Origin of the sequence: Winslowiella iniecta (assembly GCF_001267535.1) — a bacterium.
In the GTDB taxonomy this organism is placed as follows: Bacteria; Pseudomonadota; Gammaproteobacteria; order Enterobacterales; family Enterobacteriaceae; genus Erwinia; species Erwinia iniecta.
In genome coordinates this window covers 1-57671 of the sequence record NZ_JRXE01000006.1, presented here as the reverse complement: position 1 = coordinate 57671, position 57671 = coordinate 1, and the positions used below count along the sequence as shown (strand labels likewise).

The 57671-nt window shown below is 52.4% G+C and carries 46 protein-coding genes, 1 tRNA gene and 2 rRNA genes (1 of these 49 running past the window's edge); 26 read left to right on the top strand and 23 right to left on the bottom strand.

All coding sequences use genetic code 11. The annotated features are described in order from the left end of the window. On the top strand, positions 1–2275 hold the end of the coding sequence (locus tag NG42_RS05415) for a hypothetical protein (RefSeq protein WP_052898252.1). Its footprint begins 6926 nt before the window's first position; the window shows 2275 of its 9201 coding nt (coding positions 6927–9201); the start codon falls outside the window, past its left edge; its stop codon occupies positions 2273–2275. Between the two features lie 365 nt (positions 2276–2640). Then, positions 2641–11631, top strand: coding sequence for a hypothetical protein (locus NG42_RS05410; RefSeq protein WP_162231017.1), 8991 nt, complete (start codon positions 2641–2643; stop codon positions 11629–11631). Between the two features lie 42 nt (positions 11632–11673). Here NG42_RS05410 and sspB read toward each other — a convergent pair whose 3' ends face one another. From sspB to zapE, 5 genes are all read right to left on the bottom strand, one after another. Then, entirely contained in the window at positions 11674–12165 is a 492-nt protein-coding gene (gene sspB, locus NG42_RS05405) for a ClpXP protease specificity-enhancing factor (protein WP_052898250.1), read from the bottom strand. A 4-nt stretch (positions 12166–12169) separates the two neighbouring features. After that, the gene (sspA, locus tag NG42_RS05400) at positions 12170–12811 is read right to left on the bottom strand and encodes a stringent starvation protein SspA (RefSeq protein ID WP_052898249.1); all 642 of its coding nucleotides are present in this window, start codon (positions 12809–12811) and stop codon (positions 12170–12172) included. 320 nt (positions 12812–13131) lie between these two features. Further along, positions 13132–13524 (bottom strand): 30S ribosomal protein S9, encoded by a 393-nt coding sequence (rpsI, locus tag NG42_RS05395; protein WP_052898248.1) that lies wholly within the window; start codon positions 13522–13524, stop codon positions 13132–13134. A 15-nt stretch (positions 13525–13539) separates the two neighbouring features. Continuing rightward, positions 13540–13968, bottom strand: coding sequence for a 50S ribosomal protein L13 (rplM, locus tag NG42_RS05390; protein WP_052898247.1), 429 nt, complete (start codon positions 13966–13968; stop codon positions 13540–13542). Between the two features lie 244 nt (positions 13969–14212). Then, on the bottom strand, positions 14213–15343 hold the full coding sequence (gene zapE / locus NG42_RS05385; RefSeq protein ID WP_052898246.1) for a cell division protein ZapE: 1131 nt from the start codon (positions 15341–15343) through the stop codon (positions 14213–14215). A gap of 174 nt (positions 15344–15517) precedes the next feature. Between zapE and zapG the strand changes: the two genes are divergently transcribed. The 3 genes from zapG to degS all read left to right on the top strand — a co-directional run bounded on the left by zapG (position 15518) and on the right by degS (position 18568). After that, positions 15518–15919, top strand: coding sequence for a Z-ring associated protein ZapG (gene zapG, locus NG42_RS05380; RefSeq protein WP_052898245.1), 402 nt, complete (start codon positions 15518–15520; stop codon positions 15917–15919). Between the two features lie 133 nt (positions 15920–16052). Continuing rightward, a complete protein-coding gene (gene degQ, locus NG42_RS05375) occupies positions 16053–17420 on the top strand; it encodes a serine endoprotease DegQ (RefSeq protein WP_052898244.1) in 1368 nt (455 codons plus the stop codon). Between the two features lie 86 nt (positions 17421–17506). Next, positions 17507–18568, top strand: a complete 1062-nt coding sequence (gene degS, locus NG42_RS05370; protein ID WP_052898243.1) for an outer membrane-stress sensor serine endopeptidase DegS — start codon at positions 17507–17509, stop codon at positions 18566–18568. 114 nt (positions 18569–18682) lie between these two features. Here the strand turns inward: degS and mdh are convergent, their stop codons facing one another. Further along, a complete protein-coding gene (gene mdh / locus NG42_RS05365) occupies positions 18683–19618 on the bottom strand; it encodes a malate dehydrogenase (protein ID WP_052898242.1) in 936 nt (311 codons plus the stop codon). 450 nt (positions 19619–20068) lie between these two features. Here mdh and argR point away from each other — a divergent pair, with 450 nt between their 5' ends. The 3 genes from argR to yhcN (NG42_RS05350) all read left to right on the top strand — a co-directional run bounded on the left by argR (position 20069) and on the right by yhcN (NG42_RS05350) (position 21614). Continuing rightward, positions 20069–20539 carry a transcriptional regulator ArgR gene (gene argR, locus NG42_RS05360; RefSeq protein WP_052898241.1) on the top strand — a complete coding sequence of 157 codons (471 nt, stop codon included), beginning with the start codon at positions 20069–20071 and terminating at the stop codon, positions 20537–20539. A 436-nt stretch (positions 20540–20975) separates the two neighbouring features. Beyond that, entirely contained in the window at positions 20976–21239 is a 264-nt protein-coding gene (yhcN, locus tag NG42_RS05355) for a peroxide/acid stress response protein YhcN (protein ID WP_052898240.1), read from the top strand. A gap of 105 nt (positions 21240–21344) precedes the next feature. Continuing rightward, the gene (gene yhcN / locus NG42_RS05350) at positions 21345–21614 is read left to right on the top strand and encodes a peroxide/acid stress response protein YhcN (protein ID WP_052898239.1); all 270 of its coding nucleotides are present in this window, start codon (positions 21345–21347) and stop codon (positions 21612–21614) included. A 235-nt stretch (positions 21615–21849) separates the two neighbouring features. Here the strand turns inward: yhcN (NG42_RS05350) and NG42_RS05345 are convergent, their stop codons facing one another. The 5 genes from NG42_RS05345 to aaeX all read right to left on the bottom strand — a co-directional run bounded on the left by NG42_RS05345 (position 21850) and on the right by aaeX (position 26889). Next, entirely contained in the window at positions 21850–22119 is a 270-nt protein-coding gene (locus tag NG42_RS05345; protein WP_052898238.1) for a barstar family protein, read from the bottom strand. A 49-nt stretch (positions 22120–22168) separates the two neighbouring features. Further along, the gene (locus tag NG42_RS05340; protein ID WP_052898237.1) at positions 22169–23623 is read right to left on the bottom strand and encodes an NAD-dependent succinate-semialdehyde dehydrogenase; all 1455 of its coding nucleotides are present in this window, start codon (positions 23621–23623) and stop codon (positions 22169–22171) included. A 137-nt stretch (positions 23624–23760) separates the two neighbouring features. Continuing rightward, positions 23761–25734, bottom strand: a complete 1974-nt coding sequence (aaeB, locus tag NG42_RS05335) for a p-hydroxybenzoic acid efflux pump subunit AaeB (RefSeq protein WP_052898236.1) — start codon at positions 25732–25734, stop codon at positions 23761–23763. Positions 25735–25745: 11 nt separating this feature from the next. Beyond that, positions 25746–26678 carry a p-hydroxybenzoic acid efflux pump subunit AaeA gene (aaeA, locus tag NG42_RS05330; protein ID WP_052898235.1) on the bottom strand — a complete coding sequence of 311 codons (933 nt, stop codon included), beginning with the start codon at positions 26676–26678 and terminating at the stop codon, positions 25746–25748. 7 nt (positions 26679–26685) lie between these two features. Then, positions 26686–26889 carry a p-hydroxybenzoic acid efflux pump operon protein AaeX gene (gene aaeX, locus NG42_RS05325; protein WP_052898234.1) on the bottom strand — a complete coding sequence of 68 codons (204 nt, stop codon included), beginning with the start codon at positions 26887–26889 and terminating at the stop codon, positions 26686–26688. Positions 26890–27166: 277 nt separating this feature from the next. Here aaeX and aaeR point away from each other — a divergent pair, with 277 nt between their 5' ends. Further along, positions 27167–28084: an HTH-type transcriptional activator AaeR gene (aaeR, locus tag NG42_RS05320; RefSeq protein WP_052898233.1), complete on the top strand. Its 918-nt coding sequence runs from the start codon at positions 27167–27169 to the stop codon at positions 28082–28084. A 198-nt stretch (positions 28085–28282) separates the two neighbouring features. On the opposite strand, the gene tldD is transcribed toward aaeR, so the two are convergent. From tldD to csrD, 8 genes are all read right to left on the bottom strand, one after another. Further along, positions 28283–29728: a metalloprotease TldD gene (tldD, locus tag NG42_RS05315; RefSeq protein WP_052898232.1), complete on the bottom strand. Its 1446-nt coding sequence runs from the start codon at positions 29726–29728 to the stop codon at positions 28283–28285. Between the two features lie 64 nt (positions 29729–29792). Beyond that, on the bottom strand, positions 29793–33590 hold the full coding sequence (yhdP, locus tag NG42_RS05310; protein ID WP_052898231.1) for an AsmA2 domain-containing protein YhdP: 3798 nt from the start codon (positions 33588–33590) through the stop codon (positions 29793–29795). A gap of 89 nt (positions 33591–33679) precedes the next feature. Then, positions 33680–35149 carry a ribonuclease G gene (gene rng / locus NG42_RS05305; protein ID WP_052898230.1) on the bottom strand — a complete coding sequence of 490 codons (1470 nt, stop codon included), beginning with the start codon at positions 35147–35149 and terminating at the stop codon, positions 33680–33682. Then, positions 35139–35732 (bottom strand): Maf family protein, encoded by a 594-nt coding sequence (locus NG42_RS05300; protein ID WP_052898229.1) that lies wholly within the window; start codon positions 35730–35732, stop codon positions 35139–35141. The genes rng and NG42_RS05300 overlap by 11 nt, the downstream gene beginning before the upstream one ends. An 8-nt stretch (positions 35733–35740) precedes the next feature. Further along, positions 35741–36229: a rod shape-determining protein MreD gene (gene mreD, locus NG42_RS05295; RefSeq protein WP_052898228.1), complete on the bottom strand. Its 489-nt coding sequence runs from the start codon at positions 36227–36229 to the stop codon at positions 35741–35743. Then, positions 36226–37281, bottom strand: coding sequence for a rod shape-determining protein MreC (gene mreC, locus NG42_RS05290; protein ID WP_052898227.1), 1056 nt, complete (start codon positions 37279–37281; stop codon positions 36226–36228). The genes mreD and mreC overlap by 4 nt, the downstream gene beginning before the upstream one ends. Positions 37282–37347: 66 nt before the next feature. Continuing rightward, positions 37348–38391: a rod shape-determining protein MreB gene (mreB, locus tag NG42_RS05285; RefSeq protein WP_052898226.1), complete on the bottom strand. Its 1044-nt coding sequence runs from the start codon at positions 38389–38391 to the stop codon at positions 37348–37350. A gap of 315 nt (positions 38392–38706) precedes the next feature. Further along, the gene (gene csrD / locus NG42_RS05280) at positions 38707–40656 is read right to left on the bottom strand and encodes an RNase E specificity factor CsrD (protein WP_052898225.1); all 1950 of its coding nucleotides are present in this window, start codon (positions 40654–40656) and stop codon (positions 38707–38709) included. Between the two features lie 236 nt (positions 40657–40892). On the opposite strand from csrD, the gene acuI reads away from it, so the two are divergent. The 11 genes from acuI (at position 40893) to fis (ending at position 50424) form a co-directional block, all read left to right on the top strand. Next, a complete protein-coding gene (gene acuI / locus NG42_RS05275) occupies positions 40893–41870 on the top strand; it encodes an acrylyl-CoA reductase (NADPH) (protein WP_052898224.1) in 978 nt (325 codons plus the stop codon). A 121-nt stretch (positions 41871–41991) separates the two neighbouring features. Further along, a complete protein-coding gene (gene msrP, locus NG42_RS05270; RefSeq protein ID WP_052898223.1) occupies positions 41992–42996 on the top strand; it encodes a protein-methionine-sulfoxide reductase catalytic subunit MsrP in 1005 nt (334 codons plus the stop codon). Beyond that, positions 42997–43599 carry a protein-methionine-sulfoxide reductase heme-binding subunit MsrQ gene (gene msrQ, locus NG42_RS05265; protein ID WP_052898222.1) on the top strand — a complete coding sequence of 201 codons (603 nt, stop codon included), beginning with the start codon at positions 42997–42999 and terminating at the stop codon, positions 43597–43599. It begins immediately after the preceding gene. A gap of 235 nt (positions 43600–43834) precedes the next feature. Next, complete coding sequence (aroQ, locus tag NG42_RS05260) at positions 43835–44287, top strand: type II 3-dehydroquinate dehydratase (protein ID WP_052898221.1); 453 nt, start codon at positions 43835–43837, stop codon at positions 44285–44287. A 21-nt stretch (positions 44288–44308) separates the two neighbouring features. Continuing rightward, positions 44309–44785 carry an acetyl-CoA carboxylase biotin carboxyl carrier protein gene (accB, locus tag NG42_RS05255; protein ID WP_052898220.1) on the top strand — a complete coding sequence of 159 codons (477 nt, stop codon included), beginning with the start codon at positions 44309–44311 and terminating at the stop codon, positions 44783–44785. Between the two features lie 11 nt (positions 44786–44796). Beyond that, positions 44797–46143, top strand: coding sequence for an acetyl-CoA carboxylase biotin carboxylase subunit (accC, locus tag NG42_RS05250; protein WP_052898219.1), 1347 nt, complete (start codon positions 44797–44799; stop codon positions 46141–46143). Positions 46144–46235: 92 nt separating this feature from the next. Then, the gene (locus tag NG42_RS05245) at positions 46236–46478 is read left to right on the top strand and encodes a YhdT family protein (protein WP_052898218.1); all 243 of its coding nucleotides are present in this window, start codon (positions 46236–46238) and stop codon (positions 46476–46478) included. Then, positions 46468–47922 (top strand): sodium/pantothenate symporter, encoded by a 1455-nt coding sequence (panF, locus tag NG42_RS05240; protein ID WP_052898217.1) that lies wholly within the window; start codon positions 46468–46470, stop codon positions 47920–47922. Before NG42_RS05245 ends, panF begins: the two co-directional genes overlap by 11 nt. Before the next feature lie 10 nt (positions 47923–47932). Continuing rightward, positions 47933–48814: a 50S ribosomal protein L11 methyltransferase gene (prmA, locus tag NG42_RS05235; protein WP_052898216.1), complete on the top strand. Its 882-nt coding sequence runs from the start codon at positions 47933–47935 to the stop codon at positions 48812–48814. A gap of 322 nt (positions 48815–49136) precedes the next feature. Next, entirely contained in the window at positions 49137–50102 is a 966-nt protein-coding gene (gene dusB, locus NG42_RS05230; protein WP_052898215.1) for a tRNA dihydrouridine synthase DusB, read from the top strand. Between the two features lie 25 nt (positions 50103–50127). Then, positions 50128–50424: a DNA-binding transcriptional regulator Fis gene (gene fis, locus NG42_RS05225; protein ID WP_000462905.1), complete on the top strand. Its 297-nt coding sequence runs from the start codon at positions 50128–50130 to the stop codon at positions 50422–50424. Positions 50425–50507: 83 nt separating this feature from the next. On the opposite strand, the gene NG42_RS05220 is transcribed toward fis, so the two are convergent. Beyond that, complete coding sequence (locus tag NG42_RS05220; protein ID WP_241488313.1) at positions 50508–50765, bottom strand: hypothetical protein; 258 nt, start codon at positions 50763–50765, stop codon at positions 50508–50510. A gap of 541 nt (positions 50766–51306) precedes the next feature. Here NG42_RS05220 and lpxP point away from each other — a divergent pair. The 6 genes from lpxP to NG42_RS05190 all read left to right on the top strand — a co-directional run bounded on the left by lpxP (position 51307) and on the right by NG42_RS05190 (position 57214). Continuing rightward, positions 51307–52236 carry a kdo(2)-lipid IV(A) palmitoleoyltransferase gene (gene lpxP / locus NG42_RS05215; protein WP_053115658.1) on the top strand — a complete coding sequence of 310 codons (930 nt, stop codon included), beginning with the start codon at positions 51307–51309 and terminating at the stop codon, positions 52234–52236. A 355-nt stretch (positions 52237–52591) separates the two neighbouring features. Further along, positions 52592–53617: an amino acid ABC transporter substrate-binding protein gene (locus NG42_RS05210; RefSeq protein WP_052898214.1), complete on the top strand. Its 1026-nt coding sequence runs from the start codon at positions 52592–52594 to the stop codon at positions 53615–53617. A gap of 68 nt (positions 53618–53685) precedes the next feature. Next, positions 53686–54864: an amino acid ABC transporter permease gene (locus NG42_RS05205; protein WP_052898213.1), complete on the top strand. Its 1179-nt coding sequence runs from the start codon at positions 53686–53688 to the stop codon at positions 54862–54864. Positions 54865–54879: 15 nt separating this feature from the next. Next, the gene (locus NG42_RS05200; RefSeq protein WP_052898212.1) at positions 54880–55980 is read left to right on the top strand and encodes an amino acid ABC transporter permease; all 1101 of its coding nucleotides are present in this window, start codon (positions 54880–54882) and stop codon (positions 55978–55980) included. Between the two features lie 8 nt (positions 55981–55988). Then, the gene (locus NG42_RS05195) at positions 55989–56744 is read left to right on the top strand and encodes an amino acid ABC transporter ATP-binding protein (RefSeq protein ID WP_052898211.1); all 756 of its coding nucleotides are present in this window, start codon (positions 55989–55991) and stop codon (positions 56742–56744) included. Between the two features lie 104 nt (positions 56745–56848). Beyond that, a complete protein-coding gene (locus tag NG42_RS05190) occupies positions 56849–57214 on the top strand; it encodes a VOC family protein (protein WP_052898210.1) in 366 nt (121 codons plus the stop codon). Positions 57215–57285: 71 nt separating this feature from the next. Here the strand turns inward: NG42_RS05190 and rrf (NG42_RS05185) are convergent. The 3 genes from rrf (NG42_RS05185) to rrf (NG42_RS05175) all read right to left on the bottom strand — a co-directional run bounded on the left by rrf (NG42_RS05185) (position 57286) and on the right by rrf (NG42_RS05175) (position 57671). After that, a 5S ribosomal RNA gene (rrf, locus tag NG42_RS05185) occupies positions 57286–57401 on the bottom strand. Positions 57402–57438: 37 nt separating this feature from the next. Then, a tRNA-Thr gene (locus NG42_RS05180) sits at positions 57439–57514 on the bottom strand. A gap of 41 nt (positions 57515–57555) precedes the next feature. Continuing rightward, positions 57556–57671, bottom strand: a 5S ribosomal RNA gene (rrf, locus tag NG42_RS05175).

The window sequence follows — 57671 nt, the reverse complement described above, 5'->3', positions numbered from 1 at the left end:
GGCATTAAACCCATCAGATTTGCTGGGCTACTCTCTGCAGGCGCTGCGCCACGGCGAGATATCGCCACAGAGATTTTTTGATGACTCCGTTCCGCTGGCCTGGCAGTTACAGAGCGCCCTCAGTCATGCGCTGCCTCTGCCGGCCAACGCTATCCCCACCCTGTTCTCCGGCGTCGCCAGGCTGTATACCACCGGCAGCGGTTCAGCGCTGCAATACTATTTTTCCCTCGCCGCCGGCAACACTGCTTTACCCGTCACCGCAACCGTTATATCCCATGGCGGCTGGCGGCTTACCTTCACCCCGTCCACGGATCGGGCGTCCCCCGACCTGGGGTTTAGCCTGGAAACACAGCCGTTTGACGCAGACTGGCAATATACGTGGTCACTTACCGCATCGTCACGCTGGCAGTTGCAGCCCGCAATGAACGCCAGCCGGTTAATCCGTGCCGGCAATTTTTCACCCGCCGCCTATCTGCAATGGGGTAATGGCACAGATAACTGCACCAGCATGACGCCCGCGTCCCCTGTTTTACAGGGCAGTGACGGCAGTATGGTGTTTATTTTTAGCGAAGATAATTACCGCCGCATCAGTTACCGCGTGCTTGATCCGCACGGGACGTTGTGCAAATCGCCGCAGATCCCGACCAACTGGCCACAGCACAGTACGGCAGCCAGTGCGCAGCAATTTCACGCGCAGCTGGAAACCTTTGTTTCACAACTGGATTCTGATTACTGGCCGTTGCTGCAAGCAGATGAAGGACAGCGTCTCAGAATCGAAATCGCCGCGAGGCAGCAAAACCAGCGGCTAGTTTTGACCACCGCAGCAAAAGCGATCGGTTCATTCCCGTTTCGCACCGCCAGTAAGCCGCTGGAAATGTCAGAATTGATGGATGTTTACCTCTATTTTCGCTCATCGGACAGAAATTTCGATCACGAGCTGAAACAGGGCACATCGCTACAGAATACGGATGTGACCTTACTCTCATTGCTATCGGACCCACTCAGCTGGCGCGAGTTTGATCTTTACCGGGAAGATGAACGCCGGACAGCGGAAAAATTATTCGCACTGAGAACCGCCATGCTACTTAAAGCGCTGGCGCTGCTGAAAAAAGATCCGATACTGGACAGCCTGTCAGAGGTGCTACAGAACGAGATCAACCAGGCCATCGAACTACAAAAGCAGGCCAAAAACGCCATTGAATTTATCAAGCAGCAGCCCGACCTGCCGGCTGACGACGATGCTGCATTTCGCCTGCAGCGGCAGTATTTTGCAGAGAATAATTTCTTCAGTCACTACCAGCAGCAACTCCATGTCACCCGTGAGCTTTTCGCGCAGCCCTGGCATTGCCTGCACAATGACAGCTGGTCAACCGCATCACGCCTTGCCTGGCAGCCCGCGCTGGAACAGCTTCATAGCCTGGCAACAACACTGCCGCAGGATGAAAAGGTCATCAACAGGCTGCTGACGCTGCCTGCGGTACAATGGCAAACCAGCGCCATACAGCAGTCCGCCGCATTATGGCGCCGCCGTTGTGACAGTGCATTGCGCTACTGGCAAACCCGCCGCCGCGCCGAAGAGTTGGTGATGCTGCGCCCGCAAATGGCGGCAGGAAAAGCTGAGCTGATCCCGGCACAGCACCACTGGCCGGTGCGCCTCATCCTTGGTGCCGGAACAGGCGATCCTGACAGCTACCAGGCCACCGGTATCGCACCTGCCCGCAGGATCACCGTCGAGCAACAGGAAGATCTGCTGCTCATGCCAGTGGGGCCGACAACGCATTCAGAGCCGGTGCCGCGTATGGCGGGCATCAACACTCAGCCACAAACCATCGGCGAGTTTGCCGTCTGGATTAAACTTCGCCTGTCCAGTCCTTGGGCGCTGGCGACCTATTCCGGCCCTTCTTTCTGGTTACGTCTGCAAAACCGCATCCGCCAGGTTAGCGATACAGAACAACAGGTCTTGAGCAAAGAGGTCTATGACTTTTGCCACGCTGCGGACACCCTGCGTTTTCTGCAGGAAGAAATGCCGGAAGAGCTGGACACGCGCCGCTACGGCGCGTTTTTCCGTCAGCTGTATCATACTGAGTCGCTGTTTATCAGTCTGGTGATGACCGATGAAGAGATGATCTTTGGCCTGCTGTGCGAAAATTTTGCCGCACAATACCCGCAGCGTGCAGCAGAAACCATTGCCTCAGCCTGGTTTCTGTTTCAGCAAACTTTTGCACAGCAGGCAGAGGGTGACGACAGGCAAGTACTTTACTTAATTGGTGTTTAACTTCCAGCCAGCTCTTACTGGCAAAAAACTAAACCATCACTACAATAATTTTTCTGCATATTACTCAAGGAATGAGTACTGATATGATTAATAATATCAACGATGCCGGGCGGGTCGCTCCGATAACGTACGCAGCCGCCTCTGGGCTGGCTGCGCCGTCCTCGCTTCCCTTTACCGCCGTCCGTAACGTGTCGCTCACGATATCCGCTCCTGAAGAAGAACTGTTCTTCGACGCGCTGGATACCCAGCCCTGGCTCACGCCGACATCGCCACAGTGGCCACGACTCAGCGCCCTCGCCTCGCAGGTAAAGGACGCTATCCATCATCAGCTTCATATACTCAGCCAGACCGCCATGGCGACCACCTTGCTGAATGTTATCCATCCCGATCTGAGTAAACTGCTGGCCGCCGTGCTGATATGCAGTGGCCGGGGAACCGATATTGTCTGCCAGGCGGCTTTAATGGCGGGACTGCAACTGATCAATCAGCTTATATATCTCGCCGCCGGCGTAACGACCAGCGCGGCAATACTTTCCAGCCTGCCGGGACTGTTATTGATCTGGCTGCAACACCACCACGTTTCCCTGACAGCCACTCTGCTGCAAAGTATTCTCACGCTGCTCTCCAGCTGGTCAACAGTCTGCGCATTAGAAAATATTGGCCAGCCCGGGTGGATGGTGGAACTGCATCAGCAGCTTATTTTTCCGGTGATGCAGTTATGCCGTGAGAGCGGTGCCACTGAAGTGGTGATGACCGGCATTACGCTGATCGTCGGATTATACAGTGTGCTGTCTGTCAGCGGCTGGTTAAAGGGCAAACTGCCATCGCCAAATATGCTCACTGATGGCCTGAGAATTATCAAGGATATTAGTCAGTTATCGGCGCGCAGCAGTGATTTCCAGCAACACTATGAAATACAGCGTGTCGGGCAGCAAACTAAAGCCTGGTATGAGGAAACCCATCACAAACCATGGGACGAGAGCAAAGCCGCTAAAGCATTAAACCGGGCAGTGATCCGTTGTATACCCAGAGATATCCTGCTGCAAAAGGATCGGCTGATAACCGATGCTGCCCCATCATCCGCACACCGTGCTTTTGAAGAAAATTATCATCGCGCTTATCAGCAAACCGAGCAGCAGATCTTATCCGCACAGTTATCAGTATGCCCGGACGGAACCCGAAGTATTGGGCCGAATATGCTCGCAGATATGCCAGCCTCTGCCTCCTGCCAGGCAACATCCTCATCAGCAGGCGTCTCAGTTCCGCTGCTGATCCCCGCAGCGATGATGGCAACCACAGCTGCCCCGAATCTCTGGTGGCAAAGCCGGACAAATTTACTGCTGGCGGCGACCGGTGTGACGCTGCTGGCGGGAGTGGGATATTTTCGCCAAAGCGCAGGACGATCGGAGAAATCCGCTAAACCTGACAGTAACGCCGTGACAAAAGAGATCAATATTTGCACAGAAGCGAAGAGTAATATCAAGCAACTCATGAATTCAACTAAAATAGGAGTATCACTGGCGGTAGAGTTATTTGACCGACTGTTTGATAGTCATGGCGATATTAATTTTAAATTTGCAGATAAATTACTGATGAAATGGGGTGTCTCAACATTCACTAGCAGAGACCGTAATGAGATGAATGGCCAGATATTATATATATTATCATTACTGCTAACGCCAACTGGCCGTAGCCAGCCGCCAGATATCAGTAATATTATCCTTACACTGGGTAATAAATTAAATAAATTATGGCATTCAAAAAGTAAACACCGCAAAGAAAAAACAGTAATGGTGATACTACAACAGCTCCGTTCTCACTGTGCTAAAAAATATTCTTTTCTGGAGATCTATGTTGCATCAGACATGAGTAAAATTTCTAACTTCCTGATTTCATATGTGGCGCCAGATTTATTATTCCTCGAGCAAAATGGTAAAGATAACGAAATTCTTATTTCCAAAAACAACTATTATATCTGGAATTATATTGGTAAGCGATTTTCTGAAAACCACTATGTTATGCATGATGAATTTTCGATTGCTATTCATGAAGGCAGTATCGATGGGTATGTACTCTCACGTTTACTCAGCTACCCTGGTTATAACCTGACCAGCAACAGAGAGTATCTTGAAGAGGCATACAAGGAGATTAACAAGGAGATGTATCTCTATCATAAGCAAGATATAATACTTGAAGCCATCCCAATTGTCTCATTTGATGACAGTGCGCAGATAAGCTTTCCTGGCGTAGACCTTCACACACCACAGGATTTCAACACGATTAAATTCAGAATACAGACCCAGGGACGCATTGAGAAAGCGGTGCGTGCCATCACCGAGTGTAAAAACTACGGAGAAATAATCCGCAATATGGAAGATGGATTTAATGAATTATTTCATTATCTTCCTGACAAAATACCCGAATCACTACGCATCTACGATCGGAATAATAAAAAACAGTTCACATTAAAAAAACACCCAACCTACTCTGAGTTATATAGTAACTTCAGCCTGGCTTATGAGGAAATGATTTTTCATCACTGTGACCTTTACCGGAAAATTGTCGATCAGGCTTTTAAAATATTACCTGATGATGATTATTCTTTTCTTAATAATATTGAAACGCAAATTTATGCAATTGATGTCAAAGTAAAAAGATTCAAAGTTTTACGCTATCTTTTCCAGCCGAGAGCTTTCCATTTTTTTCCTGAATTTAGTAAACGTATTTCCTATAATCATCGCCCTCATCATGAAACCGGTAAGATTTTTGTCGGTTATAATAGTGAAACAAAAGAAAAACGTTACTACATTATCAACATTGAATCCAGCCGGTTACATACCAGACAATTTCCGGTGCGGAGATTACCTATTACTGAAAAAGAACAAGTTTATAATTTAGACGACAGCACGCTGAATGAAAACTTTATTTTTATGGATGATCAACCTTTCAATAATGTCTGCGATGAGCTTAAAGAGCCGAACACTACCACGCTGAGTCACTGGAATAAGGGTGATAATTTTATCATCGAACATTACCACTATTATAAAACCAAACTCTGCCAAACCTTATCGAGCCCTGACGATATGAGTATTTCATATCAGGAAAGACCCCTGGGTGATAAAGACATTTCCCCTTTAGAAGCTTTAAAACAAGAGGTAACAGAGAACCGAAGAAAATTTCTTGTGTACCTCAAGGGAAAAGCACATAACCCCTCCCTTGCCGAACAGGAAACAGCTAAAGGAAATGTGCAACGGCTGGTAGAGTTGTTACCCTTTTATAACTGCTATGCGTTTTTTCGCGATATTATTATTTCCAGAGAAGATATCACACCGCCTTCAATACTGGTTCCTTTCTATCAGCTCGCAATCTGTGCCGCAGATTTTTATATGAGTTATGGTTTAAAGAAAACCATCAGTTCACTGCTAAACTCACTGAGACAGATGTATGCAAAACGCTGGGTAAAAGAAGCAGCAATTGCCAACTTAAATAAAAAAATCGATTATGCACGTTCTCAGCCCTCCTCGGTTAAGCAGGCCGACCAGCTTGCCGCAGAAATAAAGCTGGAAATCAGCAACCTGAAAAAGCTTGACGACGAAATCGCCGTCATTCGCAGTAACGCTTACACAACGATGAATGGCATCGTCTCCAGTCCGGTTTTTGCCGCTTTCCCTTACCTTTCCTTTCGTGGTGGTGATAATCTTCTGTCAGCGAATAAACCATGGGGTGTGAATATGGTAAAAATGCTGATCAAAAAAAGTTACACCAGTGAAACAAACAGCAGATTACAAGTGCCATGGAATAATCCCAAAGCTATTCAATTAGTTGATCGGAATAATTACGACCCACAACTCCCCGAACCGTATAATTTCTCTTGCCTCTCAGTCCTGATGCAAAAAGACAGTCTGGCTCTTAATATTTTTGAACTGTGCGATTCAAATCCGATACTTTTTCACCAGATGTTCTTTAGCGCATTACTTGATCCGATGCCGGAATCGATTATCGCCAGCGCTGAGAAAAAGGGGATAAGCATCCCGAAAGATTATAACCAGATGTCCATGTTCTTCTTTATCTCGTTAACTATTCCGATAAGATGCTACACCAGTATGTTTATGGCTCAGCAAGATTATTATAATGATAAAAACACGATTAATGAAGAGACGCTGTATCAGTATTATTCTGATTACATGGAAAAGCCTTACACCTCTCCTCCTCAAGGTCTTAATACAGAACAGAATATTTTAATTAATCAATCAATCATTAATATCAGGATGGTACTAAACAGTAAAATTCAGGGTGTAGAATTAAGCTACCTATTTATGGTTCATTATCTGCTCATGGATGAAAGTATTATCGGGAAACTGCAGCTAATGATGATAAAACCTGCTGAGAAGCAACAATATACCGATCAGATACTTCAGGCTTTAACTTATAATCTGGAAAGATTCACTCTGTTTGGTTACAATTATTCTTCAATGCAAAAAAAATTCCATCTCGCTGTTATCAATCATTTGGCCCATTACTGTAAAGAGCTTATCGACAAGAATCTGGCAAATACCATCCTGTTCAGTGCCAATATGGAAGTATTTATTCTGCGCTATGAAGAATATCGCCAGCTAAATCCTGATGCTCCCCCCCCGTCCCCCGCCGATTTCGCGGCCAACTGGCTACATTTAGCGCAGGATATTGCAGATATTTATCATTCATTTGCGCGTGTTGAATACAGTGCCAAAGCACTGGCAAATTTCCCCTTAGCTCAGTGGTCTGATAAACCGGCACAGGCCGCATGGCTGGCGGCCCTACAGGATTATCTTTTCCCGGAGATGCGCTATGAAAATCTTGTTCCTTTTTTACTCTTCGCGACAGAGAAATTAGCCTACTACTGGCGACAGCGACAAAAGACCGCAGGAAATATTGCGGTGCTCACCGGTAATAACGTTGTTAATCCATTATTTATCGATGATGTCAAAAAATCGCTGATTAGCAGTTGCTCTCTTTTCCCTAAACTGTATTTCTGCAATGTCTATCAGACGGATAGCGGTAGCTGGTTTACCTTCCTGGATAAAGAGTTTATCTCCGAGGCACATAATCGCAAACGGCGCGAGACACGCAGCACTTACCGCGACTGGCCTGTTGCTCCGCTGGAGATACCGCTGCTGGAAGAGAGTATAACGTTACCGGCGAAACAGATGCAGGCAGTATTAAAACCCGGCGTAATTTTCAATGATGAAATGTTGTATCAACAACAACTCAATATGGTGCTGAGCAGCTTTATGCGGTTTGCCTCACTCCCTTTTCACCAACGCCTGCAAAGCCATCTGCTGAATATCGATCCGCAGGTGTCGGGTGCAGTCCCGCGTGATGCCATCAAGCTGATAAATAGTGTTATTGATGCGCAAGGCAATATCGTCCAGTACCAGGTCAGTGTATTACAGCGTTATTTACCGCAACTCACCGGCACGGATAATGCGGTATTGCTGCAGTTGTTGAGTGATATATTTTGTCACGTCACCCCGGAAGCGCCGAAACTCTATCAGTTTGTCCTGCATCATTTACAAAATAGTTTCGCCGATCCAACATTCAGCTTAGCGAGTCTGTCGCAAAAAAATTTCGTTGCCGGGCAGATTACTGAGATTACCGAGAAATATGGAGCAAAGCTCAGTCGCCGCGATGCAGAAACGCAGCAGGCGCTTCAGCGATACCTCTCCGCCACGCTGAACAATCTGCTCTCTTTCGCAAAATATTTGCAGAATCTTGAACCGCTGCTGGCCACCTCCGCTTTTCACAGCCTTTCTTGCCAGTGGCTTTGTCTGGGTGCGATTATTTCCCACCAGCTACAGCCAGAAACCGTTTCTGTCGATAATTTACTGATGCTGGCATTCGCTGCTCAGCATGACGCTGGCCTGCTTTCTATGCATGAGACCGCCATCCAGCAGACCGCTTTGCTTAGTGGCCGTCGACCCGATAGCGAAAATCGCAGCGAGGCCACGGATGCACTTCAGGCAATCGGCGCAAATCTAAAAGAAGCGGCGGTGATGCAACAACACATCCTTGCTTGCCTGGAAGGTAGCCAGCGGTTGGCAGGGTTTATCAATCATGCCACTTTCTCCGCCCGTCTGGCTGACGCGGCTCTGCTTCAGGTCTTGCTGACAACCGCTTTGCAGAAACAGCGACAATTATTGCTTAACGCCCTGTATCAACTCTCTGATAATAATAATTTACGTCTGACCCAGGCCGTATTTAACGGCAATCTGCTGGTCAGTTGGTATCTGCGCAGCAATGACAAAAGCAGTGATATTCAGGTCGCCGGGCTGGCGTTTCACTGCCCTGGCCAGCCCGGCATATTGCTGCCGCTGAGCGATCCTCAGTATGTCCCAATGCTGTTTCGTCAGTTGTCTTCACAACCCGAACAGCAAGAACTGACCCGTCTCTGTTTTGGCTTTTCTGATTCTTCACATAATTTCACTGAATCCACCCGACTGCCTTTGAGCGTTAGCGCTCAGTCACGCGGTCTGCCGGTGACGAATCCGGCGATAGTATTATTTGAATGGATGCAGTCGCAGACAGAGAGACAATTAGCCATGCTGATAGCGGCCCGCGACGAAGAGGAGTTTGCACTGGCAAAAAATGCGCTGGCCGACTGGCTTAGTCAGCATCTGTTTTTCTATGACCGCAGCGGCAGCAATGATTACAGTTACATCAGGGAACAGTCCGAACATATCACTACCGTTGCCGCCCATGCAGATAGCGAAACCTGGCAACAGCACATTAATAACGGGTCCACTAAGATGAATCCTGTCAGCCACTTCAGTCAGGCTATTACCACACTGATGGGAGCCAGTACCGAGTGGCAAACACTAACCCGCGCCTTAAGAGAAACCAGATTAGGGTCAGAAGGTGGCACTGTCGGCTTCACCAGCCTCCCCGAAAACGGCTTCGCCGGCTTCTGGTGGGATCCGGTGAGTCACTTCTGTTATCTCGGCTGGCAGACCGGAAACAAGCGCGAACTTTATGCCAGCACCGCAGAAAATCGGGACAGATTGTATCCACTGCCGGATGACGCGGCCAGTGCCAGCATCTGGCCAGATTTAGCCTTTTTTGACTGGCTGAGAGAGGATGTGCAGGCGCTACGCCGCGCGGCTATTTCCGCAAGCAAGTTCTTCGATGATTCAATCCCGCTGGCATGGCGACTACAGTGTGCCATGACAAAAGGTATCACACCGCCCACCGGATCAATTTTACGCTATCGCGGACTCTCGGAGGTGTTTACCCATGGTCAGGGCGGTCAGCAGAAAGACTATTTTTACCCTGCCGGGGCGGAGCTGGCGACACCAGTGACGGTAACTGAACTTGCCGGGGGTGGCTACCGGCTACATTTTTCACCGCATAACAGTGAAGCCCTACAGGATAACTATTTCTCGCTGGAAACCAGTCAGCTGGATAGCGCCCGCCAGGGTCAATGGATACTGACTGAACATCCAGGCTGGCAGCTATTATCAGCGCAAGATGCTGATAAATTGATTGAAAAGCGAGTGTTTGCTCCCAACCGCTATCTGCACTGGGAGAGTGGTGATCTCTATACCACCACCATGGTGCCAACATCGCGCATATTGCAACGCAGCGATGGCAGGATGGTGTTTATCTTTAACGAAAAAAACCAGCGAATGAGTTACCGAATACTGGGTGACGATGGCCAACTTCATCCCTCACCGGTACTGCCAAAACAGTGGCCACAGGCTGATCCGCAGCAGCTTGATGCCGCGATTGTCAGTATCGTTGCGCAGCAGAACACATCGGATTACCGGGCCTTGCTGGCGCCGGATGAACAACAACGCCTTGCATCCGTATTATCCGCTAACCAGCGGAGCCGACAGGCCGCGATCGCGACGGTTTACAACGTACTCAATGTGGTCCCTTATCGCGCTGCCAACACTTTTAGCGATCACGAACAGGCATTAAGCGAACTGGAAGATGCCATGCTGATTTTCCGCTCGCGTGGTCAAATTTTATATCAGGTTATAAAAAAACTTGCGCGTCTGCATGACACCCCCATTACCCTCGGTGAACTGATGTGGAGCCCCTTCGAGTGGCGTGATTACCCTCTCTTTACTCAGTCAGAATGCGATAACTCATTGTTAAGACTGGAGCATAAAAAGAGACTGCTGCATGCCTTACTGAACCAGGTTGAGCTGGTGCATGAGCTGCGTTATAGCTCCGATAGCCTTAAAGAGTGGATTAATCAGAGCCGCAGCCTGATAACACAAGCCATCACGGTGGTTAAATTTATTCAGACACAGCCTTACTCAGGAACCCTGTCTGCCAGCGCGCTATTACCCTTGCAATTACAGCACTTTGCACAGAATTATTTTTTCAGTTATTACCAGCAACAGCTGCATGTCACCGCTGATCTCTTTCAACAGCCGTGGCAATGCATCCGCGATGATAGCGGATTAGTGCAGACAAGCTACGACTGGCAACGGGCGCTCGATCAACTGCACACGCTGGCAACAGAAATACCGCAAGAAACCCGGCTCTTAGACCGGTTGCTGACATTGCCCGACCTGTTGTGGCGTGCAGAGAAGATGCAGCAGCGTGCGGGCCTGTGGCTACAGACCTGTCAGCAGGCATTTCGCTACTGGCAAACACCACGGCGTGCAGAACAGATTGTTCTGCTGCGACCCAAAGCCTCGTCTCAGGATCTGGGCTTTATCTCACACCGGCAACACTGGCCGATTCGCCTGATCCTTGCTGCTGGCACCGGCGATCCTACCACCAATCAAACCGGGAACGTCGCGCCGCCGTTGCGGCTCAGCATCGAGCAAAATGAAGATTTGCTCCTGACCCAGCCAGCGCCGGAGAAGGATGACAATGCAGATATCCGCCTGGCGGGAATTAATGCCGATCCGCGTAACGCGCAGGAGTTTGCCGCCTGGAGTAAACTCCGGCTCTCTACTCCCTGGGCGCTGGAAACCTTTTCCGGCCCGGCCTTTTTACTGCGTTTGCAAAGCCGCATTCATCTCGTGATGGCACAGGAGCAGGGTGACTGGAGCCAGGAAGAACGTGACTTTTACTCCTCTCCAGCTACCACAGAATTTCTACAGGAAAATCAGCCTCAATCGGTTGATAACCACCGCTATGCGAATCTTTTCATCCCGATTTTCAACAGTAATCTTCTGGTCAGCCGCCTGATCATGACCGATGCGGAAATGCTGTTTGGCCTGATGTGCGAACATTTTGCAGAAAAGCATCCCGATCGCGCAACAGAGGATCTTTCGAAGGCCTGGTTCCTTTTTCTGCATACATTTGAAAACCAGAATGACGATAACTCACAACAGCCGCTGTATCTGGTGGGTGTGTGACGCCGCTGCGGGCATAAAAAAACGGGCCATCAGGCCCGTTTTTTATTTGACGACGCGAAGCGCCGGACGACCACCGCGTGGCGGCGTGTCATCAGGGTTATCATCATCATCGCTACTGTTATCAGGACGATCGCCATCAATGACCGACATCACGGTTTCTGATTCATTCTGCTCAGCCGTGAAATTATGCTCGCCACCCTCTTCATAGGCCGGCTCAGGCTCAAACATAGTGCCTGCACCGTTCTCACGGGCGTAGATTGCCAGTACCGCATTAAGCGGTACGGTAACCTGACGAGGAACGCCACCAAAGCGGGCGTTGAAGCGGACGTCATCATTGCCTAACTCAAGGTTACCGACGGCACGCGGCGCAATGTTCAGAACGATCTGTCCATCACGGGCATACTCCAGCGGCACCATAACGCCAGGCAGATTGATGTCTACGACTAAATGCGGCGTCAGCTGGTTATCCAGCAGCCACTCGTAAAACGCTCGCAGCAGATAAGGGCGACGTGCGGTTAGTTGAGACATTTCCATCCGATTAGCCCCGCGTTTGCAGGCGCATTTCGCGTTCCGCTTCCGTCAGGGAAGCCAGGAAGGAATCACGCTCGAACACACGCGTCATATAGCCTTTCAGCTCTTTCGAGCCACTGCCGATCAGTTCGATACCCATCTGCGGTAAACGCCACAGCAGCGGTGCCAGATAGCAGTCAACCAGGCTAAATTCTTCGCTCATAAAGAATGGCGTACGGGAGAACAGCGGTGCAATCGCCAGCAGCTCTTCACGCAGTTGTTTACGTGCCGCGTCAGCTTCCTGCGCGTTGCCGTTTTCAACTTTACGCATCAGGCTGTACCAGTCCTGCTCGACGCGGTGCATCATCAGACGGCTCTCACCGCGTGCAACCGGGTACACAGGCATTAATGGCGGATGCGGGAAACGCTCATCAAGGTATTCCATGATGATGCGGGATTCATACAGCGTCAGCTCGCGATCCACCAGCGTTGGCACGGTGCGATACGGGTTGAGGTCAATCAGATCCTGCGGCAGATTATCCGTTTCAACCTGCTCGATCTCTACACTGACACCTTTCTCAGCCAGCACGATACGTACCTGATGGCTAAAAATGTCAGTCGGACCAGAAAACAGCGTCATTACCGAACGTTTGTTGGCAGCGACAGCCATGAAAACCTCCAAGTTTATCGAGAAAATTACTGCGAATAGCCAACCACGCGGCGACTAACCTGCTTGATATAACCCCTCGCAGCCAAAAGTTGCGCAGATCCAGCATCCAGACAGGATAATCATGCGTAACTACCCGGCATACGGGCGCAAAGTGACAGACAGTTTACCAGATTTTAAGCGACTTGTGGGGGCAGTGTTGAAGATTTGGCGGGAAAATGCTAGTCAGCAGGGTAAAACGACAGATTACACTTGCTACAGGCAATAAAAAACCCGGTGCAAGCACCGGGTTTTTCGATAATTTGCTCTGTAAACAGGGCGAATTAACGCTTGGAGAACTGTGGACGACGACGTGCTTTACGCAGACCGACTTTCTTACGTTCAACCTGACGCGCATCACGAGTAACGAAGCCTGCTTTACGCAGTTCGCCACGCATGGACTCGTCGTACTCCATCAGAGCGCGTGTGATACCGTGACGGATCGCACCAGCCTGACCAGAGATACCACCACCTTTAACGGTGATGTACAGATCAAATTTACCAACCACATCCATCAGTTCCAGCGGCTGACGAACTACCATGCGGGCAGTTTCGCGACCGAAGTACTGTTCCAGTGAACGCTGGTTGATAACGATGTTACCACTGCCCGGCTTGATAAAGACGCGAGCGGTAGAGCTTTTGCGGCGACCAGTGCCGTAGTTTTGATTCTCAGCCATTGCCTATAATCCCGATTAAATGTCCAGAACTTGCGGTTGCTGTGCCGCATGGTTGTGCTCGTTGCCCGCGTAAACTTTCAGTTTACGGTACATAGCACGACCCAGCGGGCCCTTTGGCAGCATGCCTTTAACCGCGATTTCAATCACACGCTCAGGACGGCGAGCAATCATCTCTTCGAAGGTCGCTTGCTTGATACCACCGATGTGGCCGGTGTGATGGTAATAAATCTTATCGCTACGCTTGTTGCCGGTTACAGCAACTTTCTCAGCGTTCAGAACGATGATGTAATCACCAGTATCAACGTGCGGAGTGTATTCCGCTTTGTGCTTACCGCGCAGGCGCAGAGCCAGTTCAGTCGCCAGGCGACCTAAAGTTTTGCCCGTTGCGTCAACAACGTACCAGTCACGTTTTACGGTTTCTGGTTTAGCTGTAAAAGTTTTCATTAAAAGCTTACCCAAATTAAGTTACACGTTGGTGAAATCCCAAACGCTTGAATAAACGGTTGAGGCTCACACGACCATCTTGACCAGCAAGCCCACCCCTTCGGATAGAGTTACTGGAACGCAAAAGTTTTTGGGAAAAAAAACCAATGCCGTAACGTGGGGTCGCAAGATTATAGAGAAGTCGCACACAAAGCGCGACCCCTTTTTACGATTAAATCCACTTCCGCCCAGGGTTTTTTAGCGGTTACGGCAAATGATCGAGACGCAGATATTCTTCACTCTGCATCTCCTGCAAACGCGATAAACAGCGCTGGTACTCAAATTTCAGCCGCTCGCCCTGATAAATTTCAAACAGTGAGGCTTCTGCAGCGACCACCAGCTTAACGTGACGCTCGTAAAACTCATCCACCAGCGCCAGAAAACGGCGCGCCTGATCTTCAGTGCGATTGACCATCACCGGCACGTTATACAGCAGCACGCTATGAAAACGGCGCGATAATTCAATGTAATCGTGCTGACTGCGCGCTTCACCGCACAGCGTGTGGAAATCCATCGCCACCACCCCTTCCGCCATTCCCAGCGTCGGCAATGGCCGGTGATTAATTTCCAGCACCGGCTTCTCGTCATCGCGTGCCACGCCGGCCAGCGCGACAAACATTCTCTCCATCTCGCGCGTGGTTTCGTCATTCAGCGGCTGCATCCACAAATGGGCCGACGTCAGGGTGCGCAGACGGTAATCGATCCCGGCATCGACGTTCATAATATTGCAGTGACGTTTAATCAGCTCAATCGCTGGCAGGAAACGCGCGCGTTGCAGGCCATTACGATAAAGATCGTCCGGCGGAATATTCGAGGTCGCCACCAGCGCGATACCACGAGCAAACAGCGCTTCCATCAAGGTTCCCAGCAACATCGCATCGGTGATATCGGAAACGAAAAACTCATCAAAGCAGAGAATATCGGTCTGCGCCTTAAAGCGATCGGCGATAATTTCCAGCGGATCGGGCTGCCCCTGAAGTTCGGTCAGCTGCTGATGCACCCGCAGCATAAAGCGATGAAAGTGCAGACGCAGCTTACGGTCGCCAGGAATAGCCCGAAAAAACATATCCATTAACCAGGTTTTGCCGCGCCCCACACCGCCCCACATATACAGCCCGCGAACCGGCTGCTGCGGCACCATTTTCTCCTTGCCCATCAGCCGGTTTAGCTTGCCAAGCAGACCTCTGGACGGTGCAGCCGCCGCCGCAGGTGTGGCGATCAATGCCTGCTGGATAGCGTCTAAACGGGTTATCGCTTCACGCTGAACATCGTCGGGTTGATAGTCGCCGTTATTCAGCGCCTGCTGATAAAGCGCCAGAGGAGAAGTCGTTTGCATTGTTAAATCACATTCCCTAAAAGTGGTCTGTCACGCAGCCGGTTGACGAAAAAAAGGCCGTTCTACACTAAGCGAAGCTGCCGCGGGATTCCACTTCGATTCGATAAGCGGGTATAGTGGCTATTATTAAGTTGATAGGCCCTACGGAACAACGAAGACAACATGGGAGTCATTATGACCTGGGAATACGCGCTTATTGGTTTGGTGGTTGGAATTATTATCGGCGCAGTTGTCATGCGTTTTGGTAACAGAAAATTGCGTGAGCAACGCAGCATGCAGTACGAGCTGGAAAAAACCAAAGCCGAGCTGTCGGATTATCGTGAAGAACTGACCAGTCACTTTGCCCAGAGTGCAGAGCTGCTGGACAATATGGCGCGTGATTATCGCCAGCTGTATCAGCATATGGCGAAAGGTTCGAACGACCTGCTGCCGAATCTGCCGGGTGAGAAAAACCCATTTGCTTATCAGTTAACTGAAGCAGAAGCGGATAACGATCAGGCACCGGTGCAGATGCCGCGCGACTACTCTGAAGGCGCATCCGGCCTGCTGCGTGGCGAACCCGCCAAACGCGATTAATTTACTCTCAGGGGCGCAATGGCGCCCCTAATTACCTAAAAAGCGTCGAACCCTTTTCCGAATTATCTGTCACAGTTTTCAGTCTCCACAACTATTTCCCCCTCAATTTTTTAGCAGCGAGAGCGTCGTAGCGATGAAAAAAAAATCATTCCTGTTTAGCGCATTAGCATTAAGTATTGGCATGAACTTAACCCTCGCTCCACAGGCGCTGGCGGCACTTCCTGCTCAGATTCAGGGTCAACCGCTGCCAAGCCTGGCACCGATGCTGGAAAAAGTACTGCCGGCAGTGGTCAGCGTGCATGTTGAGGGAACTCAGACACAGTCACAGGACATTCCCGAGCCGCTGAAGCGCTTTTTCGGCCAGGGAGGCGCCCGCGAAGGACAACCGCAGCCATTTGAAGGGCTGGGATCCGGCGTGATTATCAACGCCGAAAAAGGCTATGTGCTGACAAATAATCATGTGGTTAATGGTGCTGATAAAATTAACGTCCAGCTCAGTGATGGCAACGAATATGACGCCAAACTGATTGGTCATGATGAGCAAACCGATATTGCCCTGATTCAGATTAACGGCGCAAAAAACCTGACGCAGGTGAAAGTCGCGGACTCCGATCAGCTGAAAGTGGGTGATTTTGCCGTGGCTATCGGCAACCCGTTTGGCCTCGGACAAACCGCCACTTCGGGGATTATTTCCGCTCTGGGCCGCAGCGGGCTGAATCTTGAAGGGCTGGAAAACTTTATTCAGACCGATGCCGCGATTAACCGCGGTAACTCTGGCGGTGCGCTGGTGAATCTGAATGGCGAACTGATCGGCATCAATACCGCGATTCTGGCCTCCAGCGGCGGCAATATCGGCATCGGCTTTGCTATTCCGGGCAATATGGCGATGAACCTGGCGCAGCAGCTGATTGAGTTTGGCGAAGTGAAGCGCGGCCAGCTGGGAATCAAAGGAACCGAAATGACTGCGGATATGGCTAAAGCGTTTAAGGTTGATGCCCAGCGCGGTGCCTTCGTCAGCGAGGTGCTGCCTAAATCCGCCGCCGCCACTGCCGGCATTAAATCCGGCGATATCATTACTGCCGTTGACGGTAAACCGATCACCAGTTTTGCCGAACTGCGCGTGAAAATTGGTACTACCGCGCCAGGTAAAGAGGTGAAGATCGGTCTGCTGCGCGAAGGCAAGCCGTTGACGCTGACCGTTAAGCTGGAAAGTGGTACCCAGAGTAGCGCCAGCGCCGCCCAGCTGTCACCGGCGTTGCAGGGCGCAACCCTGAGCGACAGTCAGCTGAAAGATGGCACCAAAGGGGTGAAAGTTGATGACGTCGCCAAGTCGACCCCGGCGGAACAGGTTGGTCTGCATAAAGATGATGTGATTATCGGCGTCAACCGCGCGCCGGTTCACAACCTGGCAGAACTGCGTAAGATTCTGGAAGCCAAACCACCGCTGGTAGCACTGAATGTGGTACGCGGCGGGGAAAGTATTTACCTGCTGCTGCGTTAACATCACGACGCGGACACAACACCATGTTGTGTCCGCGTAACTCATGTTATTCTGCCTTTCGTCTAATTCTGGCTCAACTTAACACCATGTTTCCTAAACTTTTGCGTTCGGTAATTCTAGGCCTGATCGTCGCAGGTATTTTATTAGCAGCGATGCCAGCGCTGAGGATTGGCAGTAATCTTATGTCGGCGCCGGATAACAGCGCCGACCAGACGCCGGTAAGCTACAATCCCGGCGTGCGACGCGCCGTGCCCGCTGTCGTTAACGTCTATAACCGCGGCGCGACAAATGGCACGCAAAATCACGGCGTCACCACGCTGGGTTCTGGCGTGATTATGAACGAAAAAGGTTACATCCTGACTAACCGGCATGTGATTAACGATGCCGATCAAATTATCGTCGCTTTGCAGGATGGGCGTTTCTTTGAAGCAATGCTGGTCGGCTCCGACAGCCTGACCGACCTGGCGGTATTAAAAATTACCGCATCCAGCCTGCCGGTCATTACTATCAACCCGAAACGTGTGGCACACGTCGGTGATATCGTGATGGCGATCGGTAATCCTTACAACCTCGGACAAACCGTCACCCAGGGCATTATCAGTGCCACCGGACGCGTGGGTCTTAGCCCTTCCGGCCGCCAGAACTTCCTGCAAACCGACGCCTCAATTAACCACGGTAACTCCGGCGGTGCGCTGATTAACTCGCTCGGCGAGCTGATGGGCATTAACACGCTTTCGTTCGATAAGAGTAACGATGGTGAAACGCCGGAAGGGATTGGCTTTGCGATTCCTACCGCATTAGCGACCAAAATTATGGATAAGCTGATTCGTGACGGACGGGTGATCCGTGGCTTTATCGGCATCACCGGGCGCGAAGTGCCACCATTACATGGTCAGGGTGCCGGTATTGATCGGATTCAGGGGATTGTGGTCAGTGAAGTCGCGCCAGGCGGCCCGGCGGCGAAAGCCGGCATTCAGGCTAATGATGTGATCACCAGCGTTAACGGTAAAGCTGCCGTGTCTGCGCAGGAGACGATGGATCAGGTGGCAGAAATTCGCCCTGGTTCGGTGATTGAAGTACAGGTTAATCGCAACGATCAGAAACTGACGCTGCCCGTGACCATTCTCGAATATCCGCAGGAAAATTAATTCTGGAGCCTGTAGGGGAGCCGTTATCGGCTCCCGCCCTGATGGTATGCAGAGTGCAAACCCTCGGCACGGGCGGCGAAAGCCGCCGCCCCTACAAAATAAGTTCCGGAAAACTTATTTAACGAACTCTTCGCCCAGCTGAATATCTTTCTTCAGCGTATCCAGCATGCCTTCCAGCGCCTGCTTCTCGAACGCGCTCAGCGTACCGACAGGCTTACGCTCTTCAATGCCGTTTTTGCCCAGTAGCAGTGGCTGAGAGAAGAAACGCGCATGCTCGCCGTCACCTTCAACATAAGCACACTCAACCACATTGCTTTCGCCTTTCAGTGCACGCACCAGAGACAGGCCGAAGCGTGCCGCTGCCTGACCCATCGACAGTGTTGCCGATCCGCCACCGGCTTTGGCTTCAACCACTTCAGTACCCGCATTCTGGATACGTTTCGTCAGGTCGGCCACTTCCTGCTCGCTGAAGCTGACGCCCGGGATCTGTGACAACAGTGGCAGGATAGTCACACCAGAGTGACCACCCACAACCGGCACATTCAGCTCTTCAGGCTGTTTGCCTTTCAGCTCAGCAACAAAGGTGTTGGAGCGGATGATATCCAGCGTGGTCACGCCAAACAGTTTGTTCTTGTCGTACACACCGGCTTTTTTCAGCACTTCAGCCGCAATTGCCACCGTGGTGTTCACCGGGTTAGTGATAATCCCGATCAGTGCTTTCGGGCAAGTAGTCGCCACTTGCTCAATCAGGTTACGCACGATACCGGCGTTGACGTTAAACAGGTCGGAGCGATCCATACCTGGCTTACGCGCCACGCCTGCGGAAATCAGTACCACGTCCGCACCTTGCAGCGCCGGGGTAGCATCTTCACCGCTGAAACCTTTGATTTTTACTGCCGTAGGGATGTGGCTTAAATCGACTGCAACGCCTGGGGTTACCGGAGCGATGTCGTACAGGGAGAGTTCTGAACCTGCCGGAAGCTGGGTTTTAAGCAGAAGTGCGAGAGCCTGGCCAATACCGCCAGCTGCACCGAGAACTGCAACTTTCATCCTAAACTCCTTATTATTGTGAGCAGAAAAGTGCCGGAAATCCATCCGGTTACGACCATAACCAACCTGTGAGGTAATGACGAGGGTGTTGTCATCGTTTTGCGTGCTGTCGCACTGAATCGAACACAAATCGCTGGGACTGACCGTATTACGTACAGGTTTAACGCCAATCGTAACAACATGCAGACACATTATTCGGCGGTTACATTACACCTTTAGCGGTTATCAGAACAACATCAATTTTATAACAATCTGTTCACTTGCAATCTCATAGCTATGCGCTACCACACGATTTTTCATCGCGAAGAAAATTTGGTAGAATGCGCGCCCGCATTGAAAATTCCGCAACTTACGCCTCAAGGCGGTTTGCATAATAATTCATTTAAATGCATAATAATTTATCGCCCGGCATCGGGTATCCCGTTTTACTTTCTTCTATATCGGTAGCCTATGCGTAACCCATCAAAACAAGAAGATTTGATTAAGGCATTCAAAGCCTTATTAAAAGAAGAGAAGTTTAGCTCTCAAGGCGAGATTGTGCTGGCGCTGCAGGATGAGGGTTTTGACAATATCAACCAGTCCAAAGTGTCGCGCATGCTGACCAAATTTGGCGCCGTGCGCACGCGCAATGCCAAAATGGAGATGGTTTACTGCCTGCCAGCCGAGCTTGGTGTGCCGACTACCACCAGCCCATTGAAAAACCTGGTGCTGGATATCGATTATAACGATGCGCTGGTGGTGATTCATACCAGCCCTGGCGCGGCTCAGCTGATTGCCCGCCTGCTGGATTCACTGGGTAAAGCCGAGGGTATTCTGGGCACCATCGCCGGTGACGACACCATCTTTATTACCCCGGCGCGCACGTTTACCGTCAAGCAACTGTATGACGCGATCCTGATGTTATTCGAACAAGAACTTTGAAGCGCAGCGACGAAAATGCGGCATCACCTGCCGCTTAACGCGCGTTATCATCACATTTACTTAGAGCCGATTTCCCATCGGCTCTTTTTTTTTGTTGCTTTACGCCCGGCTTATATGGGATAAAACACCAGAAAGAGACATCAATCTCACTCTTTTCTCCTCGATCTTCCCCACAACCAGCGTGATCCACTGCAAATTTACGCACAAATAGCTAAAGTAACGTAGGTTATTGTTTTTACATGACATTAACATGACATGTATAAATTATAAGCATTTTTTATAACCATCGGTTATTAAAAAGTCATTCCCGTGCAAAGAATCCCAACAAAACATTATTAGCAAGGTATTAATTTCCTACGTGATTAGATCTATAATTATTTTCGTGATGACAATCACACTAAACAAAAAGATAAAAATAGACGACGAGGAAATGAACATGAACGTTAAAACTACTATCGCTACCTTAGGCATACTTTCTGCTCTGTCATTCGGCGCTTTTGCAGCTGAATCCGTTACCGCAGAACAGGCACAAAATCTGCAGTCTGTTGGCACCATCAGCGTAAGCGGCATCGCCGGCTCACCAATGGATATTCATCAGGCTCTGGTAGAGAAAGCGGATAAGCAAGGTGCCAGCGCTTATCGCGTCATTGAGGCTTATAACAACGGCAACTACCACGCGACCGCTGAGCTGTATAAATAAGCACATTCGCAGTACGACATTAAATAACGACGGCAACCCCAAGAATAAAAACGGCTGTACACCCCTTTCGGTTGCTCGAAACAACCTATTTCTGGAGTAAGTATCATGAAAACCACTATCGCTATTGCTGCATTAGGTCTGGCTTCCGTTCTCTCTTTTTCTGCCAGCGCTGCTGACCTGGTGACTGAGCAACAAGCTGCCAGCCAGAACCTGCAATCAATGGGCACCATTTCCGTCAGCGGTCTGGACAGCTCACCGATGACCATTCGTGACGCACTGTCCGAAAAAGCCAACCAACAGGGTGCCAGCTCGTACCGTGTGATTGAGGCTTATAACAACGGCAACTACCACGCGACCGCTGAAATCTATAAATAAATTGCTCGCACGGGCGCTGAGTAAATGCGCCCGGCCGTCGTACTGACGACCTGAAATCCGCAGGTTGCTGGAATGAATAAGGTGAGAGTGTCTGACGCGAGACTGAAGTACGCGATGATGTTAACGGGCATGTCACTGCTAAGTGTTACCAGTAATTCCTCGTCGACCTGACGAACCCTTTGGCCCCGCACGCCGGGGCCCTTTTTGCTACTGCACTGTTCTTCCCATCCGATACCTACCGAACATTGAAGCGGAGCTTACCCTCAAGCTCTTCTTCAGCCTCATCAAACAGTAATATCAGCGCACCATAGCGCCGTTTCTGCCCGGCCCCGAGATGCACAAACTCTATCTCCAGCGGTAACGGCAGCAGCGAAGCAGTCACCGCATCCCAGAGACTATCCAGATCGATGATTAGCCGATCGGCGATCCCAAAGCGCTCGCTGAACTGCCGATAAAAATGGGCCTGATCGACGATCTCATTAAAATCAAAGCTCTCTTTCTTCATGCTGGCCGCTCCGTAAATCCACACCGGGCGGCATCAGCCGCCCGGACGATCACAGCCCACCGAGATGCAGGGCCTTCACTTCAAGGAACTCCTCCAGGCCCAGCACCGACCCTTCACGGCCAAGACCTGACTCTTTCACGCCGCCGAACGGTGCCAGCTCGGTGGAAACCGCGCACTCATTCACCCCAACCATACCGCTTTCCAGCGCCGCCGATACGCGGAATACGCGTTGCAGGTTTTGGGTATAGAAGTAAGCCGCAAGGCCAAATTCAGTGTCGTTGGCGCGACGAACCACATCCTCTTCGTCATCAAAGCGGAAGCAGGCCGCTACCGGGCCAAAAGTCTCCTCTTTGGCCAGCTTCATTCCTTCATGCGCATCAGCAATCACCGTCGGTTGCCAGAAGTTGCCGCCCAGCTGATGACGCGCGCCACCGGCGACGATACGTCCTCCCTGAGCCACCGCGTCTTTGACGTGCTCTTCCACTTTCTCCAACGCCGACTTCTCAATTAACGGCCCGACGATTACTCCATCATCCACACCATTACCCACTTTAAGCTGCTTCACTTCGTCTGCCAGCTGATTAACAAAGCGGTCGTAGACAGAGCTGTGGACATAGAAGCGGTTGACGCTGACGCATACCTGCCCGGCGTTACGGAATTTATTGGCTATTGCCCCCTTCACTGCGGCATCAATATCAGCATCGTCAAACACGATATACGGCGCGTTACCGCCCAGCTCCATCGACACTTTTTTCATGGTGTCTGCGGCATTGCGCATCAGCAGCTTACCGACCTGTGTCGAACCGGTGAACGAGATTTTCCGCACCGCTTTGCTGGCCATAATCGCATCGCTAATCGCCTGAGTATCACCGGCGACCGCGTTCAGCACCCCGTCCGGCACGCCGGCTTTTTTTGCCAGCGCCAGCAGCGCAAAAGCGGATAGCGGCGTGTTATTGGCCGGTTTGATGATGCCGGTACAACCTGCGGCCAGTGCCGGGCCGAGCTTGCGCGTCAGCATCGCCATCGGGAAGTTCCAGGGGGTAATCGCCGCGACGACACCAATCGGTTCGCGGGTGGCATAAATCCGCGAGCCGGGTTTGGCGGGAGGAATGATTTCACCATTAACGCGCTTCGCCTGCTCGGCAAACCATTGAATAAAGCTGGCGGCATACTCCACTTCCCCTTCGGCTTCTTTAAGTGGCTTACCCTGCTCCGCCGTCATCAGTTTGCCCAGCCAGCTTTTATTCTCAATCATCAGCTGATACCAGCGATAAAGGATTTCAGCGCGCTCTTTGGCCGTTTTCGCCCGCCAGGCTGGAAATGCCTGCTCTGCGGCGGCAATCGCCTGTTCGGTTTCGCGCTTACCGGCCTTTGCCACGCTGGCAATAGTTTCCCCGGTCGCCGGGTTTAGCACATCAAAGTTTTCGCTCAACGCGTGCCACTGGCCATCAGCGAGGTAGCCGGTCTGAAAAAGGTCGTTATCTTTAAGGAATGAGTAAGACATGGGTTTCTCCTGTTAGATTTGCCATCCTGTTTAACAGAGTATAGTTGGCAAAACTCCGGGGTTTTTGTTGAACAGGCGCGGGCAGGCAGAAGAAATGTAAGCGGGGATAAGCGGTGCCCGCAGGCACCGACATAGATTTACACGGAAATCAGTGTGTTCTGATATTTGTTCAACATATCGGCCAGACGTTTGACCGGCTCGGTGACGGTGGTCGGTGCATCATATGCCACCAGCTTTTCCTGATACTCATCAAACTCACGCAGCAGGCGCTGGAAGTAGTAACGCCGCTTGTCATCACTGTGTGCGGCAATCACCCGGTCAGCGGTATAGCGCAACTGCTTATGGAACGCCGAGAGTTCGGCGTTAATCGGGATATCCGCATTGCGTAAGCGCTGGTGACCGATAATCAGCGTCAGCGCCAGGCGATACTTATCGATATCACCGGGGAACATATTCAGCAGCATAAACAGCTGCTGATACAGTGCCGGCAGATGGTTTTCATTGCGCCGCGCCTGGTTGGTGGTCATCGCCGACACCGCCGCATACATAAAGCGGTTCAGCAGCGTGCGGGCGATGCGTGCCTTTGAGGTATCACGAATCAACAGAATCACCATTGTCGCGACAAAAGCCCCAATGCACTGGCCTAACGCGCCATCGATAAAGGTGTGAATCTGAAAGGTCATCGGATTATCCAGCACCAGAATATTCAGGGTACCGATAAAGGCACCGAGCGTACCCAGCTGTCGCCGCTGAATAAATATCCCGGCAACAAAGGCCAGCGCGCCAATTGCGATCAACAGTAACAACAGACTTTGCTGCGTGGCGGGCAGGATAAACATAAAGTAGATACCGCCCAATGGGATCGCCACCGCCATACCATAGAGGAAATCCTTCGCCATCATCAACGGATTCGGCATGCGCATTGCCAGCGCGGTAATCACCGCCAGCATCACCATACAGCCGCTGCCCGATGTCCAGCCGGTATACAGCCAGAACAGCGAGCCTGCTGCCGTCGCCACAAAAGTACGGATACCGTTAATGATCGCATGACGGCTTTCAGCGGATTTCGCTTTAATCACCACTTCACCGTCAAGGATCGCCTCCTCAGTACCGCTAATCCGGCTATTGCTGTGAATACCTTTCAGCAACAGTAGATAGCGCGTGGCGTTACCCACCCAGCTGGCGACGGTGATGGGCGTCTGCTTACTGCTGCTGGCGGTGATCACCCGGCGCATCAGCTTCATCCGCTTATGCACATCGCTGACGCTGTTAACCGGTTTTTCAAACAGCACTTTATACTGCGGCGGCAGGTATTCCGGTCGGCTGTTCTGGATAAGAAACGTCTCCGCCGCCTGGGTAATCAGCTTCAGCGATAAAGTATGGAGCGCCACCAGCCGCCGGTTAACATTCTTCCAGCGCGCCGATTCCATCATCAGCAGGTTGCGCATCCCGTTCAGGGCATTGGTACGACGCACCAGATCTGCCCAGGACTTATCCACATCCTCTTTATCCGCATGGGCGATACAGAGTTGCAGCAGCTTATAGTGATCGACCAGCAGCGAATCAATTTCGCGATCGATATTATTTTTGATCGATCGTGGCGAAAACAGCAGATCGGCGACGATCGCACAGACAATGCCGATCACAATCTCACTGCAGCGCTCAATGGCGAACTGCGGCGCCAGCAGCACCGAGCCATTGGGCTGGGCATCCACACTGACGATGATAATCAGCGCGGTGTAACCGGCAAGGCCAAGTGCATAGGAGTTTTCAACTTTAATCAGCGATGACAGCCAGACGCAGATTCCCGCCCATAAGCAGCACAGCATCAGCATTAATGCCGGCGCCCGGATGGTGCTGATCATAATCACCAGCGCCGCGATGCAGCCGATAAAGGTGCCGATGATACGCAGTAAGCCACGGTGACGTAACGCGCCGGAGAACGGATCACCTCCGGCGGCAAAGGCGGTGCCACCGGCGACGATACCGGCGGTCATCACCGCCCAGCGTGGCGTTTCGAGGTTAAAGTGAAAGCCGATAAACAGCGCCATCACTACCGCGAAGGTCAGTTTGAGCGGAAAGCGCATCCGCTCTAAGGTAAAACCGTCCATATTGCCTCCGCTTAGCCGAACTCACGCAAGCGTTGCAAGAACCTGGCCAGCGGCGGTAGTTGCTCGTTTTTCCGATCTGTTGCACCGGTCACCACCACGGTTGCGGTGGTGCCTGAAGGGTAAAGATTGCCAGGCTGCTGATCCAGATGGATTTTCACCGGCACACGCTGTGCCAGACGCACCCACTCAAGGTTAGAGTCGATGGTCGCCATTCCTTTACTGTCAACGGTGCTGCTGCTGTTGGTAACACCCGCAGCGACGCTGTCGACGGTGCCGCGCAGCACTTTGCTGCTGCCCAGCGGGGTGATTTCTACACGGTAGCCCGGACGCACCCCTTCCAGCTTGGTCTCTTCCATATAGGCAAGAATATAGAAGCTATCCTGTTTCACCAGCGCCACCGCGGTTGAACCACGGGTGATAAATTCACCGTTATACACGTTAAGGTTGGTGACCCAGCCATTGGATGGCGCACGGATCACGGTACGATCCAGATCGAGTCGTGCCAGATCGCGCGTGGCCTGCGCTTTAGCCAGCTGATGCTCGCTGGTTTGCAGATCGCTATTGGACTGTTCAATCGCTTCACGCGACATGGCCGACACGCCCAGCTGATTGCGGCGTCCGGCTTCACGGCGTTTTTCACTGACCAGCGCCTGATAGTAGGCGACATCCGCTTCTGCCTCATCCAGTGCTTTCTGGAAACGCGGCATATCAATGGTGAACAGCACATCACCCTGCTTCACCAGCTGGTTGTCATGCACGCGCACATCGGTGATCAGCCCGGTGACGTCAGGCGCAATCGCCACCACATCAGCGGTAAATTTAGCATCACGCGTCCACGGCGATTCGGTGTAGAACACCCAGGCGCGGAAGATAACAAACACAGCGATGATAACCAGCAGTAGGGTGATCGCATAACGGGCGATTTTTCTTATTAGAGCTTTCACTATGACCTCAGACGAACAGACGGGATACCAGATAAAACAGGCAGCAAAACAGCGCTGTGTTAAACAGTGCCGGATGCCAGACTAAATCATAGATTCCTGTGGGCATCAGCACGCGACGCACCAGCCAGAACAGCATCAGCGCGACGATAATCTCAAAGAATATGGGCGGAAACGAAAGCCCGAATACGACAATAACCGGAAGCACACTCATCTCTTATCCTTTTGCATACAGTGCCGGGTGGGTCCGTTTTGCCAAAAAAATGCGCCGCCGATATTTCAGGTGTCTACACGTTACAGGTTGATGATGGTCGGGCGACAGGTAAACTGTCAGACGAAAATCAGAACCGTGACTTAATGATAGATTAACATTAAGCATTATTGGCAAGGGGTGAGTAACCAGACGGTGACCCGGCAGCTATATAGTAACGCGCATGACTATAAGTTTTCTACATATTGTGATCTAAATCACTTTTAAGCCAGAGTGAATAATGGAAAGACTAAAAGGCATGTCGGTTTTCGCTAAAGTGGTTGAATTGGGTTCATTTACTGCCGCTGCGCGTCAGTTGCAAATGAGTGTCTCCTCAATCAGCCAGATCGTGGCAAAACTGGAAGATGAGTTGCAGGTTAAGCTGCTGAATCGCAGTACTCGTAGCATCGGCCTGACTGAAGCCGGGAAAATTTATTTTCAGGGCTGCCGTCGCATGTTGTTTGAGGCGCAGGAGGTGCATGAACAGCTGTATGCCTTTAACAATACGCCGATTGGTACACTGAGAATTGGCAGTTCATCGACGATGGCGCAGAACGTCCTCGCGACCATGACCGCCGAAATGCTGCGTGAATATCCCGGTCTGACGGTTAATCTGGTGACCGGCATTCCGGCGCCGGATCTGATTGCCGATGGCCTTGACCTGGTGATCCGCGTCGGTGCCTTGCAGGATTCCAGCCTGTTCTCAAAGCGTCTCGGTTCCATGCCGATGGTGGTGTGCGCGGCGAAAAGCTTTCTCGCACAGCACGGCGCGCCGGAAAAGCCGGGGGATATCGGCAACTTCTCCTGGCTGGAGTACAGCGTTCGCCCGGATAACGATTTTGAGCTAATCGCGCCGGAAGGCACCGCTATCCGTGTTTCACCGCAGGGTCGCTTTGTCACTAATGATTCGCAAACCCTGACGCGCTGGCTGAAATCCGGCACCGGAATCGCCTATGTGCCACTGATGTGGGTGATTGATGAGATTAATGCCGGAGACGTTGAAATACTGTTTAGCCAGTATCAGTCTGATCCGCGACCGGTTTACGCGGTGTATACCCAGAAAGATAAGTTACCGCTGAAGGTTCAGGTGTGTATTAATTATCTGACGGAGTATTTTGAACAGGTAGGAACGCTTTATCAGGAGCACCGTAAGCTGTAAGAGAGCCGTTTTCAGCACCCGTCCTGATGGCATGTCGGGTGCAAACCCTCGACACGGGCGCCGAGAACGCCGCCCCTACGGGTTGTATCTGTTGTAGGGGAGCCGTTTTCGGCTCCCGTCATAAAGGTATGCAGCGTGCAAAAACCTCGGCACGGGCGGCGAGAACGCCTCCCCTACGGGTTGTATCTGTTTGCAATATCAGGCGGTTCCGCCCACCGTCAGCTTATCCAGTTTCAGCGTTGGCTGGCCGACTCCCACCGGCAGGCTTTGTCCTTCTTTACCGCAAACGCCCACGCCTTTATCCAGCGCCAGGTCATTACCCACCATCGAGATTTGCTGCATCGCTTCAATACCGGAACCGATCAGCGTGGCGCCTTTCACCGGCTTCGTCACTTTGCCATTCTCAATCAGATAAGCTTCAGAGGTTGAGAAGACAAACTTGCCAGAAGTGATATCCACCTGGCCGCCGCCAAAGTTCGGCGCATACAGGCCATACTCAACGCTTTCGATAATATCCTGCGGCGTCGACTGACCCGCCAGCATATAGGTGTTGGTCATACGCGGCATCGGCAAATGAGCATAAGATTCGCGACGGCCATTACCGGTCGGATTAACCCCCATCAGCCGCGCGTTGAGCTTATCCTGCATATAGCCTTTGAGAATACCGTTTTCAATCAGCACGTTGTACTGGCCCGGTACGCCTTCATCATCAATAGCCAATGAACCGCGCAGGCCATCAATGGTGCCATCATCCACCACGGTACACAGCTCTGAAGCCACCAGCTGCCCCATCTGGCCGCTGAACACCGACGTGCCACGACGATTGAAATCACCTTCCAGACCGTGACCGACCGCTTCATGCAGCAACACACCAGGCCAGCCAGCACCCAGCACCACCGGAATGGTTCCGGCTGGCGCGGCGATAGCAGAGAGATTGACCAGCGCCATGCGCACCGCTTCACGCGCCCAGGCTTCGGCACGCACTTCACCATTTTCATCGGCGAGGAAGAATTCATAGCCGCTACGACCGCCGCCGCCAGCGGAACCGCGCTCGCGCTTACCGTCATCTTCGACCTGCACACTGACAGACAGGCGCACCAGTGGGCGAACATCGGTGGCCAGCGTACCATCAGTAGCCGCCACCAGTACCAGTTCATAGACGCCGCTCAGGCTGGCGGTCACTTCCTGCACTCGCTTATCAGCAGCACGCGCTGCGCTGTCGACGCGGTGCAGCAGGGCGATTTTCTCTTCCCGTGACAGACTCTGTAACGGATCAAGCGCCGGGTAGAGCGGACGATGCGCTACCGCACCGAGGGTTTTGGTTCTGCCGTCGCCCTGTTCACGCACGATGCTGCGCGCGGCATTGGCGCTTTGCGTCAGCGCATTCAGGGTGATCTGGTCAGCGTAAGCAAAGCCGGTTTTCTCTCCGCTGATCGCCCGAACGCCGACACCCTGGTCAATGTTATACGAGCCATCTTTGATGATGCGGTCTTCCAGCACCCAGGATTCATGGTAGCTGGATTGGAAATAGAGATCGGCGTAATCCAGTCGACGTTCTGAAAGCTGCCCTAAAAGGGTAAATAGATCCTGATGATTAATGTTGTTAGCAGTTAGTAACTGCTCACTTACCAGATTCAGACTCATCGTTTCTCACTCGTTGTGTGACAATATAGTTATAGCCTGCGGTAATTCACCAGCGCCGTCAAATTCACTTTGCGCTGTTTTCACGCGGCTTGCGTAACACTTCGTTGATTACGGGCTTATCGATAGGCCCGCTGATGTGATAACGCAGGACAGAAATCTTATTCCACAGCGGTCCGAGCACCTTGCTGGCGGCAAATACTGCCGCACCCACCACCGGATTGACCACAAATGCGGCAGCCACGCCGACGGTGGCGGAAATTTCCGGTGCCACCACCGCTTGCATATCAATCTGGCGTTTAACCAAATCCAGCTTGCCCTGCATGGCAATATCCGCTTCAAGACCATCCACCAGCAGGTTGTCGGTACGCATTACGCCATTTTCAATCCATGCGGTGCCGTTAATCGAGTCAAACCAGAATCCCTGACTAAAGGTGTCACTAAAATCGAGGCGCAGTTTGCGCAGCAGGGCGTCAAAACTGACCAGTCGCAGCAGCTGTCCGGCGCGACCGGTGCTCACGTCAGCAATTTCACCTTTGCCAAAATGACTTTTCAACACGCCGCTCAGACTCTCAGGCGCTGGCTGCCACGGCGCAGCACGCCAGTGTAAGTCATAGTCGATATTAAACGGCGCATCGCGCAGCGGCGTACTCACGCCAAACCAGTTGGAGGCATCGTTAATTTTCTGCCCGCTCAGCTGGCCTTTTAATGAAGTACGCTGTTCGCCCGGCCGATTAACCCATGCGCCGTTAACCGTCAGTCGCGCACTGCCACTGTCGATCAAACCGTTGGTCAACGTCAGGGTATCGTTTTTCGGCGTCAGCATCGCCTGCACACGACCAAACTTCTGCCCGCGAATCCAGCACTCGTCACAAACCGCGTCCAGCGCGGGCCAGCGGCTGAAATCGATCGCGCTACTGTCAGCGGGCAGCGGCGACGCACTGCCATTTTCGCTGCTGGCAAACTGCGGATTGTAATAAAGGTAGTTGAGATGCGCGCGCCACGGTGCGTTACGTGCAATATCCAGCGAACCACGGATTTCGTGCCCGGTTGCCTTCACTTGCGTGTCACCGGAAACCGTCTGGTTGATGCTGACATCCAGGTCACGCCATTGCTGACCCACCAGATTCAACGCCGGAGTGCGCAAAATAATATTGCCCGGCAGATAGCCGCTGCCCGACTGTCCCTTAGCGCCGCCCGCCATCAATCCAAGCCAGGCTTCACCATCCAGCGGCGGCAGATTTAATACCATGCCGGAAGTATCCGGTAAGGCTGGCGTGGTTTTGCTGTCGTTGACGAGGATGCCGCGATCAACCCGTAATTGCTTACCCAGTAACCAGCGACTGTTAAAACGATGGCTTTCACCCACAACACCACTGAGATCGAAACTTTTCAGATTCCCTTTAGCTGTTACGTTAAGCGGCAACGCGCTGCCCGAGCGTTTATCCAGTGGAGAGGGTAAGTGACTACTGACATTTTTCAGGTCGCCATCGATATTAATATCGTAGTTCGCGCCACCAGCGTGCGGCAGGACAATCGCCACTTTGCCATTCCACGCCGCGCTGCCCTGTAATTGGTCAGCAATGGGCTCCGGCAATATATCGATTTTCGCCGGCTGCCAGTTGCCTTTCAGGTTAACGCCAATCCGGTAGTTTTTATCACCTTCAACGGTATTAAAATTGACGCCAACAGGCTGACCAAACCAGCTGGCGTTCATCTCATCGCTTTGTAGATTGCCGTTGTCATAGCGGAACCGTCCGGTAAGCTGGCTAAGCGTGCTTTCCAGTGGCTTAATCAGCAGTGTATTGTTGTTCAGCGCCACTTCTCCGCTGGCACGCACCTGCTCACCGTCCAGCGGGATATCGAGATGTAAGCGACCACTTACATCGCCGCCAATCTGCAGCTCATCAAGCGCCGCGCCAAGCGTCGACTTCAACGGTGACTGATTAAAATAGTCGCGAACGTCAGGTCCGGCACCGCGAATATCACCATCGATAATCAGTTTCTCTTTCAGATAGTCCGGGATCACTGCGGTAACATTTTTGCCCTGCACTTTACCCAGCATCGCCTGTGGCGCGTTCATCCACAGTCCGTCATTCACGAAATCGAGGTCGATAGCGAGGTTATTCAGCGTCGGCCAGCCGGGTTCAAACTCATAATGGGCATTGCGCAGCGGTACCCACACTTCGAACATGCCGTCACTGTGCTTAAATGGGAACTTCTGCGGGTTACCGGCAAAAATCAGCGACGCATTCTGTACCTGACCGCCTTTAATCGCCCCGCTCAGATAGTCGGTCAGCGACTTGCCCATCAAGGGTTCCGGGAAATAGCGCCAGGCATCACCGGCATCCGTCACATTAATCCCGGCAAGGATATCGAGGCGCGGTGGCTGATCCTTCGGCTGACTGTAGTTAAAATCGCCTTTCGCCCACAGGGAACGCGCTTTCACGTCCAGATCTTTGCCGCTTAAGCTCAGCCCCTGATCGCTGTAGTGCCAGTCGATGGCACCGGTGGCCTGCTGAATCTCCAGCGGCGCGCGGAACATATCACCGTAGGGTAACCGGGCATCGGCGACATCCAGTTGCAGCCTGCCATGCGCCACACCGCCGGAGAGAGAACCGTTAAAATGCTCCATGGCAGGCAACAACTGCCACTGCTGCCAGCTCAGGTTTTGCCAGTGGGCCTGAAAACGCGTCCGTTCCGGCTGTTTGAGCGGCACATCCACCGCCAGCGCATCAATCTGCCCACGCGGATGAATGGTGCGCCAGTTTTCCAGCAGTTGGGGGGATAACCTGGCGAACAGCGGTATCAGTGGTTCGAGGTATTTAATATCTAACTGGGTTGCCCGCACCCGCAGCTCTTCACTGTGATCCGGCCCCGGCAGCAAACCGCTTTCCGGCTGCCAGAGCAGCGAGAACTGCCCTTTCGGCCAGGCTCCGCCGTCAGTTTGCAGATTGGTTTCCGGCACCCTAATCGCCCAGCCGCTGTTCACCCGCGTGACGTGTGCGGTGACATTATCAACATCCAGACGATGCCCACGTTGGTCGCCCTGCCAGGTTGCGCCGCCCTGTTTCAGCCAGATATCACCGTCATACACGTTGCCCTCTTTCAGGCTAACCCAGGCCGCCAGACTAAAGCGGGCGCTATCCAGACTGGTGTTATCGCGCATCCACTGACCGAGCCAGGGTTTAACATCAACATCATCGGCCTGCATCCAGATGCGGCCGTTGTTAAGTAACCCATTATTATCATTAAGATCGAGTCGCACCTGCACCACACCGTGCTGGCCTGTCAGACTGGAGAGGCTCACTTCGCCCTCGGCACGATGGCGCGCTTTTTCGTTAAGCCAGGTGAGTTTCGGGATAGCCAGTTCAGCGCGCTGGCCGGAAGGCGTCAGAAAACTGATGCTGCTGTCACGCAGATCAAAGTGGTCGAACTGGCGTAAAAACAGATCGCTGATCTTATCGCTTTTAAAGCTGTTGCTGTTACTGTCGCCGGACACCAGCGGTGTATTAGTGGTGAGGTGCATCTGCCAGAAGGTCAGATCGCGGAACTGCCAGCGGGCGTGCAGCAGCGACTGCCAGACGTCCAGCGCCAGGGTGACCCGATCAATGTTCAGTTGCCCGCCATCTTTCAGGCTGACACTGACGTCTCTGACATCCAGGGTGGGGCCGAAGGTTTGCCAGCTGCCGTGCAAGGCACTGGCGTCAATCGGTAAACCGCTGGCAGATGAGAGGGTGTTGAGGATCGAGGCGCGATAGCTGTCCATATGCGGCATCACTAATCGCAAGCCACTGACCAGCAGCGCAACCAATACGATCAATGTTGCGCCTGTTAATAACAGGATCCTCGGCCACTGCCTCACTCACCTCTCCTTGTTTTAAATCTGTGTAAACTGCGGTACGGCTTGATGCAACGGGCGGCGATAACGCCGCTTCTACAAGGGATAAGCATTTACATCATCACCACATCAAACTGCTCCTGAGTATAGAGCGGTTCGACCTGGACTTTGACCTGTTTGCCGACGAAAATTTCCACTTCCGCCAGCGCGTGAGACTCTTCACTCTTCAGCGCTTCCCCCACTGCCGGCGAGACATACACCAGGAAGCGATCGGAGTCGTAAGCGTGATGTACGCGAACGATCTCGCGCATGATCTCGTAACAGACGGTTTCGACCGTTTTTAACGTGCCGCGCCCTTTACACACCGGGCAGTCGCGACAGAGCACATGCTCGATACTTTCACGGGTACGCTTACGCGTCATCTCCACCAGCCCAAGCTGAGAGAAGCCGTTAATGCCGGTTTTCACCCGATCCTTGCTCATCGCGGTTTCCAGCGAGTGCAGTACGCGGCGACGATGATCCTCATTATTCATATCGATAAAGTCGATAATAATAATGCCGCCCAGATTACGTAAGCGCAGCTGGCGGGCTATCGCCTGCGTCGCTTCGATATTGGTATTGAAGATGGTTTCATCAAGATTGCGATGGCCGACAAACGCGCCGGTATTGATATCAACGGTGGTCATCGCTTCGGTCTGATCGATAATCAGGTAGCCACCCGATTTCAGTTCCACTTTGCGATCCAGCGAACGCTGAATTTCGTTTTCAACATCATACAGATCGAAGATCGGTTGCTTGCCGGTATACAGCTCAAGCTTATCGGTCATCTCCGGAATATATTCGCTGGTGAACTCCACCAGATGTTCGAAGGTCAGACGTGAATCAATGCGCACCCGATCAAGCGCCGCACCGGCAAAGTCGCGCAATACGCGTTGCGATAAGGCCACTTCACCATACAGGCGGCAGCGCGTCTGATTGCGCTTCTTCCGCTCGATGACCTTTGTCCATAAGCGCTTAAGGAAAGCCGCATCCGATGCCAGCTCATCTTCGCCGACGCCTTCAGCCGCAGTGCGGATAATATAGCCACCCAGCTCGTCGCAGTAGGCCGAGACCACCGCTTTCAGGCGGTCGCGCTCAGTTTCACTTTCAATGCGCTGTGAAACGCCAACATGCGAAGCGCCAGGCATAAACACCAGGTAGCGCGACGGCAGGGTAATATCGGTAGTCAGGCGCGCACCTTTGGTACCCAGCGGATCTTTCACCACCTGCACCATCAAATCCTGGCCCTGACGCACCAGCTCGGAGATATCGCGCACGCTGAAATTTTTCTGCTCTTCACCGGCAACGCATTCGGTATGCGGCATAATGTCAGAAGCGTGCAAAAATGCGGCTTTATCCAGCCCAATATCGACAAAAGCCGCCTGCATGCCCGGTAATACCCGGCTAACGCGACCCTTGTAGATATTTCCGACAATCCCGCGACGCGCTTCGCGCTCGATATGAATCTCTTGCAGAATCCCACCATCGATATACGCAACCCGCGTTTCCGATGGTGTAACGTTAACCAGCAATTCAGCCGTCATGTTGTCCTCTCAGTTCACGCAGGGACTGGAAGTGGCTGAACAGCTCTGCTGTCTCAACCAGAGGTAGCCCAACAACTGCGTGATAACTGCCATTAATTTTTCTGACAAAGTTGCCGCCAAATCCCTGAATCCCATAGGCACCAGCTTTATCCATCGGTTCACCGCTGGCGACATAACTGGCAATATCCTCCGCAGATAATATGCGGAAAGTCACGTCAGTGGTGACCAGACAATCGATCACCTGCTGGCGGTCGGCCAGCGCTACAGCGGTCATCACCTGATGGGTGGCACCCGAAAGCTTCGCCAGCATTTCGCGGGCATGCTGTTGATCCTGAGGCTTTTCCAGCACTTCGCCGTTCAGCACCACAATAGTATCGGCCCCGAGCACCGGCAAATCCTGCTCGGCAACCGCCACACCCGCCAGCGCTTTATCACGCGCCAGACGCTGCACATAGTGCCCGGCAGCCTCACCGTCGCGCCGCCGCTCTTCAACTTCAGTCGACAGCCGTTCAAAACGCAGGCCAAGCTGCGTCAACAGTTCACGTCGGCGCGGTGAACCGGAAGCAAGATACAGGGATAGCATAGTTGTCCTTATTGAACAGCGAATTGACGGCGAATCTTTCTCATCAATAAGAATAGCCAGGGCCAGAGAATACCGTCGACGACACTGCTCCAGAAAATTTCTGGTCGGAATGAGACATTGATCACTAAGAATTCAGCCCAGAAAACAATGACATCCATTGCCAGTGACAAAACCATAACCATTAACGCTTGCTGCCACAATGCCAGGTTGCGGAAAAGCTGGAATTTAAAAGCAACCAGGTAGGCGATGATACTCAGCGCCAGCGCACGCACGCCCAGCGTGGAGCCGGAGATAAGATCCATAATGCCGCCCATCAAAAACCCGCTCCCGACATTAACCCGATGCGGCAATGCCAGCACCCAGTAAATCAGAATCAGCAGCAGCCATGATGGCCGGAACATATAGAACTGATCCGGCCAGGGCATGATTTGCAGTATCAGCGCCACCAGAAAGGAGAGCCAGATAACCCAACGACCATGGCTGCGATAGCTACTCAAGGCTGGCCTCCCCGGCTTGCTGGTGGGTTGCGTCCGCTGCCGCTCACGACAGGCTGACTGTTGGTCGCGGGCGCAGTGGCGGTACCCGCAGCGGCTGGCGGCGCAGTGAGCGCGGCAGGTGCCGGTGGCCCCATCTCGCTGGCTGGCGGCAACACCTGCGGCATCATCTGCATCAGACGCTCGTTGGCAACGCGGTGCACTTCATCCGGTGCCATCGGCATTTCGCCACGCGAATCCGCGCCCCACAGCAACAGCAGATAGCGCAGACGTTGTAGCCCGGCAGTCGGACGCGCCTGAATTACGGTGTAAGCGCGCTGGGTATCCACTTTGACCGATGACACCACGCCAACCGGATAACCTTCCGGGAAGCGGCCGCCCAGGCCGGACGTCACCAGCACATCGCCTACGCGGATATCAGTATTACCGGGCAGATGTTCCAGCTGCAAGTCTTCGGTACAACCATTACCGGCGGCAATGACGCGAATATCATTACGCAGTACCTGAATCGGCAGCGCATGCGAGGCATCACAAATCAGCAGCACCCGACTGGTGACTTTACCCACCGCAATCACCTGACCCACAACACCTTTATCACTGATAACCGGCTGGCCTTCATAAACCCCGTTAACGCTGCCTTTGTCGATCACCATCTGATCGGTGTAAGGATCGGTACCGGTAGAGATCACCTGAGTGACCATCTTATGTTCATCCTGACGCAGTGGCGAGCCCAGCAGCTCACGCAGACGCGCGTTCTCCTGCTTAAACTGGCCAAGCATCAACAGCTCACTGTTTTTCAGGAAGAGTTCGCGATGCAGTGCTTTATTTTCCAGCTCTAATTGCTGGCGGGAGGCCAACGTTTCAGAAACGTTGTCCAGAATTTGACGTGGCCCGTTGGCCAGGAAATAGAATGGACTGACAGCAGTGTCCATATAGGTACGAATCTGGGTAAACGACCCCACTCGACTGTCGGCAATGATAACCCCAATTGCCACGATAACCGCCAAAAAAAGGCGCAGCTGCAGGGATGGGCCCCTGCTGAAAATCGGCTTCATAAACGCAGCGTATTCCTCGACATCAAGAAAAGGGAGTGATGGCCTGACCACCACTCCCCTGGCAGATTATTCTTCGCTGAACAAATCGCCGCCGTGCATGTCGATCATTTCCAGCGCTTTACCCCCGCCGCGCGCGACGCAGGTCAGCGGATCTTCTGCGACCACGACCGGAATACCGGTCTCTTCCATCAGCAGACGATCGAGGTTGCGCAGCAGTGCGCCCCCTCCGGTGAGCACCATACCGCGCTCGGAAATGTCGGAAGCGAGCTCCGGCGGGCACTGTTCCAGTGCAACCATTACCGCACTGACGATGCCGGTTAACGGCTCCTGCAGCGCTTCAAGAATTTCGTTGGAGTTGAGTGTAAAGCCACGCGGCACACCCTCAGCCAGGTTACGTCCACGGACTTCAATCTCAATCACTTCGTCACCCGGATAAGCCGAGCCAATGCCGTGTTTGATACGTTCAGCCGTCGCTTCACCAATCAGTGAACCGTAGTTACGACGCACATAATTAATGATGGCTTCGTCGAAACGGTCACCGCCGATACGGACAGAAGAGGAGTAAACCACGCCATTCAACGAGATCACTGCCACTTCGGTGGTACCACCACCAATATCCACGACCATTGAACCGGTCGCTTCAGAAACCGGCAGACCGGCACCGATTGCCGCAGCCATCGGCTCTTCAATCAGGAAAACTTCGCGTGCACCTGCTCCCTGAGCAGATTCGCGGATGGCACGGCGTTCAACCTGAGTTGCGCCGACCGGCACACACACCAGCACACGTGGGCTGGGGCGCATAAAACTGTTGCTGTGAACCTGCTTGATAAAATGCTGCAGCATTTTTTCGGTCACGAAGAAGTCAGCGATAACGCCGTCTTTCATTGGGCGAATTGCGGCGATGTTACCCGGCGTACGACCCAGCATCTGTTTTGCGTCATGACCGACAGCCGCTACGCTCTTTGGGGAGCCAGCGCGATCCTGACGAATAGCAACGACAGAAGGCTCATTCAGAACGATGCCCTGTCCTTTCACATAAATAAGGGTATTGGCGGTACCCAGGTCGATGGACAAGTCGTTGGAAAACATGCCACGAAATTTTTTAAACATACTAAAGGATAATCCTGCAAGCTGGGGGCGGAAAATAAAATCCGCTTACTTTACCAACCACACGAAGCAGCCACAAGGCGCTAAAACGTTCTGGTTCGGTGAAAAGTCAGGCAATTTCTTGCTCATGACATAACCGCAATAGCGACATTACAACCGTAGCCCTGAAATCAGGCACTGTGCTTTCAAAATTATGGCTGGCAAGCGGACATAACATACATAAAATTTAACATTTTTAGGTTTCATCGGTTCACCGACGAAGCCGCCTCGAACCACAACCGCGCGGCTATTCTACGTGAAATCGAGGTTAACGGCAGACTAAACTCGATATCTTTGCGAATATTTTTTTACGTTGCTGTTAACCGGTTGAGAGGTAGCAAAAAAGTCACCCTGACCACCTGCCACACCCAGTTCCGACAACGTCTGCCACTCGGCTCGCGTCCTGACACCTGCGGCAAAAACACGCGTGGGTGTCACCTTGCATACCTCGATCAAACTTTGTACAAAAAGCTGATTCTCAGTACGACGTTCGATATCGCGTACCAGCCCAGGGTGAAGCTTGATAATTTCCACCTTAAACTGTTTAAGATACGCGGTACTCACCATCGTTAATCCCGCCTGATTGACGGCAATCCGACAGCCAAAACCTTGTAGCAAATGGAAAACTGGCTGCAGTCGATTGATGTGTTGACACACATCTGCTTCTGCAAGTTCAAATAAAATACGTTTTCTTTGTAATTTAGTACATTGCAACAGGGTATCGCGCAACCAGCGCTGGAAAGTACGCTGCAATAACGCGTCGACGGTCACCGGTATCGCCAGCGTTTCTTCCGGCCAGACACTGAGTAAGGTGATAATCCGCGTCACCAGCAACCGGTCGTAGCTCTCTGCCAGCCCCATCTGCTGAACCAGCGGCATAAACTCAGCCGCCAGTAACTCTTTCTCACCATCAAAAATGCGCGTCAGCATTTCCCGGTGATGAACATTGCCTTCGCGGGTCACCGCCGGTTTCTGATACAGCCGGGGGCCGCCGAGGGTCAGCGTATGTTCCAGCAGGGTGCGCCATTTCACACTGCCGCGCCCCACCTCACTGATATTACCTTCACTCACCGACCAGTTATTCCCCCCTAACAGAGTGGCGTGACGCGTTGCCAGCTCCACATTCTCCATCACCTGCTGAGTGGTCTGGCCGCTGCGCCAGGCGCTGATACCGATATGGATCATATCGTCCCGATCCAGCATGCGCATCGGCGGCAGCGAATCAACCGCATTGATCAGCTGGCTGGCGATGCTGTCGGCATCTTTTAAGGTGCGGTGCGGCAACAGCACCGCAAAGTCACTGCGAAAATAGCGCGCCAGCAGTGCGCCCGGATAGCGCATCACAAAGGTCGACAGCATATTGACCAGATCGAACAGGTAATCCTGGCGGCTATTCTGCGCACTGCTTTCACGCAGCGTGTCGAAATCGGGCAGGCGAATCATCATCACCACCCCGTGCGCGCCAACATCTTCGGCATCTTCCAGCAGCGTGGCGAGCTGATTATCAAAGAACAGCCGATTGTGCAGTCCGGTTTTGGCATCCTGGGCGGCAAAGGCGCGGATCAGGGTATCGACGCGGATGCGCTGTTCACCGGCTTCCTGTAGATCGTTTAATAACAGATCGATGGCGCTGCTGGCTTTGGGCGGCCATTCGTGTACGGAACCCCGCTCAATGCTGGCACGCTCGCCAAGAATGACTCTTTGCGCCCGGGACTCGAGGCTCTCCATCCCTTTCAACTGACGATAGAGCCAGCGGTGAGAGAGCAGCAGGATTATCATCATAATCATCGCCACGCTGACCACCGCGATCACCGTTGAGGTACCAATAAAGGAGCGGAACCAGGTATTGGCAGGGTCGAGCCAGACGACACGCACCTTTAGCTCCGGATGTTTAATCAGCGTGATGTCCGACTGACGAAAGCGGTTGGGTTCATCTTCTATTAAGGGATGTTGATGGCGGCTGAGTGACAGCAGAGTGCTGAGGTTGTCGTGAATCTCAATACGTTCGATATTCAGCGGCGGCATCATTTTACGAAGCCATGGCTCCAGCTCCGCCGCACTGCTGTGCAGCAGTGACTGATCAATTTCGGTGGCGATAGTCTGCACCCGCTGCCCGACTTTCTGGTAGCTGAGATAAAAGAAACTGAACGCGCAGCCCACTAACATCAGCAACATCGCCAATACACTTAGCAAAGTGATAAACGCAGATAGTTTGGTCGTTAATCGCATCCCTGTGCCTTTTAACTGCGGTGACAAACAACGCCATTAACCAAGCAACAGGCAATCAGAAGGTTAATAACAGTGATTAAAGAGCAGCGCTGAATCATCAGAATCAGCTTAGCGATAGAAAATAACATAACCGAATGCGCTTTTGTTTGCGCCGCAGCAGTTAACACGCTTTTTAGGGGAGTATAGTGACACCAGCTACATTTCAGTAGGTTGACGCGTTATTTCAGGAGATTCTTATGCAAGCATTGCTATTAGAACAATCCGAGGGAAAAACCCTCGCCGCAATAAAAAACATCGCCAGTGATTTATTGCCGGCGGGCAATGTCACGGTGGATATCAGCTGGTCCGGCATTAATTATAAAGATGCGCTGGCGATTACCGGTAAAGGAAAGATCATTCGCCAGTTCCCGATGGTGCCGGGCATTGATTTCGCCGGTACGGTTCATCACAGCGAAGACCCACGTTTTCATACTGGTCAGGCGGTACTGTTGACCGGCTGGGGCGTGGGTGAGCATCACTGGGGCGGGCTGGCAGAACAGGCGCGGGTAAACGGCGACTGGCTGGTGGCGATGCCGGAAGGCATGGACGCGCGTAAAGCGATGATTATCGGCACCGCCGGTTTCACCGCCATGCTGTGTGTTATGGCGCTGGAAGAAGGCGGCGTCACCCCGGAAAGCGGAGAAGTGCTGGTGACCGGCGCCAGCGGCGGCGTCGGCAGTACCGCGATAGCGCTGCTCAGTGCGCTGGGCTATCGCGTGGTGGCAGTCAGTGGTCGCGACAGTACCCATGATTACCTGCGTCAGTTGGGTGCCAGCGAGATTCTGCCGCGTAGCGCCTTCAGCGACGATACCCGCCCGCTGGAAAAACAGCGCTGGGCAGGCGCAGTGGATACCGCAGGCGATCGCGTGCTGGCCAGCGTGCTGGCGCAGATGAACTACAACAGCACGGTCGCCGCCTGCGGCCTGGCAGGCGGTTTTGCTCTGCCGACCACCGTCATGCCTTTTATTCTGCGTAATGTGCGCCTGCAAGGAGTGGATTCGGTGATGACGCCAGCCGCACGCCGCAGCGAGGCCTGGAAACGCCTGGTGAAGATCCTGCCCGCCTCTTTTTATCAGCAGGCCACCCGCGAAGTACCGCTGGCCGACGCGGCCGACGCGGCGGCGCGTCTGTTAGATAATCGTGTTACCGGTCGAACGCTGGTTAAAATAGGTTAGCTGGTACTGGACGCGAAGGAACGCGTCCAGGAAATTTCACATTTTCCGGTGAAAACTCGCCAGTTAAGCCCGCTTGCACCATGCTGATTGCAGTCTCTTCTCTTGCCACGAGGGCATTCTGATGAAGCCTGTACACAAACTGACTGAAGCCGACGTCACGCCGGAAAGCGTTTTTAACCAGCGACGTCGCGATATTATTAAAACACTCGGTCTGAGCGCCGCCGCCCTGACGCTGCCGGGCACGGCGCGCGCCGACCTGCTGTCGTGGTTTAAAGGTAACGATCGCCCCGCCGCGCCTTCCGGTAAACCACTTGATTTCAGCAAGCCGGCAGCCTGGCAGGCCGATTTGACCTTAACGCCGGAAGATAAAGTCACCGGCTATAACAACTATTACGAATTTGGTCTCGATAAGGCCGATCCGGCGGCGAATGCCGGTACGCTGAACACCCGCGACTGGAAAATCCGTATCGACGGCGAAGTCGGCAAGCCGATGACGCTGGATATGGATGATATCTTTAAGCGCTTTCCGCTTGAGCAGCGAATTTACCGTATGCGCTGCGTGGAAGCCTGGTCGATGGTGGTACCGTGGGTGGGTTTTGAGCTGGGCAAGTTGCTGAAAGCCGCCGAACCCACCAGCAATGCGCGCTTTGTCGCATTTGAAACGGTTTATGCCCCGGATCAGATGCCCGGCCAGCAAGACCGCTTTATTGGTGGCGGCCTGAAATATCCTTATGTCGAAGGGTTACGGCTGGATGAAGCGATGAACCCGCTTACCCTGCTGACCACCGGGGTGTACGGTAAAGCGTTGCCGCCGCAGAATGGTGCGCCCATTCGCCTGACGGTGCCGTGGAAGTATGGTTTTAAAGGTATCAAGTCGATTGTGCATATCAGTTTAACCCGCGATCGCCCGCCGACCACCTGGAACCAGGCAGGCCCGGATGAGTACGGCTTTTATGCCAATGTGAACCCTCATGTTGACCATCCGCGCTGGTCGCAGGCCACCGAACGCTTTATCGGTTCTGGCGGCATTCTGGATGTTAAACGTCAGCCGACACTGCTGTTTAACGGCTATGCTGAGCAGGTGGCCTCGCTCTATCGCGGGCTGGATTTGCGGGAGAACTACTGAGTGCGCCTGACGTTAAAACAGATTACCGCGCTAAAGGTCGTGCTGCACCTGGCGGCTTTTCTGCCGCTGCTGTGGCTGATACTTTCGGTTGATCAGGGGTGGTTCAGCGCTGATCCGGCGAAAGATATCCAGCATTTTACCGGCCGCATGGCGCTGAAACTGCTGCTGGCGACGCTGGTGGTCACGCCACTGGCGCGTTACGCCAAACAACCGCTGCTAATTCGCACCCGCCGACTGCTCGGTTTATGGTGTTTTGCCTGGGCCACATTACATTTAATCAGTTATTCGCTACTGGAGTTGGGGATCAGTAATCTGCGTCTTCTGGGCCAGGAGCTGGTGACCCGCCCTTACCTGTGGCTGGGGATGATTAGCTGGTTGCTACTGCTGGCACTGACGCTGACCTCATTGCAGAAAGCCCAACGTGCGCTGGGCCGTCACTGGCAAACATTGCATAATTTCGTCTATTTGGTGGCGATCCTCGCGCCGATTCACTATCTTTGGTCGGTGAAGATTTTGTCGCCACAACCGGTAATTTACGCCATGATTGCGGTGATCTTGCTGGCATGGCGATACAAAAAGTTTGCTAAGTGGCTGCCCAAATAGTCCTTCAGAGTGTGTTCCAGCCCGCATATCCTGTAGACAACCGCCTGCCATTACCGGCTCGCGGTTGATAATCTTCGCTGATAAGACCAGTATTTAGCTGCTAATTGCAACGAAATCGATATAATGCCCGCCTTTGCAGGCAATGTGATGCCAATTTTCACCCTGAAGGGTGACAAATGGATTTTCACAAGGTATTTTACGCGTTGCCTCAATTATTGCAGGAGATAGCAGCAAGATGGCAGTCAACTTTCATATTCTGCTTTTGAACGGTCCCAACCTCAATTTGCTGGGCACACGTGAGCCTGAGAAGTACGGTAAGACCACATTAGCCGAGATTGTCAGTGATCTGACCTCACAAGCTGACGCGCTGAAGGTTAAACTCAGCCATCTCCAGTCCAATGCTGAACATGCGTTAATTGATCGCATTCATCAGGCAAAAGGCGATGTCGATTATATCGTCATTAACCCGGCGGCATTCACTCATACCAGCGTGGCGATTCGCGACGCGTTACTGGCAGTGAGCATTCCGTTTATCGAAGTGCATCTCTCCAATGTGCATGCCCGTGAGCCTTTTCGCCACCATTCATATCTCTCTGATATTTCTGCGGGCGTGATCTGTGGACTTGGCGTCGACGGTTATTCCTGGGCTTTACAAACGGCAGTAAAACGCCTGTCACATTCTAATTAAACAGAGTACGGAACCACACTCATGGATATTCGTAAGATTAAAAAACTGATCGAACTGGTTGAAGAATCAGGCATCGCTGAACTGGAAATCTCTGAAGGTGAAGAGTCAGTTCGTATCAGCCGTTCCCCTGCAAACATGGGCTACCCAATGATGCAGCAGGCTTACGCAGTACCGGCTATGCAGCAACAGCAGCCCGCTCTGGCTAACGCGGTAGCACCAGCGACCACTCCGGCAATGGAAGCACCGGCAAGCGCTGAGATCAGTGGCCATATCGTACGTTCCCCAATGGTCGGTACTTTCTACCGTACCCCAAGCCCGGATGCGAAAGCGTTTGTGGAAGTGGGCCAGAAAGTGAATGCAGGCGACACCCTGTGCATCGTTGAAGCAATGAAAATGATGAACCAGATCGAAGCCGATAAATCCGGCGTTGTGAAAGCGATTCTGGTCGAAAGCGGTCAGCCAGTTGAGTTTGACGAGCCGCTGGTAGTCATCGAATAACGAGGCCAACCATGCTGGATAAAATTGTAATTGCAAACCGTGGTGAGATCGCGCTGCGCATTCTGCGTGCCTGTAAAGAACTGGGCATCAAGACTGTGGCGGTGCACTCCAGCGCGGATCGCGATCTGAAACACGTCCTGCTGGCCGACGAAACCGTGTGTATCGGTCCGGCCCAGTCGGTCAAAAGCTATCTGAACATCCCTGCGCTGATCTCTGCCGCTGAAATTACTGGCGCGGTAGCGATTCACCCGGGTTACGGCTTCCTGTCCGAGAATGCTGACTTTGCTGAGCAGGTCGAACGTTCTGGCTTTATCTTTATCGGCCCGAAAGCTGAAACTATCCGTCTGATGGGCGATAAAGTTTCAGCGATCAATGCGATGAAGAAAGCCGGTGTACCGTGCGTACCGGGGTCTGACGGCCCGCTGGGTGACGACATGGACAAAAACCGTGCCTTCGGTAAGCGTATCGGTTACCCGGTAATCATCAAAGCCTCTGGCGGCGGCGGTGGTCGTGGTATGCGCGTGGTGCGTCAGGAAAAAGATCTGGAACAATCCATCAATATGACCCGTGCGGAAGCGAAAGCCGCTTTCAACAACGATATGGTCTATATGGAGAAGTATCTGGAGAATCCTCGCCACATTGAGATCCAGGTGCTGGCCGACGGCCAGGGCAATGCGATCTATCTGGGTGAGCGTGACTGTTCAATGCAGCGCCGTCACCAGAAAGTGGTTGAAGAAGCACCAGCACCAGGTATCACCAGCGAAATGCGTCGTTTTATCGGCGATCGTTGTGCCAAAGCCTGTATCGAAATCGGCTATCGCGGCGCGGGGACTTTCGAGTTCCTGTATGAAAACGGCGAGTTCTATTTCATCGAAATGAACACCCGTATTCAGGTTGAACATCCGGTTACCGAAATGATTACCGGCGTCGACCTGATCAAAGAGCAGCTGCGTATTGCTGCTGGCCAGCCGCTGTCCATCAAGCAAGAAGAAGTGGTTATTCGCGGTCATGCGGTGGAATGCCGAATCAACGCCGAAGATCCAAACTCCTTCCTGCCGAGTCCGGGTAAAATTACCCGTTTCCACGCACCAGGCGGTTTTGGTGTGCGCTGGGAATCACATATTTACGCCGGTTATACTGTACCGCCGTATTATGACTCAATGATTGGTAAGCTGATCACTTACGGTGAAAACCGTGATGTGGCGATTGCGCGTATGAAGAATGCGCTGGCTGAGCTGATTATCGACGGCATTAAAACTAACGTCGAACTGCAGATGAAAATCATGTCCGACGAGAACTTCCAGCAAGGTGGAACCAATATCCACTATCTGGAGAAAAAACTAGGCCTGCAGGACTAACCGTTCTGTCGTCACCAGTTTTGTCGTAAAGGCCGGTTTAACCGGCCTTTTTCTTGCAGAATTTTTGCTGGTTTATCCGTTGAGGTAGACTTATGGATGCACGTTTTGTGCAGGCACATAAAGAAGCACGCTGGTCAGTTGCTCTGGCAGTCGCCTATCTTGCCGCATGGGCATTAAGCGCCTGGTTGGCTGGCAATGAGATCGGTTTTACCGGTCTGCCACGCTGGTTTGAACTCTCCTGCCTGTTTGTGCCGTTACTGTTTATTTTTCTCTGCTGGTTAATGGTTCGCGTCGTTTTCCGCGATATTTCGCTGGAGGATCATCGTGGAAATTGAAGTACTTCTGCCCCTGCTGGGCTATTTGTTGCTGGTTGCCGGTTTATCGGTTTATGCCGTGCGCAAACGCTCTGAAGGCAACTTCCTGAACGAATACTTTCTTGGCAGTCGCTCGATGGGCGGCTTTGTATTAGCTATGACGCTCACCACCACCTATATCAGCGCCAGCTCGTTTATTGGCGGCCCCGGTGCAGCCTATAAATATGGACTGGGATGGGTGCTGCTGGCGATGGTGCAGGTACCGGCAGTGTGGCTGTCGCTCGGCGTGCTGGGCAAAAAGTTCGCTATTCTGGCGCGCCGCTACAATGCGGTGACGCTGAATGACATGCTGTACGCCCGCTACGGCAGCTCGTTACTGGTATGGTTCGCCAGTCTCAGTTTGTTAGTGGCATTTATCGGTGCGATGACGGTGCAGTTTATCGGCGGCGCGCGCCTGCTGGAAACCGCTGCGGGCATTCCCTACGATACCGGTTTGCTGATCTTCGGCCTGACTATCGCGCTATATACCGCGTTTGGCGGCTTCCGCGCCAGCGTGCTGAATGATGCGATGCAGGGACTGGTGATGCTGGCAGGCACTTTCCTGTTGCTGTTTGCGGTGATTCACGCTGCCGGTGGCATGCATGCGGCGGTTGATAAGTTGCAGCAGATCGATCCTCAGCTGCTGTCACCTCAGGGGGTCGATCAGATTATCAGCCCAACCTTCCTTGCCTCATTCTCAATTCTGGTGTGCTTTGGCGTGATTGGCCTGCCACATACTGCGGTACGCTGTATCTCGTATAAAGACAGCAAGGCGGTGCATCGTGGCATTATTATCGGCACCATTGTGGTGATGATTCTGATGGCGGGTATGCATCTGGCAGGAGTGCTTGGCCGCGCGGTATTGCCGGATCTGAAAATACCCGATCAGGTGATCCCAACGCTGATGATCACCGTGCTGCCGCCGTTCGCCGCCGGGATCTTTCTTGCTGCGCCGATGGCGGCGATCATGTCAACGATCAATGCCCAGCTGCTACAATCGTCTGCAACGATCGTTAAAGATCTCTATCTGCGTCTGCGTCCGCATCAGATCAAGAATGAACCGCTGTTGAAGCGCATGTCCGGCATGATAACGCTGGTGCTTGGGTTATTATTACTGCTGGCAGCGTGGAATCCGCCCGATATGATTATCTGGCTTAATCTGCTGGCCTTTGGTGGACTGGAAGCGGTATTCCTCTGGCCACTGGTGCTGGGGCTGTACTGGGAGAAAGCCAATGCCGCAGGCGCGCTGAGCGGGATGATGGTCGGTGCCGCCATCTATACGCTGTTAGCCAGTTTTGATATTCAGCTGCTGGGCTTTCATCCGATTGTTCCTGCCCTGCTGCTTAGCCTGATCGCCTTTTTGATCGGCAATCTGTTTGGTCGTCCGGCACCACAGCCTGATGACGCATCAACCCTATTTGAGTAAGAGAATCGCTATGCCCTGGATACAAATTAAGATCAACACCACTGGTGCTCATGCCGAAGAGCTGGGCGATGCGCTGATTGAACATGGCGCGGTATCCGTCACCTTTCAGGATACGCATGACAACCCGGTGTTTGAACCGCTGCCGGGCGAAACGCGTCTGTGGGGCGACACCGATGTCATCGGCCTGTTTGATGCTGAAACCGAAATGAATGAGGTGGTTGCCGGTCTGCAATTCCATCCGCTGCTGGGCGAAGACTTTCACCATAAGATCGAACAGATCGAAGACAAAGACTGGGAACGCGAGTGGATGGATAATTTCCATCCCATGCGTTTCGGCCAGCGTCTGTGGATCTGTCCAAGCTGGCGCGATGTGCCCGATCCGTCCGCAGTGAATGTCATGCTCGATCCTGGCCTGGCGTTTGGTACCGGCACACATCCGACTACTGCACTGTGCCTGGCGTGGCTCGATGGCCTCGATTTGCAGGGTAAAACCGTGATCGACTTCGGCTGTGGCTCCGGCATTCTGGCGATTGCAGCACTGAAGCTGGGCGCGGCACAGGCAATTGGCATCGATATCGATCCTCAGGCGATTCAGGCCAGCCGCGATAACGCTGAACGCAACGGGGTGTCGGAACGCCTGTCGCTTTACCTGCCGCATCAGCAGCCGGAAAACCTGTCTGCCGATGTGGTGGTCGCCAATATCCTCGCCGGCCCGTTACGCGAGCTGTCACCGTTGATTAGCGTGCTGCCAAAAAATGGCGGACACCTTGGTCTTTCCGGCGTCCTGGCCAGCCAGGCTGAAAGCGTCTGTGAAGCCTATGCTGATAAGTTTGTCCTCGATCCGGTCGCGGAAAAAGAGGAATGGTGCCGGATTACTGGCGTCCGCCGCTGATAACGGGCTCCTCTGCGCCGCTGCGCTTTTCACATCGGTGAAACTCTGTAGCGGCGCGTTTCGCACGTCAGTTATCACGTAAACCGCCATTTATGACGTGATTTATATTGCTAACTGGCTCACAAAAAAAGAAAAATCTTTGTACACAATTTCGGCGTTATTTTTTAACTCTTTGTATAGAAAGGTAAAATATTAGGTTGCTAACCTCTGATGCTGTTTTACCTGATCTAATACAGCTGATTGTTCAAAGTTTGGCCTTTCATCTTCGTTAAAAAATGCGTAATATACGCCGCCTTGCGAACATATATGGTCACTTCTTTTCATGCGCATAGGACAACACCAGCTTCGTAATCGTTTGATAGCAGCCCCGATGGCCGGTATTACTGACAGGCCGTTCAGGACGCTCTGTCATGACATGGGGGCCGGAATGACCGTATCGGAGATGTTATCGTCTAACCCGGAAGTTTGGGCGAGCGATAAATCCCGTTTGCGTATGGTACACAGTGACGAGCCCGGAATTCGCACCGTGCAAATTGCCGGATGTGACCCTGATGAGATGGCACAAGCTGCGCGTTTTAATGCTGTATCTGGCGCGCAGATCATCGATATCAATATGGGCTGCCCGGCCAAAAAAGTGAATCGCAAGATGGCAGGTTCGGCACTGCTGCAACACCCGGAGCTGGTGAAGTCTATCCTCTCTGCGGTGGTCAATGCAGTTGACGTACCGGTGACCTTAAAGATTCGCACCGGCTGGGATACAGACAATCGCAACTGCGTAGAGATTGCCCAATTGGCTGAACGCTGTGGTATTCAGGCCCTGACAATACATGGACGCACACGCGCCTGTTTGTTCAACGGTGACGCTGAATATGACAGCATTCGGACAGTTAAGCAGAACGTTTCCATTCCGGTTATCGCGAATGGGGACATTACTGACCCGCACAAAGCCAGAGCAGTACTCGACTATACGGGGGCTGATGCCCTGATGATAGGCCGTGCTGCTCAGGGAAGACCGTGGATCTTCCGGGAAATCCAGCACTATCTGGACACTGGGGAGCTGCTGGCACCGATGCCGCTGGCAGAAGTTAAGCGCTTGCTCATCGGGCACTTACGGGAACTGCACGACTTTTACGGTCAGCGCAAGGGATACCGTATTGCCCGGAAGCACGTCTCCTGGTATCTCCAGGAGCACGCCCCGAACGACCAGTTTCGGCGCACATTCAACGCCATTGAGGATGCCAGCGAACAGCTGGAGGCGTTGGAGGCATACTTCGAAAAACTTGCGTAAACAGAAATAAAGAGCTGACAGAACTATGTTCGAACAACGCGTAAATTCTGACGTACTGACCGTTTCTACCGTTAACTCACAGGATCAGGTTACCCAAAAACCTCTGCGTGACTCGGTCAAACAGGCACTGAAGAACTATTTTGCTCAATTGAATGGTCAAGATGTGAATGATCTGTATGAGCTGGTACTGGCTGAAGTAGAGCAGCCTTTGTTGGACATGGTGATGCAATATACCCGTGGCAACCAGACCCGTGCAGCCCTGATGATGGGCATCAACCGCGGTACGCTGCGTAAGAAACTGAAAAAATACGGCATGAACTGATTTAGTCAGCTAAATGTCTGAATAAAGGCGCTTTTATCTCAGGATGGAGCGCCTTTTTCTTTTGCTGAAAGATGGGCCGCGACTCAGTGGTTTATCGTGCTTCTGGCAACCAGAAATATGTTAACTTCACTGGCTGAACACTCCTCCAGATTTGCATCGCTTTGCGTGATCACTTCGTAAGCTTTGCCGCTTTTGTCATGGAAAATAAAGTGCCAGATATCAGTGGTTATCCCGCCCGCTTTCTTTTGCGCCGCCAGCAGTTTCATCTCAGTTTTTGACCTGTCCAGCTGAGTGATATCGACAATATTCTCATTCTTTAACCATCCCTCAGCTATATTCATTGGCCAGGAGTGGCAATCTGCTTGCTTTGCGCTGACCGAAAAAGACACAATCAGGCATGTTAGCAATATGAATTTTCTCACCAAATCACCTCCAGCACTCCTTAGCCTGTCGCCCTAAATGTGAAAACCTGCCGTGCCAGCAGGCTGATAAATCCACGCCATAACGACTCTCCTTGTACATAACAATTCCATTTGATAACCCGATTGCAACACTGTTTTAAACCAGTAATCACCATCTTGCAATCTCGCAATTTTACTATCAAAGACAATAATTTAGGCGTACAATAATAATCCTCACCGATGGTTTTAAACTAAGTTTTTGATAAGGTTACACTAACTAAGTTTCAGTTCATTGGGATGAAGATGCCGCTGTCAAAGTGAGCACGGTGTACTACCCGCCTGCAGTCGGACTTCTCTGACTTATTGTAAAGTTTCAGCAAAGCCCCCAACTTCTGGTCATTAATGATGTCTGATGCAATGTACCGCGATAGATTAATTTCTTTATGCGTTACACCATCCACTTACGCCTAAAGAGAAAATAATGAAAGCACCAAAAGCGCCACCGGCCTTCTCTCGCGATCTGCTTCATCCGCGTTACTGGTCGACATGGGCAGGCCTGGGTCTGCTTTTCCTGCTGGTTCAGCTTCCTTTCCCGTTACTGGAAAAGCTCGGTACCTGGATGGGACGCACTTCAATGCGCTTCCTGAAGCGCCGCGTGCGCATTACCCGCCGTAACCTCGAACTCTGTTTCCCGGATCTGCAACCGGAAATTCTTGAGCAGCGCATCGTCAGCAATTTTGAATCGCTGGGCATGGGTCTGCTGGAAACCGGTATGGCCTGGTTCTGGCCAGATGCCCGTGTGAAACGCTGGTTTACCGTTAATGGCCTGCATAATCTGCAGAAGGCGCAAGAAAACAAACGTGGCGCACTGATTATCGGTGTGCACTTCATGTCTCTCGAGCTGGGTGGCCGAGCCATGGGCATCTGCCAGCCAATGATGGCGATGTATCGCCCGCACAATAATAAAATGATGGAGTGGGTGCAGACCAAAGGTCGCATGCGCTCGAATAAAGCAATGATTAACCGCCGCGATTTGCGCGGTATGGTCAGCGCCCTGAAGCAAGGCGAAGCTGTGTGGTTTGCCCCAGATCAGGATTACGGCCCGAAAGGCAGCGTGTTTGCCCCACTGTTTGCTGTGCCACAAGCGGCCACCACCAGCGGGACTTATATGCTGGCCCGCATGGCCAAGCCTGCGATGGTCACCGTGGTACTGATTCGTAAAGAGAATGGTACCGGTTATGAGCTGGTGATTCAGCCTGAGCTACGCGATTATCCGCTGGAAGATGAACATCACGCCGCCGCCTATATGAATAAAGTGATTGAGCGTGAAATTATGCGCGCGCCAAGCCAGTATATGTGGCTGCACCGCCGTTTTAAAACCCGACCAGCGGGTGCCTCCTCGCTCTATTAATAATCCCCTCACGCCAAGAAAAGCCCGTTTGTTTTAACAGACGGGCTTTTTTTTTACGCCAATTCTGCAACCGACATGCGTAAGTGCGCTACCGGTCACAATGCAGATATCTGGCGAAAATTTTTGCACTAATTGTGATCGCCCCGTCTGGCTTTGCCTCTCTTTGGTGCGGGATATTAGACAAACTTTCTAGTTGCCCAAGGTTATTAATATCTCTTTCTGGCAAATACCGCATTCCGCAACTTTGGCATTGCGTTTGCAGAGTGGTGGATGGCTAACCGCCGCAGACAAGAAAAGTGCACGACCTATAAATGTACTAAACACATAAAAAACACTACATCACACAGGATGCTTTATGAATAAGATGATGCTTTCTACTCTGGTTGCCGCTGCCACGCTGCTTGCAGCGACCAGTCAGGCTTACGCTGGCGCCACACTGGATGCGATTAAGAAAAAAGGTTTTGTACAGTGCGGTATCAGTGACGGTTTGCCTGGCTTCTCTTACGCTGACGCCAGCGGCAATTTTACTGGTCTGGATGTGGATATCTGCCGGGCTACCGCTGCGGCAATCTTTGGTGATGCCAGTAAAGTCAAATACACTCCGCTGACCGCCAAAGAGCGCTTTACCGCTTTGCAATCGGGCGAAGTTGATATCCTTTCACGTAATACCACCTGGACCTCAGCACGCGATGGCGGCATGGGCTTTATGTTTGCCGGCGTCAACTATTACGACGGTATCGGCTTTCTGACGCATAACAAGGCCGGACTAAAAAGTGCTAAAGAGCTTGATGGCGCAACCGTTTGCATTCAGGCGGGCACCGATACCGAGCTGAATGTGGCCGACTACTTTAAAGCCAACAAAATGAAGTATCTGCCGGTCACTTTCGACCGTTCTGATGAATCAGCTAAAGCACTGGATACCGGCCGTTGCGATACCCTGGCGTCTGACCAGTCACAACTGTATGCACTGCGTATCAAACTGGGCAAACCTGACGAATTTATCGTATTACCGGAAGTGATTTCGAAAGAGCCTCTTGGCCCGGTAGTACGCCGTGGTGATGATGACTGGTTCACCATCGTTAAATGGTCGTTTAATGCCATGTTGAATGCGGAAGAAATGGGTGTCTCATCGAAAAACGTTGATCAGATGGCAGCCAAACCGACCACACCAGATATGGCTCATCTGTTAGGTACTGGGGGTGACTTCGGTAAGGATTTGAAACTCGATAACAAGTGGGCGTTTAATATTATTAAACAGGTAGGCAATTATCAGGAAAGCTTTGATCGTAACGTCGGGAAAGACAGCGCGCTGAAAATTGCTCGCGGTCAAAATGCTCTCTGGAAAGATGGCGGCATCCAGTACGCCCCACCGGTTCGTTAATCCCCACTGTCTACCGGGCACCGCACCCGCGGTGCTCAGGCCAGAGTTCTTGTAGCTGAGGGTTCATCATGTCTCAACGCCCAACCGTCAAAAGGGATTTTTCATTCAGCAATCCTGCGGTGCGCGCATGGCTCTATCAGATTATCGCGATTGTCGCGGTCCTGGTGGTTGTGGGGTATTTAATTCACAACACCGTGATTAACCTGTCCAACCGCGGCATTACCTCCGGTTTTGGCTTCCTCGAACGCAGTGCTGGTTTCGGTATTGTGCAACATCTGATTGATTATTCAGATGGCGACACCTACGCACGGGTGTTTCTGGTCGGCCTGACCAACACGCTCCTGGTCTCTGCGCTGTGTATTGTCTTTGCTTCATTCCTTGGTTTTTTTATCGGCTTAGCCCGTTTGTCTGACAACTGGCTGTTACGGAAAATCGCCAATATCTATATCGAAACGTTCCGTAATATCCCACCGTTGTTACAGATCTTCTTCTGGTACTTTGCGGTGCTGCGCAATTTACCGGGTCCGCGCCAGGCGTTAAGCGCTTTCGATCTCGCCTTTGTCAGTAATCGCGGTCTTTATCTGCCCTGGCCTGAATATGCGCCGGGTAGCCAGCCTTTTCTGGTCGCATTGTTGATTGCCATTGTCGGCAGCATCGGTTTATTCCTTTTGAACCGTAAGCATCAGCTAAAAACCGGTCAGTTGCGTCGTAGCTGGCCTGCTGCGCTGGCGATGCTGATTCTGTTACCGTTGGGCGCTCATCTGGCTTTCGGCGCGGCGGTACACTGGAATGTGCCAGAACTGCGTGGCTTTAACTTCCGCGGTGGTTTTGCACTGATACCAGAGCTGGCCGCGTTAACCCTCGCCCTGTCGATTTATACCTCTTCGTTTATCGCTGAGGTGATTCGCTCCGGCATTCAGTCGGTACCACACGGTCAGACCGAAGCAGCACGTTCGCTGGGGCTACCGAATCCGGTCACCCTGCGGCAGGTGATCATTCCGCAGGCGATGCGGGTGATTATTCCTCCGCTTACCAGCCAGTATCTTAATGTCGTCAAGAACTCATCGCTGGCGGCAGCGATTGGTTATCCGGATATGGTGTCGTTGTTTGCCGGAACAGTATTGAACCAGACCGGGCAGGCGATAGAAACCATCGCCATCACCATGGCGGTCTACCTGATCATCAGCTTGTCTATTTCGCTATTGATGAATATCTATAACCGCAAAATCGCCCTGGTTGAGCGTTAAGAAAACGGTGCCATTATGACTGTAACCACTCATGAAATACCGCCCGTACCAACCAATGCGTTTTCGCGCGCGGTGAGCTGGGCAAGAAAGAATCTGTTCTCCAGCTGGTCCAACTCCCTGCTGACGCTGTTCTGTCTGTGGGTGATCTGGAGCGTACTTCCCCCGGCGCTTAACTGGTTAATCTTTCAGGCAAACTGGATCGGCACTACCCGTGCCGACTGTAGCAAAGAGGGGGCGTGCTGGGTGTTTATCCACGCGCGCTTTGGCCAGTTTATGTATGGGCTCTACCCGCACGAGTTGCGCTGGCGCATTAATCTGGCGCTGGTGATTGGCTTGCTGTCGATTGTGCCGATGTTTATCAGCAGCATACCGCGTCGTGGCCGGTATATCGCCGTCTGGGCGCTGACTTATCCAGTCATTGTCTGGTTGCTGATGTACGGTGGCTGGTTTGGTCTGGAGCGTGTCGAAACCCGCCAGTGGGGCGGCTTAACCCTGACGCTGATCATCGCTTCAATTGGTATCGCCGGCGCGCTACCGCTGGGAATTCTGCTGGCGTTAGGCCGTCGCTCGCGTATGCCAGTGGTTCGCACGCTATCGATAATCTTTATCGAGTTCTGGCGCGGTGTACCGTTGATTACCGTGCTGTTTATGTCCTCGGTCATGCTGCCGTTGTTTATGGCGGAAGGTACCAGTATCGACAAACTGGTGCGCGCACTGGTCGGGGTAATTTTGTTCCAGTCAGCTTATGTGGCTGAAGTGGTGCGTGGTGGCTTACAGGCGCTGCCAAAAGGCCAGTACGAAGCGGCTGAATCACTGGCGCTGGGTTACTGGAGAACGCAGGGCCTGGTGATCCTGCCACAGGCGTTGAAGATGGTTATTCCGGGGCTGGTGAATACCATTATTGCACTGTTTAAAGATACCAGTCTGGTGATCATTATTGGTCTGTTTGACCTTTTCAGTAGCGTGCAACAGGCAACCGTCGATCCGACCTGGCTCGGTATGTCGACTGAAGGCTATGTTTTCGCTGCACTGGTTTACTGGATTTTCTGTTTCAGCATGTCGCGCTACAGCCAACATCTGGAGAAGCGCTTTCACACCGGGCGTACACCGCACTGAGGTTTAAAATGACGATGACGAATTCTGACAACGCGATGATGATTACTCTCGAAAATGTTAATAAGTGGTACGGGCAGTTTCATGTACTGAAAGACATCAACCTGAAGGTCAAACCGCGCGAGCGTATCGTGCTGTGCGGCCCTTCCGGCTCAGGGAAATCCACCACGATTCGTTGTATTAACCATCTGGAAGAGCACCAGCAGGGGCGCATCGTCGTCGATGGGACGGTGCTGAATGATGATCTGCGTAATATTGAGCGTGTGCGTACCGAGGTGGGCATGGTATTCCAGCATTTTAATCTGTTCCCGCATCTCACCGTATTACAAAACTGTACGCTGGCACCGATTTGGGTGCGCAAAACACCGAAGAAGGAAGCGGAAGATCAGGCTATGCACTATCTGCAACGCGTACGCATTGCCGAGCATGCACACAAGTTTCCCGGACAGCTTTCAGGTGGCCAGCAACAACGTGTGGCGATTGCCCGTTCACTGTGCATGAAGCCTAAGATTATGCTGTTTGATGAACCCACCTCGGCGCTCGATCCCGAAATGGTGAAGGAAGTGCTGGATACGATGATTGGCCTGGCAGAAGACGGCATGACAATGCTGTGTGTTACCCACGAGATGGGCTTTGCGCGTACCGTTGCCGACCGGGTGATCTTTATGGATCGTGGCGAGATAGTCGAGGAAGCACCTCCGCAGCAGTTTTTTTCCCGTCCGCAATCAGAACGTACTCGCGCATTTCTGTCGCAGGTTATCCACTAACAGTCCGGCCCTAAAGGGTAGTTGCATATCATCTCACCCTGCTGTCACTTTTTGACACCAGGGTCGATTAAGCTGGCTATCCACTTCCCTCAGGATAACCAAATATGCAACCTAACCTTATCATCCTTTATGTCACCGATCCGCTGCGTAGCTGCGCGTTTTATCAGTCTCTGTTTGGCATTGAACCCGATGCCATCTTTCCAACTTATTCGGCTTTCTCCTTCGAAAATGGGCTAAATCTGGGGTTATGGTCAACCCACGCGCAGGACTTTACTTCGGGTGGTAGCGGACATCGTACCGAACTCTGTTTTTTAGTTGAGAGCGAAAAGCAGGTTGAGGAACTCTATCAGAACTGGCAGCAGCTGGGGGTAGAAATTGAGCAGCGGCCCGTTACAGCCATATTTGGTCGCACTTTTGTCGCACTGGATCCTGACGGGCATCGGTTACGCGTCTGTCTTCCTGACGATTAATTCGCCATTCTGAATGCAACATATACAAAAAAGCCCCATGCTTTCGCATGAGGCTTGTTTGTTTAATTGATGCCTGGCAGTTCCCTACTCTCGCATGGGGAGACCCCACACTACCATCGGCGCTACGGCGTTTCACTTCTGAGTTCGGCATGGGGTCAGGTGGGACCACCGCGCTAAAGCCGCCAGGCAAATTCTTTATATTTACCGAACTCATGCTTTAATACTGGTGCTGATACCCAGAGTCGAACTGGGGACCTCACCCTTACCAAGGGTGCGCTCTACCAACTGAGCCATATCAGCAAAACTACAGGTGACGATAACGTCACCCTGCTTAATTTGATGCCTGGCAGTTCCCTACTCTCGCATGGGGAGGCCCCACACTACCATCGGCGCTACGGCGTTTCACTTCTGAGTTCGGCATGGGGTCAGGTGGGACCACCGCGCTAAAGCCGCCAGG

Coding starts and splice junctions, on each gene's coding strand:
- csrD (WP_052898225.1), bottom strand. CDS start 40,656: ATGCGATTAACGACCAAACTATCTGCGTTTATCACTTTGCTAAGTGTA.
- aroQ (WP_052898221.1), top strand. CDS start 43,835: ATGGCAGTCAACTTTCATATTCTGCTTTTGAACGGTCCCAACCTCAAT.
- zapG (WP_052898245.1), top strand. CDS start 15,518: ATGACCTGGGAATACGCGCTTATTGGTTTGGTGGTTGGAATTATTATC.
- tldD (WP_052898232.1), bottom strand. CDS start 29,728: ATGAGTCTGAATCTGGTAAGTGAGCAGTTACTAACTGCTAACAACATT.
- sspA (WP_052898249.1), bottom strand. CDS start 12,811: ATGGCTGTCGCTGCCAACAAACGTTCGGTAATGACGCTGTTTTCTGGT.
- rng (WP_052898230.1), bottom strand. CDS start 35,149: ATGACGGCTGAATTGCTGGTTAACGTTACACCATCGGAAACGCGGGTT.
- NG42_RS05245 (WP_052898218.1), top strand. CDS start 46,236: ATGGATGCACGTTTTGTGCAGGCACATAAAGAAGCACGCTGGTCAGTT.
- dusB (WP_052898215.1), top strand. CDS start 49,137: ATGCGCATAGGACAACACCAGCTTCGTAATCGTTTGATAGCAGCCCCG.
- NG42_RS05210 (WP_052898214.1), top strand. CDS start 52,592: ATGAATAAGATGATGCTTTCTACTCTGGTTGCCGCTGCCACGCTGCTT.
- lpxP (WP_053115658.1), top strand. CDS start 51,307: ATGAAAGCACCAAAAGCGCCACCGGCCTTCTCTCGCGATCTGCTTCAT.
- rpsI (WP_052898248.1), bottom strand. CDS start 13,524: ATGGCTGAGAATCAAAACTACGGCACTGGTCGCCGCAAAAGCTCTACC.
- zapE (WP_052898246.1), bottom strand. CDS start 15,343: ATGCAAACGACTTCTCCTCTGGCGCTTTATCAGCAGGCGCTGAATAAC.
- fis (WP_000462905.1), top strand. CDS start 50,128: ATGTTCGAACAACGCGTAAATTCTGACGTACTGACCGTTTCTACCGTT.
- NG42_RS05300 (WP_052898229.1), bottom strand. CDS start 35,732: ATGCTATCCCTGTATCTTGCTTCCGGTTCACCGCGCCGACGTGAACTG.
- accB (WP_052898220.1), top strand. CDS start 44,309: ATGGATATTCGTAAGATTAAAAAACTGATCGAACTGGTTGAAGAATCA.
- aaeX (WP_052898234.1), bottom strand. CDS start 26,889: ATGAGTGTGCTTCCGGTTATTGTCGTATTCGGGCTTTCGTTTCCGCCC.
- argR (WP_052898241.1), top strand. CDS start 20,069: ATGCGTAACCCATCAAAACAAGAAGATTTGATTAAGGCATTCAAAGCC.
- NG42_RS05190 (WP_052898210.1), top strand. CDS start 56,849: ATGCAACCTAACCTTATCATCCTTTATGTCACCGATCCGCTGCGTAGC.
- msrP (WP_052898223.1), top strand. CDS start 41,992: ATGAAGCCTGTACACAAACTGACTGAAGCCGACGTCACGCCGGAAAGC.
- mreB (WP_052898226.1), bottom strand. CDS start 38,391: ATGTTTAAAAAATTTCGTGGCATGTTTTCCAACGACTTGTCCATCGAC.
- yhcN (WP_052898239.1), top strand. CDS start 21,345: ATGAAAACCACTATCGCTATTGCTGCATTAGGTCTGGCTTCCGTTCTC.
- mreC (WP_052898227.1), bottom strand. CDS start 37,281: ATGAAGCCGATTTTCAGCAGGGGCCCATCCCTGCAGCTGCGCCTTTTT.
- aaeB (WP_052898236.1), bottom strand. CDS start 25,734: ATGGACGGTTTTACCTTAGAGCGGATGCGCTTTCCGCTCAAACTGACC.
- NG42_RS05200 (WP_052898212.1), top strand. CDS start 54,880: ATGACTGTAACCACTCATGAAATACCGCCCGTACCAACCAATGCGTTT.
- mdh (WP_052898242.1), bottom strand. CDS start 19,618: ATGAAAGTTGCAGTTCTCGGTGCAGCTGGCGGTATTGGCCAGGCTCTC.
- aaeR (WP_052898233.1), top strand. CDS start 27,167: ATGGAAAGACTAAAAGGCATGTCGGTTTTCGCTAAAGTGGTTGAATTG.
- acuI (WP_052898224.1), top strand. CDS start 40,893: ATGCAAGCATTGCTATTAGAACAATCCGAGGGAAAAACCCTCGCCGCA.
- NG42_RS05340 (WP_052898237.1), bottom strand. CDS start 23,623: ATGTCTTACTCATTCCTTAAAGATAACGACCTTTTTCAGACCGGCTAC.
- NG42_RS05195 (WP_052898211.1), top strand. CDS start 55,989: ATGACGATGACGAATTCTGACAACGCGATGATGATTACTCTCGAAAAT.
- NG42_RS05205 (WP_052898213.1), top strand. CDS start 53,686: ATGTCTCAACGCCCAACCGTCAAAAGGGATTTTTCATTCAGCAATCCT.
- prmA (WP_052898216.1), top strand. CDS start 47,933: ATGCCCTGGATACAAATTAAGATCAACACCACTGGTGCTCATGCCGAA.
- sspB (WP_052898250.1), bottom strand. CDS start 12,165: ATGGAAATGTCTCAACTAACCGCACGTCGCCCTTATCTGCTGCGAGCG.
- rplM (WP_052898247.1), bottom strand. CDS start 13,968: ATGAAAACTTTTACAGCTAAACCAGAAACCGTAAAACGTGACTGGTAC.
- accC (WP_052898219.1), top strand. CDS start 44,797: ATGCTGGATAAAATTGTAATTGCAAACCGTGGTGAGATCGCGCTGCGC.
- NG42_RS05345 (WP_052898238.1), bottom strand. CDS start 22,119: ATGAAGAAAGAGAGCTTTGATTTTAATGAGATCGTCGATCAGGCCCAT.
- degQ (WP_052898244.1), top strand. CDS start 16,053: ATGAAAAAAAAATCATTCCTGTTTAGCGCATTAGCATTAAGTATTGGC.
- NG42_RS05220 (WP_241488313.1), bottom strand. CDS start 50,765: ATGAATATAGCTGAGGGATGGTTAAAGAATGAGAATATTGTCGATATC.
- degS (WP_052898243.1), top strand. CDS start 17,507: ATGTTTCCTAAACTTTTGCGTTCGGTAATTCTAGGCCTGATCGTCGCA.
- yhcN (WP_052898240.1), top strand. CDS start 20,976: ATGAACGTTAAAACTACTATCGCTACCTTAGGCATACTTTCTGCTCTG.